The organism is Kitasatospora sp. NPDC089913, assembly GCF_044748625.1.
Classification (GTDB): domain Bacteria; phylum Actinomycetota; class Actinomycetes; order Streptomycetales; family Streptomycetaceae; genus Kitasatospora.
Genome location: NZ_JBIVGI010000001.1, coordinates 283,231 through 338,573, shown reverse-complemented (window position 1 = coordinate 338,573; position 55,343 = coordinate 283,231). Strand labels below are relative to the sequence as shown.

Here is a 55,343-nt window from a genome sequence, read left to right as displayed (position 1 = left end):
GCGCCGAGCACGAGCAGGCGGCGGCGGAACGGGACCGGGCCGCGGCGGACCGGGCGACGGGGCCCGTCCCGTCCGAGGAGAGCCCCGCCACCGCCTAGCCGCCGACCGGGGCTACTCCCCCGGGCCCTCCTCGGGCCGGTCGTTCCACCGGGGGTCGTCCTTCCACTCGCGGTTGCGCAGCTCCGCCGTCTCCAGTGCGTGCGCGGCCTCCTGCTGCGTGGCGTACGGGCCCAGGCGGTCCTTGGCCGGGCACTCCGGCCCTTCCTCGACCTTGCCGTGCTTGATGCAGTAGAACCATTCGCCGGGCTGGCCGGTCGGCTTGTTCCGCCCGAATCCCAGGGGCATCGTGGTCACCTCCGTATCGGCGGTCGTGTCCCCGCCTTGGCGTCGCGTCGTCCTGATCATTCCCCGCCCCGGTGCCGTCCGCACACCCGGCGCCCGCCCCGGGCCGGAGGGCCCGACACTTAGAATCGGCGCCATGGCACTCGTACCCGGCATCCAGTCACCCATCCGCAAGGTCCCGGCGCACATCCCGCGCCCCGAGTACGTCGGGAAGCCCGCGCCGACGCCGTACACCGGGCCCGAGGTGCAGACCGCCGAGACGATCGAGAAGATGCGGATCGCCGGCGGGATCGCCGCCCGGGCGATGGCCGAGGCGGCGAAGCTGATCTCGCCCGGCGTCACCACGGACGCGCTGGACGCGGTCGCGCACACGTACATGTGCGACCACGGGGCCTACCCGTCCGACCTCGGCTACCGGGGTTTCCCCAAGTCGGTCTGCACCTCGATCAACGAGGTCATCTGCCACGGCATCCCCGACTCGACCGTCCTCCAGGACGGCGACATCGTCAACATCGACGCCACCGCCTACATCCACGGGGTGCACGGCGACCTCAACGCCACCTACCTGGTCGGCGACGTGGACGAGGAGTCCCGGCTGCTGGTCGAGCGGACCAGGGAGTCGCTGGACCGGGCGATCAAGGCGGTCAAGCCGGGGCGCCTGATCAACGTGATCGGACGGGTCATCGAGTCCTACGCCAAGCGCTTCGACTACGGCGTGGTCCGGGACTTCACCGGCCACGGCATCAACACGTCGTTCCACTCCGGCCTGATCGTCCCGCACTACGACAGCGAGCGGGCCACCGAGGTCATCAAGCCGGGCATGACCTTCACCATCGAGCCGATGCTCACCCTGGGCACCTACGACTACGAGATCTGGCCGGACGGCTGGACCGTCGTCACCAAGGACCGCAAGCGCACCGCCCAGTTCGAGCACACCCTGGTGGTCACGGCGGACGGCGCGGAGGTCCTCACCCTCCCGTAGCGCCGGACGACGACGGGGCCGGCCCGGTGGGCCGGCCCCTTCGTCGTCGGAAGGCCGATCGGTCGGTGGGTCGGGTTCGTCGGTCAGCCGATCAGCCACTGCTCCTCGGCCACCGCGCCCACCTCGGTGCAGGCGTCGGTCAGCACGTCCAGGACGCGCAGCGGGTCCGGCAGGGGCTGCTCCGGCCCCCGCAGCCACCGCACCTCCGAGCCGTCCGGCAGCGCGGCCGGCGGCAGCAGGGTGTACGAGCCGCGGCAGTGCCAGCGCAGGCCGGGGTGCTCCGACATGGTGTCGGGCGTGGAGTCCAGGGCACTCGGCCACCACTCGTCCTCGTCCACCGGGGTGCCCCTGGTGGCGGTGAAGAACAGGTAGCGGTCCTCGCCGACCGCGGCCACCGGGCCCTCGACGCCGAGCGCGGTCAGCCGGTCCAGCGCGAGCCGCCCGGCCTCGGCCGGGACGTCCAGTACGTCGTGGGCGCGGCCGGTGGCGGTGACGAAGTTGGCCAGCGGGTCGCGGGAGAGCCAGCGGGCGAGCTGCTCCGGGTCGGTGGTGGCCTGCGTCTGCCAGGCGAAGGAGACCGGGTGCTGGGCCGGGGCCGGACAGGCCACCCGGTCGCAGGAACAGCGGTACCCGGCCGGATGCGCGGCGGGAGCGAGCGGGAACCCGGCGCGGACCGCGCCGAGCAGTTGGTCCAGTCTGGCGGCGGGGGTGTCGGGTGCCGCCGACCGGGCCCGCTCACGATCCCGCTTCTGCCACCAGGCCGTCCACCTGCCGCCGGATTCCATCGGGCCCCTTCCGCGCATTGCCGTGCCTGGTGTGACACAGCGTTCGACGTACCACTCCGACGCAACGCACGGCACCCCCCACTGCTTCCCCGGGTGGTGCTCGGCACTGCGGTCCCGCGCCCCGCCGGCCGGAGCCGGGGTTGCCGGACGGTCGACGCCCGGGGTCACGGTACGGAGTCGAGGCGGCACGACGGCTGCGGCTCTGCGGCCCGGCGGGCACGATGAGATGCGCCTCGCCCGGCCCGTACGGGCCCGCTGACCCGGGTGGACCCCGAGGGCGTAACAGGAAGGATAAGGGTGCGCGGGCCCTTCGGATGACCGGGGGCGGTGCCTCTCCGGTCACACTCCCGGCACCGGGCCGTCACACCGCCTCCCCCGGGGCACCCTCCGCTCCGTCCGCCCGGCCCGCCGGGAACCCCCGCCGGGGTGAGACCCTGGTGGGGTGAAGAGCGCGGACACCGAATTCGTCGGCGGCCCCCTGGACGGCCGGATCCTCCCCATCCCGCTGGGCCCGATGTACGGGGTGCCCAAGAAGTACACCGTGCCGGTCCCTTCGCACGGGGACACTCCCGCGCGCACACTGGTGTACGTCCGGGCCAAGCAGCAGCGGGGCACCCGCTGGTTCTGGCGCTACGAGTACGACGAGGCGGCCACCGCCCGCGCTTCCGGGTGACGGCCGCCTCCCTCGCGGGAGGACGGCGATGGCGAGAACCGAACGGCACCCGAGGAACCGCTCCCGGTCGGTGTCGCTGCACAACCGGCAGGTGGCCGGGGTCACGGCCGGCCTGCTGGTGGCGGTCAGTGTCTACAGCGCGGTGCTCGGCTCCAACGGCTGGCTCTGGTTCGGCTGGACGGTGCTGCTGCTCGCGTGCGTGGCACTGTTCGCCGTCCGCTCCTGAGCGGCCGCACCGCCCGCCCCGGACCGTCGTCGGCGGTGGCGCCGCCGACGACGGTCCGGGGACCGGGGCCCGGACCGGTCAGGCGTCCTCGGCCAGGATCAGGTACAGCTTCTTGCGGGCCTCGTTGAGCACCTCCAGGCCCTTGGCGCGCTGCGCCTCGGTACCCGTCGCCATGACCTGACGGACGGCCTGCTCCACCGCGCCCAGCGCCTGGCCGACCTCCTGGACCGCGGCCCAGTCGACCTCCTGGCCGGCCTCGGCCCACGGCTCGTCCGGTCCGGCCTCGGCCTCGGTCCGGCCCGCCTCGGTGAGCTGGACCAGCCGCTTGCCGCCGACCTCCTCCGCCGTGACCAGGCCCTCCTCCTCCAGCAGCTGGAGGGTGGGGTAGACCGAACCGGGACTGGGCCGCCAGGCCCCGCCCGAGCGCTCGGCGATCTCGGCGATCATCTCGTAGCCGTGCATCGGCCGCTCCTTGAGCAGCGCCAGCAGCGAGGCACGCACGTCCCCGCGCCGGGCCCGCCCGCCGCGCCGTCCGCGCACCCACGGCGGCGGCCCGCCGAAGCCGCCCCGGGCCCACGGCGGACCCGGGCGTCCGCCCGGCCCGCCGCCGCCGAAGGGCGGCCCGAAGGGGCCGAACGCCCCCCGGCCCTCGAACCTCTCGCCGGGTGCACCGGCGAACTCCGGACCCGGGCGGCAACCGCCGGGCCCGCCTTCTCCACGGAATCGTCCTGGGCGCATGGCACCCACCTCCCGTTCGGGCCGCTCGGACGCGGCCCCGTCGCGACGATCGTCCAAACGATCGTTCGGGACAGTCGAGTTACTGTCTCGATAACTCGACGATATATCGCTGACTGTCGGCCGTCAACGGTTTCCGATACACCTTCCGACACTGCCGCCCCCGCGGCCGCTACGGTGCGTGCATGGCCGGAGAACGAGACCTCGCAACACTGCTGCGCGACCTGCGCCCCGAGCTCAACCCGGGGCGGTACGTCTACTGCACGCTCCCCACCAAGGTGCCCGCCGGACTGCGGCCGGTCGCCACGGTCGCCGAACCCGAGGGGGTGACGGTGGTGGTGGCCCAGGAGGAGGCGGACGCCCTGGGCCTGCGCTACGAGTACGTGGCCGCCTGGATCACCCTGCGGATCCACTCCGCCCTGGAGGCCGTCGGACTGACCGCCGCCGTCGCCACCCGGCTCGCCGAGGAGGGACTCAGCTGCAACGTGGTGGCCGGCTACCACCACGACCACCTCTTCGTCGCCGCCGACGACGCCGAGCGCGTCCTGCACGCCCTGAAGGAGCTCTCCGCCCGCCCCGCATGACCGGGGTGGCTCCACCGGGTGGCCGCCCGCCGGGGGCACTCGGACACTGGGAAGGGCCGGGCAGCCGCCCCGCCCCGCCGTCCGCCCCACCCGCCCGGAAGGAAGTGCGCCGCCATGGCCACCTGCGTCACCTGCGGCAACGACTACTGGCTCGCCTTCGAGATCAAGACCGTCACCGGCGACGTCTACACCTTCGACAGCTTCGAGTGCGCGATGGAGAAGCTCGCCCCGCGCTGCGAGCAGTGCAGCGTGCGGATCGTCGGCCACGGCGTCGAGGTGGCCGGGATGTTCTTCTGCTGCGCCCACTGCGCCCGCGTCAACGGCGGTCTCGGCGACCAGATCCGCGACGCCGTCGGCACCCACCCGGGCTGATTCCGCAGCCGCACCGCGAACGCCGAAGGCCCCCCGACCTGCTGTTTCGCAGATCGGGGGGCCTTCACCGACGTCAGGGGCGGAAGAGTCGGCCTGTACGCCGGGTTCTGTCTCCCGGGCCGCTCGCGCGGGCCGGGGAGGCGGTCATCCATCTAGGGCTGCCGTTGCCGACAGCCTCGTGCGGTCCACCCGCGGACTCGGGCGAGCAGCCCTCAAGCATCCGCGCACAGCGCCCTGGGGCGCCGATCTTGACCTTGCTCCAGGTGGGGTTTACCTAGCCGGCCGGGTCACCCCGGTCGCTGGTGGTCTCTTACACCACCGTTTCACCCTTACCCGTCGCCGAAGCGGCGGGCGGTCTGTTTTCTGTGGCACTGTCCCGCGGGTCACCCCGGGTGGGCGTTACCCACCACCCTGCTCTGTGGAGCCCGGACGTTCCTCGGCGGGTCCTGGGACCCGTCGCGACCGCCCGGCCGGCTCTTCCGCCGTAGGGGTCATGGTAGCCGCTCGGGCGGGGCCTCCCGTACTCCGGGGCGGGCCGGCGGCGGCTCCGCGCCGAGGTGGGCGGCCACCCGGGCCGCGGTGGCGGTGCCCCAGGCGGAGGTGGTGACCAGGCCGAGCACCAGGATCGTCGCACCGAGCCCCACCAGGATCCACCAGCCGGCGTGGCTCGCCGGGGCGAAACCGGTGAGCACCGGGCCGGCCACCGCCGAGACGACCACGGTGCCGATCACCGCGACGCCGAGCGACTGGCCGACCTGCCGGCTGGTCGAGGCGACGGCAGCCGCCACCCCCGCCTGGGCCCGCGGCATCCCGGACACGGCGGAGTTGGTGATCGGCGCGTTGACGAAGCCGAAGCCGAAGCCGAACAGCCCGTACGCGGCGAGCAGCAGCGCCGGCGGGGAGTCCGCCGCCAGCCGGGTCAGCAGCAGACCGCTGCCGATCAGGCCCAGACCCGCCAGCACCAGCGGCAGCCGGGGGCCCCTGGCACCGACGATCCGGCCCGACAGCGGCGCGCAGACCAGCATCATCACCGCCATCGGCAGCGTCCACAGGCCGGCCTCCATCGGGCTGTACCGGCGGACGTCCTGGAGGTAGATGGTATTGAGGAAGAGGAACCCGCCGAGCGAGGCGAAGGCGCAGACCGCGGTCAGGGTGGCCCCGGTGAACGGCGCACTGCGGAAGAACCGCGGGTCCACCAGCGGCTCGGCGACCCGCCGCTCCCAGAGCGGGAAGGCCAGCAGCGCGCCGATCGCCGCCGCGGCCAGGCCGAGGATCAGCGGGGAGGTCCAGCCGTGCTCCGGGCCCTCGATGATCGCGGCGGTGCCGCAGCCGAGCAGCACCACCATCAGCAGCTGCCCCACCGGGTCGAGCCGGCGGGCCCGCGGCGCGCGCGACTCGGGGACGTAACGGGCGGTCAGCAGGCAGGCCAGCAGTCCGACCGGGACATTGATCAGGAAGATCGCCGGCCAGCCGGCGGCATGCACCAGGAACCCGCCGAGCAGCGGCCCGAGCGCCATCGAGATGCCGACCACCCCGCCCCAGACGCCGATCGCCCGGGCCCGTTCGCGCGGCTCGGTGAAGGTGTTGGTGATGATCGACATGGCCACCGGGTTGAGCATCGAACCGCCCACCGCCTGGACCGCCCGGAACAGCACCAGCCACCCCAGGCTCGGCGCCAGGCTGCAGAGCAGCGAGCCGAGCACGAAGACCACCAGGCCGGTCTGGAACACCCGGCGGCGGCCGAAGCGGTCGGCGAGCGAGCCGAACAGCATCAGCAGCGAGGCCAGCACCAGGGTGTAGGCGTCGATGATCCACTGCAGACCGGAGGCCGGGGCGTCCAGGTCCTTCTGGATCTCCGGGAGGGCGATGTTCACCACGGTGTTGTCGAGCCCCACGATGAACAGGCTCATGCAGCAGATCGCCAGGACGAGCTGTCGGCGGCGCCGGCCGGGGTCGGCGACGGGCGGCGGACTCACGAAGGTCGCATCGGGCACGGGTCGATCCTCCCACCGGGGCCCGGCTCAGAGGGCGGCGAAGCGGACCGTCCGGGTGGCGGGGTCCGCGACGGTGAGCCGGGCGGCGATCCGGCCGCCCAGCGGCAGGGCGGCGCCGGGTGACTCCCCGTCGCCGGGTGACGCCCCGTCGGCCCCCTCACCGGGTCCGGTGCCCGCCCGGTCGCAGCGGGCCCGGACGGCCGGCTCGCGGAGCTGGACGGTGCCCCGGCCCGGCCGCTTCCCGTCCACGTCGATGACCACCGCCGGGAAGTCCTCGCCCACCCGGCCGGACAGCACCTCCGCCTCCACCAGGTCCACGCAGGCCCGTTCGACCTCGGCCGCCCGGCGGTCCCCCGCCGTCATCAGCGCGGCCACGTCCTCCAGCGCCTCGCGCGCCCAGTCCGGCGGCTCCTCGCCCGCCGCGACCGCCGCGCAGACCTCCTGGGCGAACCGGTCCCCCAGCCGGCGCAGCGGCGCGGTGCAGTGCGCGTACGGCGCGGCCAGCGCGGCGTGCCCGGGGTCGGCGGGCGCGGGACGGCCCCGGGCGGTGTCGAAGGCCCGGTGACCGGCGCCCCGCAGCAGGCCGGTGCACTCGTTCAGGAAGGCGGCGTGCAGCGGGCGGTCCGGGTCCAGCGAGCGGACCAGCTCCGGGTACGGCAGGCCGTCGGGCCAGTCGATGTCCAGCGCGCGGGCGGTGCGGCGCAGCCGCTCGTACGCGGCGGACGGCGCGGCCGGCAGGGTGCGGAGCAGACCGACCCCGGCGTCCAGCATCAGCTCGGCCGCGGCCATGCCGGTGAGCAGCGAGATCTGGGCGTTCCAGCCGTCGGCGGGGGTCGGCGCGCGGTAGCCGAGGACGTAACCGCGCGGGGTCTCCTCGATCTCCTGCTCGGGCACGGGCAGGCTGATCCCGCCGCGCTCGCGCTCCCGTTCCTCGCGCAGCCGGCCGACGGTGGCGAGCAGGGCGAGCTGCTCGTCGGCACCGCCGGCGTCCACGGCGCGCTGGACGGCCGCGTAGTCGAGCCGGCGGTGCGAGCGGACCACGGCGCGCCGCAGGTCGGCGAGGACGACGGCGCCGTCCTCGTCCAGGTCGAGCTGCCAGAGCAGCGCGGGGCGGGGTTCGCCGGGCAGCAGGCTCGCCGCGTCCTCGGAGAGCCGGGTGGGGTGCAGGGCCACCGACCGGTCGGGGAAGTACAGGGTCTGCACCCGGCGGCGGGCCTCCTCGTCGATCGCCCCGCCGGGGCGGACGAAGGCGGCGACGTCGGCGATGGCGTAGTGCACCCGGTAGCCGCCGCCGGGGCGGTGGGCGAGGTGCATGGCCTGGTCGAGGTCGCGGGAGCCGGGCGGGTCGACGGTGAACAGCGGCAGCCCGGTGGCGTCGTGGTCGGGCAGCCGGGGTGACCCGGCGGCCCGCTCGGCCTCCGCCAGCGCCGCCTCGGGCCATTCGGTGCGGATCTCCAGAGCGGCCCGCAGCTCGGCCAGTTCGGCGTTGATCCGGGCGGAGTCGGCGGCCTTGACGCGCAGTTTTCGGCGGGGCATGGGGGCAGCGTAGGGCCGGGCGGGTGGTTCCGGACGGAGGCCGGTGCGGGCGGCGCGTCCGGGCGGTCCGGTGGCGGGCGGGCGCGCCCGGGCGGACCTCCGGGCAGAGCCCCCGGGTGGGCCCGGCACGCGGGCGGACCGTCGGCGTAAGGAGTCGTAGCGTGGGAGGCGCTGATGATCGACGGCGAAGGGGGCGCACGCGATGCGGGCGGTACGGACCGTGGGAACGGCGGTGGCCGGAGTACTGGCGGGCACGGGGGCGCTGCACGCGCTGTGGACGGTGACGCCGTGGCCGTTGCGGACCCCGGAGGAGTTCGCGGACACCGTGGTCGGCACCGGCGAGGGGGTGCCACCGGCGGCGGCGTGCGCGGCGGTGGCGGGACTGCTCGGGACGGCCGCGTACCTGGTGGCCGCGGAGGCCGGGGCGGTGCCGGCGGTGGGGCCGGCGCGGCTGCGCCGGGCGGGGGTGCGGACGGTGTCGGCGGTGCTGCTGACGCGCGGCGCGGGCGGCCTGGTGGTGTTCGGGGGCGGGTTCGCCGAGCGCTCGGAGCGGTTCCGGCGCCTCGACACCCGGTACTACTCGCCGCTCTGTCTGGCGCTCGGTGCCGGCGCGGCGGTGGTCTCGGCGGCCGGCACGCGTTACCGGGAGCCCGGGCCGGTTGCGTAGGGTGGCCGGGTCCGCCGCCACAAAGTGTTGAGGAGTCCGCCGTGCTGGTCCTGTTGCCGCCCTCGGAGGGGAAGGCCGCGTCCGGGGACGGTGTGCCGGTGGCGCTCGACGGACTGTCGCTGCCCGGGCTGACGGCGGCCCGGGCCCGGGTGCTGGAGACGCTGGTCGGGCTCTGCCGGGGCGACGAGGACGCCGCCGCCGAGGTGCTGGGGCTGAGCCCCGGGCTGCGCGGCGAGGTGGCGCGCAACGCGGGTCTGCCGACGGCGGGCGCGTTCCCGGCCGGGGAGGTGTACACCGGTGTGCTCTTCGACAACCTCGGGCTGGCGACGCTCGACGAGGCCGCCCACGACCGGGCCGCGCGGTCGCTGCTGGTCTTCTCCGGGCTCTGGGGCGCCGTCCGGATCGACGACCGGATCCCGCCCTACCGCTGCTCGATGGGTGTGAAACTCCCCGGACTGGGGGCGCTCGGAGCGTACTGGCGGAGCGCGACGGCGTCCGTGCTGCCGGAGGTGGCCGACGGGCTGGTGCTGGACCTGCGCTCCTCCGCGTACGCGGCGGCCTGGAAGCCCGCCGGTGAGCTCGTCGCCCGGACGGCCACCGTGCGGGTGCTGCAGGAGCGCGACGGCAGGCGCACGGTGGTGAGCCACTTCAACAAGGCCACCAAGGGCCGTCTGGTCCGCGACCTGCTGGTCGCGGGCGCCGAGCCCAAGACGCCCGGCGAGCTGCTGGACGCGCTGCTCGGGCTCGGCCACCGGGTGGAGGTCGCCGCCGAGGGCACCGCGCGCAAGCCGTGGCAGCTGGACGTGGTGGTCACCGAGGTGCACTGAGCGCCCGTGGACGCGCCCGTGGACGCGTTCCCGGATCGATTCCCGGATGCGTCCTCGACGCGTTCCCTGCCGGAACCGCGCCGGGGCCGGCCGGACGGGATCCGACCGGCCCCGGCGTCCGTCGGCGCGGGTGCCCGGCGTCCGTCAGCGTGTCAGCGCGTCAGCGCAGGTGCCCGGTGTCGTTGAGCAGCCGCAGCGAGGCGTTGCCGTCCGCGTAGTACTGGAGGGCGCAGATCGAGGCGGCGGACAGCTCCATCCGGTACAGCGAGTCCGGCGGAGCGCCCAGCGCCAGCCGGACCAGCGTCTTGATCGGGCTGACGTGCGAGACCACCAGCACGGTCTTCCCCGGGTAGCGGGCGAGGACCTTGTCCCGGGCCACCCCGACCCGGTGGGTGAGGGTGGTGAAGCTCTCACCGCCGCCGGTCGGCCTGGCCCTGGCGGAGCCGAGCCAGGCGGCGAGGTCCTCCGGGTACCGCTCCTGGACCTCGCCGAAGGTCAGCCCCTCCCAGGCCCCGAAGTCGACCTCGCGCAGCCCCTCCTCGTAGCGGACCTCCAGGCCCAGCCGGGCGGCCACGGTCTCGGCGGTCTGCCGGGTGCGCAGCATCGGCGAGGCCACCACGGCCTGGACCGAGCCGCGCGCGGCGAGCGCCTCGGCGGCCCGCTCGGCCTGCCAGCGGCCCTTCTCCGACAGCTCCGGGTCGGTGCCGCCGCTGCCGGAGAACCGCTTCTCCGGGGTGAGGTGGGTCTCGCCGTGCCGGAGCAGGACGAAGGTGGTCGGGGTACCGAGGTCGGCGGGCGCCGCCCAGCCGGCCTTGGGGGCGGCGGTCTCCAGCGGCGGTCCGGGTTCGTCGGCGGCGGCCGCCCGGGGAGCCCTGGGCTCCCACTGGCGGCCCGCCTTGCCCGCGTCCATCGCCTCGTTGGCCAGCCGGTCGGCGTCCTTGTTCCGCTCGCGCGGGATCCAGCTGTACGCCACCTGCCCGCGCGGGAAGACCTCGCGCGCCTCGGCCGCGAGCGGCTGCATGTCCGGGTGCTTGATCTTCCACCGGCCGGACATCTGCTCGACGACCAGCTTGGAGTCCATCCTGACGTCCACCGAGGCGGCCGGGTCGATCGCCCGGGCCGCCCTGAGGCCGGCGATCAGGCCCTTGTACTCGGCGACGTTGTTGGTCGCGTGGCCGATGAACTCCGCAGCCTCGGCGATGATCTGTCCGGTGTCGCCGTCCCGGACCACCGCGCCGTAGCCGGCCGGCCCCGGGTTCCCCCGGGAACCGCCGTCCGCCTCGACGACGAACCTGCGCACGGCCACCGGGTCAGACGCCCGAATCGGCGGTGCGTACCAGGATCCGCGAGCAGTTCTCGCAGCGGACCACCTTGTCGGCCGGCTCGGCCTTGATGGAGTTCAGCTCGGTGATCGAGAACTCGGTGCGGCAGCCCTCGCAGCGGCGCTGGAACAGGCGCGCCGCGCCGACGCCGCCCTGGGTCTCGCGCAGCTTGGCGTAGACCTTCATCAGGTCGGCCGGGACGGCGACGGCGACGGCCTCGCGGTCGCGGCGGACCTTCTCCACCTCGGCGTCGATCTCGGCGTACGCGGCGTCCCGGCGGCCCTCGGCCTCGGTCAGCACGACGGTGGAGTGCTCCAGGCGCGCGGTCAGCTCGGTGACCCGGGTCTGGGCGGACTCCAGCCGCTCCATGATCTCCAGCACGACGTCCTCGAGGTCGCCCTGGCGCTTGGCCAGCGAACCGATCTCGTGCTGGAGGTTCTCCAGGTCCTTCGGCGAGGTGATCGCGCCGGAGTCCAGGCGCTGCTGGTTGCGGGCGGCCCGGGAACGGACCTGCTCCACGTCCTGCTCGGCCTTGGTCAGCTCACGGGTGGTGTCGCCGTGCTGGGCCTGGGCGGCGACCACCAGGTCCTTCAGGGCGGTGTGGTCGGCGTTGACCTTGTCGATCTCGGCGTGCTCCGGCAGGCTGCGCCGCCGGTGGGCCAGCTGGTCGAGCTTGGAGTCGAAGGCCTGGAGGTCGAGCAGGCGGATCTGGTCGGCGGGCGCGGCGTTCAAGCGGAGAGCTCCTGTGAATCGGGTCAGGCGGGGAAGGACATGGGGGCGTGCGCGGTCCACGGGTCGGTGACCGTTCGGGAGACCCTGGTCTCCACGGTCCACCCGCGCTTCTCGGCGGTCCCGAGCAGCGCCCGCTCGGCCAGCGGCAGCCAGGGCCATTCGGTGGCCCAGTGCGCGGCGTCGACCAGGGCGATCGGCGCCGCCTCGGCGGCCTCGGAGGCCGGGTGGTGGCGCAGGTCGGCGGTCAGGTAGGCGTCGACGCCCGCCGCGCGCACCTCGGCGAACAGGCTGTCGCCCGAGCCGCCGCACACCGCGACCCGGCTGATCAGCCGGTTCGGGTCGCCGGAGACCCGGACGCCGGCGGCGGTGGCCGGCAGGCCGGCGGCGACCCGCGCGGCGAACGCGGCCAGCGGCAGCGGGGGCTCCAGCAGGCCGACCCGTCCGGTGCCGCGCCGGCCCAGCGGGTCGGTCGGGTCCGGGACCAGCGGGCCGGTCACGGTCACGCCGACCGCCTCGGCGAGCGCGTCCGAGACGCCCGGGTCGGCGTGGTCGGCGTTGGTGTGGGCCACGTGCAGGGCGATCCCGGCGCGGATCAGGGTGTGCACGACCCGGCCCTTGAAGGTGGTGGCGGCCACGGTGGTGGTGCCGCGCAGGTACAGCGGGTGGTGGGTGACCACCAGGTCCGCCCCCCACTCGACCGCCTCGTCGACGACCGCCTGCACGGGGTCGACGGCGAACAGCACGCGGCGGACCTCGGCCCGGGGGTCTCCGCAGACCAGGCCGACGGCGTCCCAGGACTCCGCCCACTGCGGCGGGTACAGCTCTTCGAGGGCGGTGATGACGTCGGACAGTTTCGGCACCTGTCGAGACTACCGTGCGCGCGGGGACAGCCGTCCGCCCGCCCGGCCGACCTGCCCGACCCGCCCGGGCGGCCGCCGGACCGCGTCGGCGCCCGCGGGACGACCCGGCCCGGGGTGCCCGGGCACGCGTCAACCCGCGGCGCGGGCGTCCCGGGCGGGCGGCGGCCCCGTTCGGCCGCCGCGCGGGCCCGGTTCGCGCCGGGTGACCGGGCGGTCGTCGCGCACACCCCGCGGTTCGCACGAATTCGAAACGGCGCCCGGATCACCCTTACGAGTGAAGTGACCGGCTTCGGATTGAGCACCGCTCGCTACCGAAAGTAACTTCACTCCGGCGAAAGGGAGTTGTCCCGGCAACGGGAGCCGCCCCGGCCGGGCACCGGAGCGGTGACCGGCCGCAGGCGCTTCCGCAGGTGCTTCCCCCGGCGCGCGGAACGGGCCGGACGCCCGGAACCGGGCGGATGCGGCCGGGGCGGTGCGGACCACCGCCGGGGCGCCGGACCCCGGGCCTTCCGAGGAACCGATTTCAGGCCGTGGCCGCCGGTCCCGGTGCCCGAGCGGGCACCGGGACCGGCGCGTCGGCAGCCGACGAAGGGATGTGGTGGCGGATGCGGGCGGACACATCGCTGCGGACGGCCGGTGGCACGGACCCGGTGGACGACGGCGCACCGGCGGAGGACCGGCCGACGGGCGACGGTCCCGACCCCGACGGCGGCCGGTGGCCCGGGATGACGCGGAGCGCCCTCGCCGCCGGGAGTCGTCGGGCCGACGGACCGGACCGGCACGCCGACGGGCAGGACCGGCGGGACGGGCAGGACCGGCGGGTCGGCTGGCGGGTGGACGTCGAAGGCTTCTGGTCCACCGCCAGACCGACGCCGGGCGAACTCCCCGACGAGGGCTGGAAGCTCCACGTCAGCGCCGCCTCGACGGTCGGGGGCGCGGTGCTCGCGGCCGTCACCGAAGTACTCGCCGAGGACCCCTGCGCGTTCCGGTTCGCGACCGGCCCGGCCCAGCTGCACGAGCTCAACTCGCGTCACAGCGAACAGGGTTCGGCCGGCAAGTTCATCACCGTCTACCCGGTCGGCGAACCGCAGTTCCGGCGGCTGGCCGCCGCGCTGCACCGCGCCACCGACGGCCTGCCCGGACCCGCGGTGCTCTCCGACCGCCCGTACCGGCCCGGCAGCCTGGTCCACTACCGGTACGGCGCCATCGCGGCCCGGGCCGAGCTGGGCAACGACGGCGGCTACCGGTCGATGCTGCGCGGGCCGGACGGCGAGCGGGTCGAGGACGTGCGGGGGGCCTCGTACCGGATCCCGCCGTGGGCCCGGGATCCGCTGGCCACCGACGGACCGCGGGCGTTCGACGGACCGCGGGCCTCCCCCGGACCGGCCCCCTTCGGCCCGACCCCGCCCGGCTCGCCCGGCGCCACCGACGCCCGGTCGGTACCCGGTCCCGGTACTGGTGCTGGTGCCGGGTACCGACCGGGCGTCGGCCGGCCCGCGCCCCGGCGGCGCGGCAGCGGCGGGGTCCTGCTCGCCGGACGCTACGTGGTCACGGGGGCGATCCGGAACGGCGCCAAGGGCGGCGTCTTCCTGGGCCGCGACACCGACGGCGGTGACGAGGTCGTGGTCAAACAGGCCCGCGCGCACATCGAGATGGACCCGGCCGGCACGGACGCGCGCGCCGCCCTGCGGCACGAGGCCGCGCTGCTCGCCCGGCTGGAGGGCCTGGGGCTGGCCCCGAGACCGGTCGAACTCGTCGAACAGGACGACTCGCTCTTCCTGGTGCAGGAACGAATCGCCGGACAGCCGCTCGGCAGCTGGGTCGCGGCCCGGCTGCGCCGCGACGGCAGCCCCGACGTCGACTGGGCCGAGGCAGGACCGATGGCCCACATCCTGCTCGACCTCGTCGAGCGGGTGCACGAACAGGGGCTGGTGCTGCGCGACCTCTCCCCCGGCCATGTGCTCGTCCAGCCGGACGGCTCGCTGCGGCTGGTGGACCTGGAGCTGGCCGCCGAGGCCGGCAGCCCCGCCGGATCGTCCGGCGTGCCCGGCTACCGTGCCCCCGAGCAGGGACCGGGGCGGCTCGCCCTGGTCCCCGCCGCCGGGGCCCCGGTGGCGGCGCGACGCGGCGGCGGGTTCGCCGGCCTGACGGCGGGGCGCGGCGGCGACGGCACCCGCACCGCCGAGCCGGAGGCGGACCTCTACGCGCTGGGCGGGCTGTTCTTCCTGCTCGCCACCGGCCACGACCCGCTGCTGCCCGAGGACCTGCCGCACGCCCGCCCGGTCACCGAGCGGCTCGGCCGCTGGCTCGCCCTCGCCGCCCGCTGCGGCACCACCGCGCGCCGACTGGCTCCGGCCGTCCTCGGCCTGCGCGCCGAGGACCCGCGCCACCGGTGGCACCCCGCCCTGGTCCGGGAGTCCCTCGCGGCCGACGGGAGCGCCCCCTCACCGCCCGCCCTCTCCTCGCCCGCCCGCCCGGCCGGCCCGGACCGCCCGGTGCCGGTGCGGGAGGCCGATCGCCTCGCCGGAACCGGCCCGACCGGGGCCGACGACGACAGCCTCCCGACCGGGACCGGGACCGGCGGTCGGACCGGGACGGCCGGGGCCTTCTGGCACACCGAACCCGCCACTGCTCCCCCGGACCGGCCGGGGCCCGGTCCGGCCGCCGCCACCCGCGCCGACGGGCGCCCCCGCGGCCACGGCCGCACCCCCGCCCGGAGCGACACCGCCCGGAGCGACACCGCCGTCCTCGACCGGGTGCTGCACGACGGCCTCCGGCACATCGCCGCCACCGCCACACCCTCGCGCCGGGACCGGCTGTGGCCCGTGGTGCCGGCCGGCGAACGCGCGGACCCCTGCAACGTCCAGCACGGCGCGGCCGGCGTCCTGGCCGTCCTCGCCCGCGCGGCCGCGACCGCCGGGCTGCCGGAGGACGTCCGGGCCACCGCCCGCGCCACCGCCCGGACCGCCGCCGACTGGATCGAGCGCCGCTGCGCCGCCGAACCGGTGGTCCTGCCCGGACTGCACTTCGGACGCTCCGGCGCCGCCTGGGCCCTGCTGGACGCCGCCCGTGCCCTGGACGACCGGGCCCTCGCGGGGCGAGCGGCCGGGCTGGCCGCGCGGATAGCCGTCGAGTGGCCGAACCCGGACGTCAGCCACGGCGCGGCCGGCGCCGGCTTCCTGCAACTCCGCTGCGCCGCCGAGGAGCTGCCGGGATCCGCCGCCGACGCCGGGACGGCCGGGGCGGCGGAGTTCCTCGCCCGGGCGTCGCGGTGCGGCCACGGCCTCCTCGCCGCGGCACGGCAGGCACCCTACGGCGCGGTGTGGCCGGTGCCGCAGGACTTCGACTCCGCGCTCGCCGGGATCACCCGTCTCGGATTCGCCCACGGGGTCGCGGGTGTCGGCGCCTTCCTGCTGGCGGCGGCCGGGGCCACCGGGGACGGCGCGCTGCTCGCCGGCGCCGTCGAGGCCGGCCGCACCCTCGCCGCCACCGTCCGCCTCGACCCGTCGGCCGCGCCGGGGCGGGCCGACGACGACGGCTCCCCCGCCGCCCGGTGGCCGCGGAGCGCCGACGACCCCGCGCACGTCCGCCTGACCCACTGGTGCAACGGCTCCTCCGGCGCCGGCAGCTTCCTGCTGCGGCTGTGGCGCGCCACCGGCGACGCCGAGGCGCGCCGACTGGCCCTGGCCGCCGGGCGGGCGGTCACCGCGGGGCGCTGGCACAGCGGTGTCTGCGCCTGCCACGGCCTGGCCGGGGACGGGGAGTTCCTGCTCGACCTCGCCGGGGCGACCGGCGATCCGGGGTTCCGCGCCGCGGCCGTCGAGTCGGGCCTGCTGATCGCCGCCCGCGCGGCGCTGCGCGACGGGCTGCTGGCCCTGCCGGACGAGACCGGGACCGGGTGCGCACCCGCGTACGGCACCGGGACGGCGGGGGCGCTGGCCTTCCTGCTGCGGCTGCGGCACGGCGGTCCGCGGCTCTGGGTGGACCCGGTCCCGTTCGGCGCACCGCTCGGTACGCCGTCCGACGCATCGGGTACACCGTCCGACGCACCGGGCGCACCGTCCGGGCGGACCGGCCCCGATCCCGATCCCGCCGGGCAGGTGGATTCATGGACGTGACCACCCGGGCCGGGACCCAGGCCCTGCGCCGGCTCGGCTTCACCTTCTCCGCCGACGGCAGCCACGCCGCCTGCCTGGCCTCCGCCGCCGACGGCGGCTGGTACGCCGAGAGCTGGCACCTCCCCGCCCGGGGCCCCGCCCGGCCGACCGGTCTCCCGCTGCCCGGCCACCGCTCCGAGGACCTCCGCTCGCAGCTGGTCGCCCTGCCGGACGGCTCGGTGCTGGTCCGCCGTGCCGACGGCGACCGGCACGACCTGGTGACGCTCTCCGCCGCCACCGACCAGTACGGCAGGGCCGTCACCGCCGAACGACCGCTGACCACCCTGCGGATGCCCGGCCTCCGGCTCCTGCCGCTCCCGGGGGGCGCGGCGTCGGGCCCCCACGCCCCGGTCGCCCTCGCCCTGGGCAGCGACACCCGGCCGGGCACCACGGTCTGGCTGGTCCGGGCCGACGGTTCGGCGCCGCACCGGATCGCCGAGATCCCGGGCCTGCACGGCGGTGGCATCTGGCTGGACCGCGCCGGAGCGCTGCTGGCCCTCGACCGGGTGGGCGACGGCCTGGTCCGCACCGTGGTGCTCGACCTGCGCACCGGCACCGTCACCCCGCTGCTGGAGATCGGCGAGCGCAGCAACGACCGGCTGCTGCTGTTCGACCCGGACAGCCGGTTCGCGATGGTGCGCAGCGACGCGCCCGGCACCGACCGGATCGGCTGGGGCGTGCCGGGCGGCGGCGAGCCGCTGCGGTTCCCGGAGGCCCTGCACGTCGCGGGCATGTTCCTGCGGCCGGTCGCCCTGTGTCCGGCGGCCGACGGACCACGGGTCGCCGTGCAGCTCGACCACGGCGCGGGCTGCTCGCTCGCCCTGTGGCGGCCCGCCCTGGGCCGGCTGGACCCGTTGCCGGTCCCGCCCGGACGGCTCGGCGCGGTCGGCCACTGGTCGGCGGAGGGGCTGCGGCTGCCGTACTCGGCGCCGGACCACCCGGCCGCGCTCGCCACCCTGGACGTGGACGCGCTGCTGACCCAGGGACCGGTCGCCAGCACCTCGGGGCCGGTGCCGCTGCCGCTCCAACTGGCCCCGCTCGGCTCAGGGTTGCCCGGGCCGTGGCGGGACACCGTGCTGCCCTGGCAGCCCGGCGTCACCCGGAGCCGCCCCGGTACGACGCCGCGCGGCTGGCGGCTGGACGGTTCCGCCGAGCCGGGCGACGGCGGCCGCTGGCACCCCGCCCAGAGCCTCGAACTCTCGGGCCCGGCAGGCCCGTTGGAGGCGGTGGTGTACGGCGGGGATGCCTGGCTGAGCAGCCCCCAGCTGGTGCTGGCCCTGCACGGCGGCCCGGCGGACGCCTGGCGGCTGGAGTTCGACCCGGCGCTGCAGCGGATGGCCGGCGAGGGCCTGGCCGTGCTCGCCCCGAACCAGCGCGGCTCCACGGGCTACGGGGTCGCGCACGCGCTGGCGATCCGGGGCGCCTGGGGCGGGCCCGATCTCGACGACGTCCTGCACCTGCTGGAGGGCATCGCCGGCCAGCGGGCCGCGCTCGGCCTGGAACCGCCGGCCCTGTTCGGGGTCAGCTACGGCGCCTTCCTCGCCCTGCTGGCGGCGGCCCACGCGCCGGCCGATCAGGTGGCGCGCTGCGCGGTGGTCGCGCCGTTCCTGTCCGGCGCCCGGCTGCTCGCCGAAGCCTCCGACCCGGTCCGGGCGCTGACCACCCGGCTGGGCGGCGGGGATCCGATCGCGGACGCCCGCGGACCGCGCGACGTGCTCCAGCTCGCACACCGGATCGGCGTGCCGCTCCTGGTCGTGCACGGCGACCGGGACGAGGTGGTGCCGGTGAGCCAGTCCCGTTCGCTGCGGCACGAGTTGCTGCGGATCGGGCGCACCGAGGGCGCCGACTTCCGCTACGTCGAGGCGGCGGGAGCCGGGCACGAGGTGCTGGCCGAGGAGGGCGGCGCGGTACTGCACGAGCTGCTCGCCGGGTTCCTGCGCACCGGCCGCCCGGGCTAGGGGTTGGGCCCCTGGGCCCCCGGCCGCTGGTACCGCTCGACCATCGTTTGTACCGGTGGCGGCAGCCAGTCGTCGTTCTCGATCCGGTGGCCGGAGAGCTGTCGCAGGACGTCGGACGCGGTGGGCCGGCGCCCGGGGTCGTGGTCCAGGCACCGGAGCACGACCGCCGCCAGCTGGGCGGGAAGCAGGCCCAGGGCGGATTCCAGCGGCACACCCGGGGCGAACGGAGCGGCGCCACCGGCGTGGCACAGCACCATGCCGAACGCGTACAGGTCGACGGCGGGGGTCACCGGCGCGCCCGAGAGCTGTTCCGGGGCGACGAAGCCGGCCGTACCGACGACGAATCCGGTCGAGGTGAGCCGGGTGTCGTCGGCGGCCCGGGCGATGCCGAAGTCGATGAGCCGCGGGCCGGTGCCGGAGACGATGACGTTGCCCGGCTTGAGGTCGCGGTGGATCACCCCGCAGCGGTGGATCTCCTCCAGGGCCTCGGCGATCCCGGCCGCGAGCGCGTGCAGCGTGCGCCCCGGGACCGGGCCGTGCCGACGGAGGACCTCCTGCAGCGACGGGCCGGGGATGTACTCGGTGGCCAGCCAGGGCGGGCTGCCGTAGGGATCCGCGTCGACCACGGGCGCGGTGTGGAAACCGCCGACCCTGCGCGCGGCCTCGATCTCGCGGGCGAAGCGGCGCCGGAAGGCCGGGTCGGCGGCGAGCTCCGGGTTCACGGCCTTCACGGCGACCGGGCGGCCGCCGGGAGTCAGGCCCAGGTAGACCGTTCCCATGCCACCCCGGCCCAGCTCGCCGGTCAGGCGGAAGCGGCCGAGCCGGCCGAGGTCGCCCTGCGCGGGGACGGTCGGGGGGTACGCGTCGGCCGGCGGCGAAGGCGCCCGGTGGACGGGCGGCGCACCACCGGGCAACCCACCGCCGGTCCCGCCCGGCGTCACGGGCGGGCCACCGGGATTCCGTTCGACCGCGCGTCGCCGGGCCCGCCGACGCGCGGTCGACGTGACCAGCACGATCAGCGTCACGACGATCGCGACCGCCACCAGCAGCACCGGCTCCATCCAGCCCCCCGCCCTCGCTGGTCCCCGGGCCGCCGCGTCCCCGTGCCGCGGCCCCTGCGCGGAGTATCCCGGATCCGCCTGCCCGGCGGGAGCGGAATGCGCCGCCGGGAGCACCGGTCGAGTGTCCGGTCCGGCCGGGGGGCGGGCCGCGCCGGCGGGTGGGGCGCACGAACCGTCGGGCGGTCCGGGGCCGGGCGGTCCGGGGGACGGGGCGCCGTGATCCCGGTAGGACCCCGCACACCCCGGCGGTTAGGGTGGCGGCCGCGCCCCGGCCGCTTCCTCACGGGACCGGCCGGAGGCCGGACGACCCGTACCCTCGCACGGAAGCACGGACAGACGATCTTGATCTCCGACACCCTCACCGACACCGACGAGACCACGGCCGAGGACACCGCGGCGGCCGGTCGCCACCGCGGCCGCTCCGCCGCCGACGACAGCCCCGAGGCGGACCCGCACGGCCGCCACCGCGCGGCCTCGGCCGACCTGGCCTGACCCGGTCGCGGTGGGTCCGGCCCGGTGCGTGCGCGCCCGGCCCGACCCACCGCCCGGACCGGCCGTCGCACCCCCGGCCGTCGTACCCCCGGCCGTCAGCCCGAGCCGTCGGCCCCCGGCCCCGGCCCTCAGCCCGGCAGCACCACGGTCCGCAACGCCTCGCCGCCGCGCATCTGCGCCAGCGCCTCGTTGACCTCCGCCAGCGCGACCCGATGGGTGACCATCCCCGCGAGGTCGATCCGCCCGGCCCGCCACAGCTCCACCACCAGCGCGACGGTGTGCGACAGCGGGGCCCCGCCGTACAGCGAGGGCAGCAGCCGCTTCTCGTTGAAGAACAGCTCCCCCATGCCGAACCGGACCTGGTCGTCCTGCGCCCCGGCGCCGATCACCACCACGGCACCGCCGCGCCGGGCCGCGTCGTAGGCCGCCCGGACGGTGGCCGAGCGGCCGACCGCCTCGAAGACGTAGTCGAACCCGCCGCCCGGCAGGCCCTTCGCCGCCGCCCTGAGCTCCTCCGGGGCGAGCGCCTCGGTCGCGCCGAAGGCGAGCGCCCGCTCCCGGCGGGACACCACCGGGTCGACCACCGCGATCCGGCCCGCGCCGCAGACCCGGGCGCCCTGGACCGCGGCGACGCCCACCCCGCCGGCGCCGATCACCGCGACCGACGCGCCGGGCTCGACCCGGGCGGTGTGGACGGCCGCGCCGATACCGGTGGTCACGCCGCAGCCGATCAGCGCGGCCAGTTCGTACGGGAGGTCGGCGGGCACCGGGACCACCGCGTCGCGGTCCACCACCACCTCCTCGGCGAAGGTGCCGGTGCCGTAGAAGCCGGACGCCTCCACCGCGCCGGTCCCGTCCCCGCCGAAGCGGAAGCCCGGGGCGCCGAGTCGTCGCAGGCCGGCCACGCAGAGGTGGGAGCGCCCGCGCTCGCAGTGCGCGCAGCGGCCGCACGGCGCGATCCAGCTGAGCAACACCCGGTCGCCGACGGCGACCCCCGTCACCCCCTCGCCGACCTCGACGACGTCGCCGGCGCCCTCGTGCCCGGGGACGAACGGCGCGGGCTGGGGCAGCACGCCGCTCATCGCCGACAGGTCGGAGTGGCAGAGGCTCGCGGCCCGCAGCCTGATCCTCACCCTGCCCGGACCGAAGCCGACCGCCTCGACGTCGTCGCGGACGTCGAGCGTCTCCTGACCGGTCCTGTGCAGAACGGCGGCACGCATGGGCTGCTCCCGGGGGTCCGTCGCGGATCCGCGGATCGTCGGATCCGCGGATCGTCGGTCGGCCCGATTCTGGCACGCCGCGCCCGGGCCGAGTAGAACACGTTCCATTCCACCGCGCGCCCGGACAGCGCCCGCGCCGGCCACCGGGCCGGACCGGCCGTTTGTCGGGCCCGGGGCGGGCCCGGGGTCGGGGACGGGCGTTGGGGCCCGCGGCGTACCGTCGAGTAGGGTCCGACGGCGAGCAGCACCACCGGACCCCACCGGACCACCCCCGCCGAGGAGCAGCACCATGTCCGACCTCCCGCAGACCGCGCACCCCCGGCCCGAGGTGCTGGCCGCGTTCGAGGGCGCGACCGGGTTCATGCCCGTCGACGAGGGCCTCGCGCTCTACGCCGCCGCCGTGACCGCGGCCCGCCGCACCGGCCTGCCGGTGCTGGAGATCGGCACCTACTGCGGCCGCTCGGCGATCCTGCTGGCCGAGGCCGCCCGGGAGACCGGCACCGTGGCGCTGACCGTCGACCACCACCGCGGCTCCGAGGAGCAGCAGCCCGGCTGGGAGTACCACGACCCGACCCTGGTCGACCCGGAGGTCGGCCGGATGGACACCCTCCCCCGGTTCCGCCGCACCCTGCACGCGGCCGGCCTGGAGGACCACGTGATCGCCCTGGTCGGCCGCTCGCCCCGGATCGCGGCGGTGTGGGGCGGCGGGCTGGCCCTGGTCTTCATCGACGGCGGCCACACCGACGAGCACGCCACCGCCGACTACGAGGGCTGGGCACCGCACCTGGCGCCCGAGGGCCTGCTGGTCGTCCACGACGTCTTCCCCGACCCGGCCGACGGCGGCCAGGCGCCCTACCGCGTGTACCTGCGGGCGCTCGCGGAGGGCTTCGAGGAGGTCTCGGTGACCGGTTCGCTGCGCGTCCTGCGCCGCGCCGCCACCGGCTGACCCGCGGGTCGGGACCGCCGTCCGGCCCGCCGCGCACGCCGCGTCGGGCACTCCGCGGGCACTCCGCGGGGCAGCGCCGTCCGGACGCCGCGCGGGGTGTCCGGAATCGGCCGACCCGCCCCACGGGCGATCACGGATGCTCTAACGTCGTGCCGGGGCTGCCGGGTGCGGGGCGCGAACGGTACGGTGTCCGCGCGGTCGCGGACGCCCGCGACCGCGGCGCGGCCGCACGACACCAGCAGAGCACCCGGGCGGAGCAGGCCCGGGCAGACCGTGGGGGCCAGGGACAGATGACGGACCAGCAGAACACCGCTCCGGCGGTCTGGGACCCGACCGCCCGCGGCGGTGCGGGCGGCTGGGTGCGCGGTCCGCAGCAGCCCTCCGCCCCGGGCGCGCCGCCGACCGCCCCGCCGGCCGCCCCCGGCCCGCCCCCGGCGTCCCCCGCCGGACCGCCGCAGGCCGGACCGTACGACGAGGACGCCCCGACCGCCCTCATTCCGCAGCCGGTGCCGCCGCGCCCCGACGCGCCCGGCGCCTTCCCGCCCCGGAGCGCGCCGCAGCAGCAGGCCCCCTACGGCCCGCCCCGGCCCGCCCAGCAGCCGCCGTACCCGCCGCAGGCCCAGCCGCGGCCCGGGTACGGCCAGGCGGCCCCCTCCGGCCGGGCCCCGTACGGGGCGCCCGGCCGGCCGCCGTACGACCCCGCCCAGCAGGGCCACGCCCAGCCCGGGTACGCCCGGCCCGAGCACCCCGGGAACGAGTACCCGCAGCAGTACGAGCACCCCCAGCACGAGTACCCGCAGCACGAGTACGCCGGGCACGACTACCCGACCGGCTACGAGGACGACGACGAGGGCCCCGGCAACAAGCGCGCTCCCCTGCTCATCGCCTTCGCCCTGCTGTTCGTGCTGGCCCTCGGCGGCGGCATCCTCTGGGCGGTGAAGGACAAGGACCCGGGCACCGACCAGGCCGGCTCCGCGACCCCCTCCGCCACCGCGACCGGCGCCGCCTCCGGCACCGGGAACCCCCAGCCCGCCCCGGCCCCCACCGGCGCCGACCCGACCCCGACCGCGCCCGACCCCGCGGCGAGCACCGGCCCGTCCGCCTCCCCGACCGCCGCCGGTGCCAACGCGCCCACCCAGGCCAAGGCCCTGGACGAACTGCTCACCCAGGGCGAGAGCGCCAAGGCCCCGATCGGCAACGCCGTCGCCAAGGTGAACAGCTGCCCGACCAAGCCCGACATCGAGTCCGCCGCCCAGGTGTTCGACAGCGGTGCCAAGCAGCGCGACCAACTGCTGGCCAAGCTCGCCCAGCTGAGCGTCACCGACCTGCCCGGCGGCCCGGACGCGGTGCAGTCGCTGAAGTCCGCCTGGCAGTTGTCCGCCGACATCGACCGGGCGTACGCGAGCTGGGCCCGGACGGTCGCCTCCCAGGGCTGCACGGGCAGCGCCCCGAACACCGCCGACAAGAAGCGCGCCGACGAGCTCAACCCGCAGGCCACCCAGGCGAAGAAGGACTTCGTCACGAAGTGGAAGGCGATCGCCGACCAGTTCGGACTCACCCCCCGCACCCAGGACCGGATCTGAACCACCCGTGACTCGCACCACCCGCCGGACGGCCGGCCCCACCGAACCCGACGGCACCGACCCCGGCGGCACCGACCCCGGCGGCACCGCTCCCGACCGTGCCGCCACCGGGCGTGCCGGCGCCGCCCCCGGCCGGGACCGCCGCCCGCGCCGCTCGGCGCCGTTGCGCGCCGTGACCGCGATCGCCGTGCTGGCGCCGCTCGGCCTGGCCGGCTGGCTCGGCTGGCGGACCGTCGGCAGCCCCGACCGGAGCGTCCCCGCCGTCGCGGCCGCCGGCACCGGCACCCCCGCCGCGGCACCGCCCGGCGGGGCGGGAACCGGCGCCGCGCCCACCGGCACCCCGGCGCCCGGCGCCGCTCCCACCGGCACCGCCGACCCCGCCGTCCCGCTCCCGGTCGCCACCTCCACCGCGCTCGCGGGCCGCACCGTCCTCCTCGACCCGGGCCACAACACCGGCAACTCCGCCCACACCGCCGAGATCAACCGCAAGGTCGACATCGGCAACGCCCGCAAGGAGTGCGACACCACCGGCACCAGCACCAACAGCGGCTACAGCGAGGCCGAGTACTCCCTCGACGTGGTCCACCGCGCCCGGGCGATCCTCGCCGCCCGCGGCGCCACCGTGGTGCTGGCGCACGACGGCGACCGGCCGTGGGGGCCGTGCATCGACGAGCGTGCCCGGATCGGCAACGCCGCCCACGCCGACGCCGCGGTCTCGGTGCACGGCGACGGCGGGCCGGCGAACGGCAGCGGATTCCACGTGATCATGCCCGCCAAGGTGGTCGCCGGGAAGGCCGACACCGCGGCGATCGTCGACCCCTCGCACCGGCTGGGCCTGTTGCTGCGCGACAGCTTCCACGCGGCCACCGGCGAGCCCTACGCCGACTACGTCGCGAGCAAGGGCCTGGACACCCGTTCGGACCTCGGCGGACTGAATCTCTCGACCGTCCCCAAGGTGTTCATCGAGTGCGGTAACATGCGCAACCCGGCCGACGCCCGCCGGATGACGGACCCTCAGTGGCGCCAGCAGGCCGCCCAGGGGATCGCCGACGCGCTGACCTCGTTCCTGACCACCCGGTAGGACCCCGGCGGGAGCCCCCGTCCGGCGGCCCGGGCGCCCGCCCACCGGCCCGGTTGACGGGGCGGCGGACCGGGCACTGGAACGATGGACGGGCCGGTGGACGGGCCGGGGCCGGAAGCGCGCGATTTGCAACGACTTCGCCCCGTTCCCGAGCCCGCTGTGCATCCGCGAGGCCGTTGGCCCTAGGCTTCTGGTCCGTTCGGGGTTTTCCCGCCGGTCAGCCGACCGGACGGGCGCCGGAACCACATCGGCCGAGCGCCGAACCGAAAACCGCCGACCACGACACACCAACGAGGGGAACGTTAGTGAATCTGCGCGCTCTCACCAAGGGAGACGCCGCCGTCGCAGGTGCGGCCGTCCTGCTCTTCATCGCCTCCTTCCTGCCGTACTGGACCGTCGAGTGCAAGGGCAAGTACTGCGGCGACACCTCGACGAACGCCTGGGACAGTGTCCTGTTCCCCGTGCTGCCCTCGGTCTTCCTGCTCGGCATCCTGGCCGCCGCCCTGATCCTGGTGCAGCGCTTCCAGGGCCAGGCGGCCGCGACCCGTCAGATCCTCGGCCTGCGCCTGGACCAGTGGGGCATCGCCTTCTCGGTGGCCGCGCTCTGGACCTCGCTGTGGGCGCTCGGCGGCGGCCTGGAGGGCATCGGCCACGGCATCGGTGCCTGGCTGGCCGTCATCGCGCTGATCGTGCTGACCGGCGCCTCCGCCGGCGGCCAGCTGATCCCGGTGCTCAAGACCCCGCTGGTCACCGACAGGCCGGCCACGCCGGCCGCGTTCCCGGCCGGCGGCTACCCCGCCCAGGGCCAGCCCGGTCAGCCCGGCCAGTACGGCTACCCGGGCCCGGGCGTCGACCCGAGCCAGGCGCAGTCCCCGGCCTTCGGCGGCCAGCCCGGCGGCTACGGCTACCCGTCCCCGCAGGCCGGCCAGCCGGTCGCGGGCCAGCCGCACGACCTCGCCGCCCAGCAGGCCCCGGCCGCGCACGCCGCCGAGGCCGAGGCCGCCCGTCAGGCCTCCGCCCAGCAGGCCGCCCAGCCGCAGCCCGCCCCGGCGGCGGACTTCGCGCCGTTCTGGTTCGCCGTCCCGGCGCCGCGCCAGCTGGCCCCGAAGGACAACCCGGCCGGCGGCCCGGTCGGCGAACTGGTCCCCGGCACCTGGTACCTGGCGGTCGAGCAGCGCGGCGCCGCGCTGGTCGCCCAGCTCCAGGACGGCACCCAGGGCGTGCTGGCCGACACCTCGGGCATCCAGCGCGGCTGACCCGCGCGGCACCCCGTACGGCGAAGGGGCGGGACCGGATTTCTCCGGTACCGCCCCTTCGCCGTACCGCCCCTCCGCCGAACCGCGGGCACCGCCGGACCGCGGGCACCTCGGGTGCGACAGCCCGGCGCCCGCTCAGCAGCAGTCCTGGACCACCAGACCGGCCGGCAGTTCCTCGCCGCCGAACACCGCCACCGTCGCCGGGTCGCCCCCGAGCGCCGCGACCGCCAGCAGCAGCGCCCCCGCCGTCCAGGTGGTGCGCTCCTCCGGCCAGATCGCGTCGTCCTCGAACACGTACCCCGTCCAGTAGGAGCCGTCGGGGTGCCGCAGGTGCTTCTGGATCCAGCGCAGGATGTCCACCGCGCGGTCGGACTCGCCGATCGCCCAGAGCGCCATCGCCAGCTCGGCGCTCTCGCCGCCGGTCACCCAGGGGCGGTCGCTGACGCAGCGCACGCCCAGGCCGGGGACGACGAAGCGGTCCCAGTCCCGGGCGATCCGGGCCTGCGCCGCCGGGCCGCGCAGCGCGGTGCCGAGCACCGGGTAGTACCAGTCCATCGAGTAGCGGTCCTTGTCGAGGAACCGCTCGGGGTGGTGGGTGACGGCGTGCCGCAGCCGGCCGGCCGCGAGCTCCCAGTCGGGCTGCGGCTCGTCCAGGTAGTCCGCGACGGCCAGCCCGCAGCGCAGCGCGTGCAGGATGCTGGAGGAGCCGGTGAGCAGCGCCTCGTCGGTGGCCCGGCCGTCCTCGTCGACCCGCCAGGCGATCGGGCCGCCGGGCAGCCGCTGGGCGACGATGAAGTCCAGCGCGCGCCGGACGGTCGGCCAGATCCACTCCAGGAAGGTGTCGTCACCGGTGGAGAGGTGGTGGTGCCAGACGCCGACCGCCAGGTAGGCGCAGAAGTTGGTCTCCTTGGCCGGGTCGCAGACCTCGCCGTCGGCGAGCCCCGGCTTCCCGTAGGCGTAGCCGGCGTACCAGGAGCCGTCCGGGTTCTGGTGCTTCGCCAGCCAGCGGTAGGCGGCCTCGGCGGCGGCGTGCTCGCCGGCCGTGTCCAGCGCCATCGCCGCCTCGGTGTGGTCCCACGGGTCGAGGTGGTGGCCGCGGAACCACGGTATGGCACCGTCGGGCTGCTGCTCGGCGAGGATGCTGCGGACGGTGCCGGCGGCCTGCTCGGCGTCGAGCACGCCGTCCAGCAGCAGGACCTCGGGAACGGCGGCGGTCACTCCGCCCCGCCCGCGCCCTCGGCCCCGCGACCGGCCCGGTGGGGCTTGGTGGCGTAGGCGACGAAGCTCTTGCCGATGACCGGGTTGAGCGCCCGCTCGGCGGCCTTGGTGAGGGTGCTGATCACCGGGGTGCCGACGATGTCCCAGACCAGCAGCTGGTGGTACGCCTTCACCGGCAGCGACTTGTCGTTGTCGACGCCGACGGCGCACTTGATCCACCAGTACGGGGAGTGCAGCGCGTGGGCGTGGTGGGTGCCGTAGGGCTCCAGGCCGGCGTCCTTGAGCTTGTCGAGCAGTTCGTCGCCCCGGTAGATCCGGATGTGGCCGCCCTCGACCTCGTGGTACTCGTCGGAGAGCGCCCAGCAGATCTTCTCGGGCAGCCAGCGCGGCACGGTGACGGCGAGCAGTCCGCCGGGCTTGAGCACCCGGAACATCTCGTTGAGCACGCCCTTGTCGTCCGGGATGTGCTCCATCACCTCGGAGATGATGATCCGGTCGAAGTGCTCGTCCTCGAACGGCAGCGCGAGCGCGTTGCCCTCCATGGCGACCGCGGACGCGCCCTCCGGTGCCTCGCCGGCCTGCTCCATGGCGGCGAACCACTTCCTGACCTCGGCGATCTCCTCGGCGTTCTGGTCGAGGGCGACCACGTCGGCCCCGCGCCGGTAGCACTCGAACGCGTGCCGTCCCCCGCCGCAGCCCAGGTCGAGCACCCGGTCGCCGGGGGCGAGCGGGAAGCGCGAGAAATCAACGGTCAGCACTGCGGACTCCCATTCCTTCGGTACCAAAGGGTTCCTGACGCCGAGTCAGAGAAATCGCGGGGACGGACGGCGGCCGGGGGCACCGTCCGGCGCGGCCGCGGGTGCGGGCGCCGGTCACCCGCCGCGCCCGCCCGGCCGTTCGGCGGACGCCGTCAGGCCACGTAGCGCCAGCCCGGGCCGGAGCGGGCCCGGCGGCCGGTGCCGGTGGCGATCGCGGCCCGGTAGCCCTCGACCGTCAGCTCGGCGGCGCGCTCCCAGGTGAACCGGGCGAGCACCCGCTCCCGGCCCGCCGCGCCGAGCGCGGCGCGCAGCTCCGGGTCGTCGAGCAGCCGGCCGAGCGCCGTCGCGAGCGCGTCCGCGTCGCCCGGGGGCACCGCCAGGCAGCTCTCGCCGTCCGGACCGGCCACCTCGGGGATCGCGCCGCCGGTGGTGGCGACGAGCGGGGTCGCGGTGGCCATCGCCTCGGCGGCCGGCAGCGAGAAGCCCTCGTACAGCGACGGCACGCAGGCCACCTCGGCCGAGCGGTAGAGGTCGACCAGTTCCCGGTCGGTCAGGCCGTGCCGGAACTCGATGTGCGGCTCCAGCCCGAAGGCGCGCACGGCGCGGGCGATCGGACCGTCCTCCTTCTGCGGCTTGCCGACCACGACCAGGTGCGCGTCCCGTTCGGTGCGGACCTTCGCCAGCGCCTCGACCAGGTGCACCAGGCCCTTGAGCGGCACGTCGGCGCTGGAGGTGGTGACGATCCGTCCGGGCACCCGGGCGACCTCGTCCGACGGGGACCACAGCCGGGTGTCGGCGCCGATCGGCACCACCGAGACGGCGTCCGGGGCGGCGCCGAGGTGCTCGGCGATCTCCCGCTTGGAGCTGCCGGAGACGGTGATGATGTGCTCGAGCCGGGCGGCGACCCGGCGCTGCATCCGGGTGAAGGCGTACCAGCGGCGCAGCGACAGGCGCTTCAGCCGACCGGGGGCCGCGTCCAGCTCCACCCGGCGGTCCACCGTGATCGGGTGGTGGATCGTGGTGACCAGCGGGAAGCCGTGCCGGGCCAGGCCGAGCAGGCCGTAGCCGAGCGTCTGGTTGTCGTGCACGACGTCGTAGCGGCCGCGGTGCCGGGCCAGGTACTGACGGGCGCGCAGCGAGAAGGTCAGCGGCTCGGGGAAGCCGCCGGTGCGCATGGTGGCGTACTCCAGGACGTCCACGGCCCCCCGGTACTCCTCGCGCGCCGGGGTGCGGAAGGGGTCGTCGGCGCGGTAGAGGTCCAGACTGGGCAGCTCGACCAGCCGGACCGAACCCGGCCCCTCGACCTCGTCCAGGACGGGGTACGGCTGGGCGCCGATCACGTCCACGTGGTGGCCGAGCCGGGCCAGCTCACGGGAGAGGTGCCGTACGTAGACGCCCTGACCGCCGCAGAACGGGTCGCCGCGGTACGAGAGCAGGGCAATCCGCAGCGGCTGCGCGGTCATCGTCGGCCCTCATCTCTGCTGCTGTCTGTGCTGCCGGTCGGTAAAGTAGATCAGGTTTCAGTGTGGTGTGGAGTTCACCGGTGACCCTGTGAACAATGAGAGACCTCGAAGATACCGGCCCGTAGCTTCCGCTCAGGATCCAGGGCTGGTGATTCGCGCCACGCCCGGGCGCCACGCCCGGCCGACCGTGCCCGTCCGGAGCAGCCCCACCACTCTCGCGCCCGGGAGCGTCCTTGCCGTCACCGTCCTCACCGCCGCCCGCACCGCCCGCACCGCCGGCGTCCGCACCCTCCGCCGCCCCCTCGCCGGGTGCCGCTCCGGCGCCGCTCCCGGCCGCCCCGGCGGCACCGCCGCTGACCGCCCGGCAGGCCGAACGCCGGCGGCGGATCCTGCGGACCGCGACCGCGCTGGCGGCCCGCGGCGGCTACGACGCGGTCCAGATGCGGGAGGTCGCGGAGGGCGCCCAGGTGGCCCTGGGCACCCTCTACCGGTACTTCCCGTCGAAGGTCCATCTGCTGGTCGCGGTGATGCTGGAGCAGCTGCGCGGCCTCCAGGAGCAGGTCCGCCGGCACCCGCCGACGGAGCGCGAACCGGCGCGGCGGGTCGCCGAGACGCTCACCCGGGCGTTCCACGCGCTGCAGCGCGAGCCGCTGCTGGCGGAGGCGATGGTCCGCGCGCTCTCCTTCGCCGACCGCTCGGTGGGCGCCGAGGTGGACCAGGTCTCCGCCGCCACCGGGCAGCTCATCCTGGACGCCATCGGGCAGTCCGGGCCGCCGACCGGGAGCCAGCGTGCCGCCGTCCGGGTGATCGAGCACACCTGGCACGCGGCGCTGGTCGCCTGGCTCTCCGGCCGCGCCTCGATCGCCGAGGTCAGGGCCGACCTGCACACCGCCGCCCGGCTGCTGGAGCTGCCCTGAGGCCGCACCGGCCGCGGCGCGACGGAGCGCCCGTCGAACTGGAACCTGTTCTCACCCCGGCCGCGTCCGGGCACCTGGCCCGGCGGCTAGAGTCGACGGGACAATTCCATCCCGCTTCTCCTGATCCGGGGAAAGCCGGTGCGAATCCGGCGCTGACCCCGCAACCGTGAGCCCGGCGCCCGTCCGCCGGCGAGCCGGAGCACCCGGGGAGAGGCGAGCGGCCCCATGCCGGGCGGACCACCGCCGGCACCGTCGAGGTCTACGGAACGGCCGGCCCCGGCCGGCACCGCTCATCGAAAGGCACAACTCCGATCATGCTGACCGCCGCCCGCGCGGGCGCCGCCGCCCTGGCCGCCGCGCTGCTCGCCGGAACCGCCGCCGCCACCCCGGCGTTCGCCGACGTCCCGAGCCCCACCGCGAGCCTCGGCACCGCCCCGCTCCCCGACGGCCTGTACGGCAAGGGCGACCCCACCTACGACGGGGTGTGGCGGCAGTCCCTCGCCCTGACCGCGCTGACCACCGCCAAGGTGACCCCCGCCGACTCCGCCGTCTCCTGGCTGACCGGACAGCAGTGCGCGGACGGCGGCTGGCCCTCGTACCGCGCCGACGCCGCGACCGCCTGCGACCCGGTGTTCGAGGACAGCAACGCGACCGCGCTCGCGATCCAGGCGCTGACCGCCCTCGGCGGGCACCAGGACACCGTGGACAAGGGCGTCCAGTGGCTCAGGGCCAACCAGAACGCGGACGGCAGCTGGGCCTACAACCCCGGCAACCCGGGTGACGCCAACTCCACCGGCCTCGCCGTCAACGCCCTGATCGCCGCGAAGACCGACCCGGCGACGGTCGCCAAGGCCGGCCGCAACGCCTTCGACGGGCTCGCCGTCTTCCAGCTCGGCTGCGCCGCCCCCGCCGACCAGCGCGGAGCCTTCGTCTACCAGACCGCCCCGGCCGGTTCCCCCGCCGCCGAGCCCAACGCCCTCGCCAGCGGCCAGGCCTCGCTCGCCGCGGCCGGCGGGAAGCTTCCGGTCGCCAACGGCAACCGGACCGACGCCGCCCCCAAGGCCCTGGCCTGCGCCGACGCCGGTGCCACCGCCACCGCCGTCCCCCGGGCCGACTCCGGCGAGGCGGCGGGCGCCTACCTCACCGCGCAGCTCGCCGCGGGCGGCCAGCACCTGATGCTGACCCTGCCCGGCGCCGCCCCCTCCCCCGACTACACCGCCACCGCCTGGGCCGCGCTCGGCCTGGTCCAGGGCGGGCACCCGCAGCAGGCCGCGGGCGCCGTCGACTGGCTGGCCAAGGAGGGCGGCAACTGGACCAAGGGCGGCACCGACGCCGCCGCCACCGCCACCCTGGTGCTGGTGGCGCAGGCCGCGCAGCGCGACCCGGCCGCCTTCGGCGGGGCCGACCTGGTGGCGCAGCTGACCGCGCTCGGCCCGGCGCCCAAGGCCGTCGGTGCGGCGTCGCCCGGTGGCTCCGCCTCTGCCTCGGCCTCCGCCTCGGCCGAGAAGGACAAGGACGGCGGCATCGGCAAGTTCTGGCTGCTCGGTGTCGGCCTGCTGATCGGCATCGGCGGCGGGCTGGTGCTCAGCCTGCAGCGCAAGCGCGGCGCGAAGCTGTGACCCCGCCCGGCCGGGACCGGGAACCGCGTCCGACCACGGCCCCGGTCCCGGCCGTTGCCACCCCTGCCGGCCAGGCAACCGCTGCCACCGCCGCCGTAGCGCCTGCCGCCGTAGCCCCCGTAGCCGCCGCCGTCGCCGTCGCCGTCGCCGTCGCCGTCGCCGAGAACGAGGCGGCGGCGGTCCGGCGGCGGGTGGTGCGGGCGGCCCTGCGCTTCCTGGCCGGGACGGTCGTCGGCCTGCTGATCGTGCTCCTGCTCGGGGCCGCTCAGGCACAGGCCGCCGGCTACCGCTACTGGTCGTTCTGGCGGTGGTCCGACGGCGGCTGGACGTACCAGCAGCAGGGCCCCGCCGTGCACGTCCCGGCGGACGGCGAGGTCGAGGGCTGGCGGTTCGCCGTCAGCCCCGACGGCGGCCGGCAGGCCACCCGGCCCGGGCAGAGCGGGGACTTCGCCGCCCTCTGCGCCGGTACACCGGCCGAGGCCGGGCGCAAGCGGGTCGCCGTGGTGCTGGACTTCGGCGGCCCCGCCGACGCGCCCGCCCACGAGACCCCGCCGGAGCCCCGGACCGCGTGCGCCCTCGTGCCGACCCGGGCCAGCTCGGCGGAGGTGCTGGCCACCGTCGCCCCTCCGCTGCGGTACGACGGCAGCGGGTTGCTCTGCGCCATCGCGGGCTATCCGCGCACGGGCTGCGGCGAGCAGCTCGGCGGGGCGGCGCGGCCGACCGGGGCGGGCGGGAGCGGCACGGCCACCGGCCCGGCCGACGCCACCGGGTCGACGGCGGCCGGGGCCTCCCCCGGTGGCGCCGGACCCGTCCTCGGGATCGGCGCCGGCCTGGCCCTCGTCCTCGCCGTGGCCGCGGGCGCCCGTTGGCAGTCGCGCCGCCGCAGATGACGCCGGCCACCACCCGGCCCCGCCCGCCCGCCGCCCCGCTCCGGACCGACCCCCTGGACCCCACCGTGCCCACACCCCGCGCCGCCCGCCGCCGACCGGCCGCCGGACCTCGCCAACTGCACCCAGGAGCCTGGTGGTTGTGGGCACTCGGGCTGGGCGCGGCCGCCACCCGCACCACCAATCCACTGGTCCTGCTGCTGCTGGCCGCCGTCGCCGGGTACGTCGTCGCCGCCCGACGCGGCGACGCGCCCTGGTCGCGCTCCTACGGCGCGTTCCTGCGGCTCGGCCTCCTGGTGCTCGGCATCCGGCTGCTGTTCGCCGTCCTCCTCGGCTCGCCGGTCCCCGGTACCCACGTCCTCTTCACCCTCCCCGAAGTCCCGCTGCCCGCATGGGCGCAGGGCGTCCGGATCGGCGGCCGGGTGACCGCCGAGGGGCTGCTCGCCGCGCTGTACGACGGGCTGCGGCTGGCCACCCTGCTGGTGTGCGTGGGCGCCGCCAACGCCCTCGCCAGCCCGGCCCGGCTGCTGCGCACGCTCCCCGGCGCGCTCTACGAGGCGGGCGTGGCCGTCGTGGTCGCGATGACCTTCGCGCCCAATCTGGTCGCCGACGTGCAGCGGCTGCGCGCCGCCCGCCGGCTGCGCGGCCGCTCCGACCGGGGCGTGGCCGCCGTGCTCAGCGTCGGACTGCCCGTCCTGGAGGGCGCGTTGGAGCGCTCGGTGGCGCTGGCGGCGGCGATGGACACCCGCGGCTTCGGCCGCACCGCCGCCGTGCCGCGCCGGATCGCCGTGCTCACCGCCGGGCTGACCCTGGCCGGGCTGCTCGGCATCTGCCTGGCCGCGTACGGGCTGCTGACGGCGGGCGGGGCCGGCTGGGCGGCGCCGGTGCTGGTGATCGGCCTGGCCGCCGCCTTCGCCGGGCTGCTGCTGGGTGGGCGGCGTTCGGTCCGGACCCGGTACCGGCCCGACCCCTGGGCGCTGCCGGAGTGGCTCACCGCCGGGTCCGGGGTCGCGGTGGCGGCGGCGACGGCCTGGCTGGCCACGCTGGACCCGCTCGCCTTCGCCCCCACCGTCGTGCCGCCGACCGCGCCGGTGCTGCCCGTCGCCGCCGCGGCCGCCGTCCTGTTCGGGCTGCTCCCCGCCTTCGTCACCCCGGTACCGCCGGACACCGGCGGCAGCGCCGCCGCGTCCAGGAACCCGACCACCACCCCCAAGGCCGCCACCACCGAGCCCGGGAGGACTCCGTGATCACCTTCGACCAGGTCGGCGTCCAGTACGCCGACGCCGAGGCGCCCACGATCGACGGCGTCGACCTGACCGTGCCCGAGGGCGAACTCTGCCTGCTCGTCGGCCCGTCGGGCTCCGGCAAGTCGACCCTGCTGGGCACCGTGAGCGGCCTCGTCCCGCACTTCACCGGCGGCGTGCTGCACGGCCGGGTGACCGTCGACGGGCGCGACACCCGGGAGCACCGCCCGCGCGACCTCGCCGACCTGGTCGGCACGGTGGGCCAGGACCCGCGGGCGCACTTCGTCACCGACACGGTCGAGGACGAACTCGCCTACGGCATGGAGTCCCTGGGCCTGCCCCCGGACGTGATGCGGCGCCGGGTCGAGGAGACCCTCGACCTCCTCGGCCTGGCCGAGCTGCGGCAGCGGGCGCTCGGCTCGCTGTCCGGCGGCCAGCAGCAGCGGGTCGCCATCGGCTCGGTGCTCACCGTCCACCCGAAGGTCCTGGTCCTGGACGAGCCGACCTCCGCGCTCGACCCGGGCGCCGCCGAGGAGGTGCTGGCGGTGCTCCAGCGGCTGGTGCACGACCTCGGCACCACCGTGCTGATGGCCGAGCACCGGCTGGAGCGCGTGGTCCAGTACGCCGACCGGGTCCTGCTGCTGACCCCCGGCGCGCCGCCGGTGCTGGGCGAGCCCGCCGAGATCATGGCGCACTCACCGGTCCACCCGCCGGTGGTCGGGCTCGGCCGGCTGGCCGGCTGGCACCCGCTGCCGCTCACCGTCCGCGACGCCCGCCGCCGGGCGGCCGGGCTGCGCGCCCGGCTGGACGGCCACCGGCCGCCCGCCGCCCCGGCCGCCTCCGCCACCGGCACCCCGCTCGCCACCGCCTCCCGCCTGGTGGTCCGGCGCGGCCCGGTCCCGGCCCTGCGCGGCGTCGACCTCACCCTGCACGCCGGAACGATCACGGCCCTGATGGGCCGCAACGGCGCCGGCAAGTCCACCCTGCTCGGCGCCCTGGTCGGCCTGCACGCCCCGGCCTCCGGCTCGGTCGACGTCGGCGGCCGCACCCCGCACCGCACCCGGCCCGCCGAACTCGTCCGCCAGGTCGGCCTCGTCCCGCAGGACCCGCGCGACCTGCTGTACGGCGAGAGCGTCACCGCCGAGTGCGCCTCCGCCGACCACGACGCGGGCACCGAACCCGGCACCTGCCGGGCCCTGGTGGAACGGCTGCTGCCCGGCCTGCCCGACGCCGTCCACCCGCGCGACCTCTCCGAGGGCCAGCGGCTCACCCTCGCCCTGGCGGTGGTGCTGACCGCCCGGCCGCCGCTGATCCTGCTCGACGAGCCCACCCGGGGCCTCGACTACGCGGCCAAGGCCCGGCTGGTCGAGATCCTGCGCGGCCTCGCCGCCGAGGGCCACGGCGTCCTGCTCGCCACCCACGACGTCGAACTGGCCGCCGAACTCTCCGACCGCACGGCCGTCCTGGCCGACGGCGAGATCGTCGCGGACGGCCCGACGCCGGAGGTGGTGCTCGGCTCGCCGGCGTTCGCCCCGCAGGTCGCCAAGATCCTCGCCCCGGGGCCCTGGCTCACCGTCCACCAGGTCGCCGGGGCCCTCGACCGGATCGGACCCGACGCATGACCCCGCCCTCCGTCCTCGCCCGCCCGGTAGCGCTCGGCCGCCGTTCCGTCCTCGCCCTGGCCCTGACCTCCCTGGTCGGCGTGGCCGGCTTCGGCTGGCCGCTGCTCGCCTCCACCGACTCCGCCCTGGTCGGCCACTCCGCCGACGCCCCCTGGCTGTTCGCCCTGCTGCTCCCGCTGCTCCTGGCCGTCGTCGTCGCCCAGATCTCCGAGGGCCGGACGGCGGGCGGCGGAGCCCCCGGGCTGGACGCCAAGTCCGTCGCACTCCTCGGCGTCCTCGCCGCCGCCGGCGCCGCCCTGCGCCCGCTCGGCGCGGGCACGGCCGGACTGGAGCCGATGTTCTTCCTGATGGTGCTGTCCGGCCGGGTCCTCGGACCGGGCTTCGGTTTCGTCCTCGGCGCGCTGTCGATGTTCGCGTCGGCCCTGCTCACCGGCGGCGTCGGCCCCTGGCTGCCGTTCCAGATGCTCGCCATGGGCTGGGTCTGCCTCGGCGCGGGCCTGCTCCCCGGCCCGGCCCGGCTGCGCGGCCGCCGCGAACTCGCCCTGCTCGCCGGCTACGGGGCCGTGGCCTCGCTGCTCTACGGCGTGGTGATGAACCTCCAGGGCTGGCCCTACATCGCCGGCCTGGCGAGCTCGATCTCCTTCGTCCCCGGCGACCCGGTCTCCGAGAACCTGGTCCGCTTCGCCGTCTACTGCCTCACCACCTCCCTCGGCTGGGACCTCCCCCGCGCCGCCCTCACCGTGGTCCTCTGTCTCACCCTCGGCACCCCGGTCCTGCGCGCCCTGCGCCGCGCCACCCGCCGCGCCGCCTTCGCCGCCCCGGTCACCTTCCGGCCTCCGACCGACTGAGAACGGCCCGCCCCGGTCAGCCGTCAGTCACCGGCCCCGGGCGCGAAGTAGTCGCGGAGCATGACAGTCGTCCATTCGGCCTGGCGCTGCTCCCCACGAGGTCCCATCTCACCGAACCACGGCTTCACGTCCAGAACCGGCGTGCCGTCGACGACTGGCTTCGCCAGGCCGCAGCGGCCTAGATGATCGGCGGACGCCCCAGCTTGGTCATGCTCCACACCGTGTGCCAGCGCATCGGCCTGCGCCGACCGCACGGTGTGCGCCAGCCCTCGGCGAAGCCCGCGAACCACGCCTTCAGCCCTGCCACGTCCCGGCTCCGGGCGACGGTGAGCACCGTCCACACGCCGAGGTAGACCGGCACCAACAGGGCCGGGAGGTGGCGGCGAGCCAGGTACACGCGGTTGCGGGCGTTGACCCGGTAGAAGAAGGAGTGCCGGGTCGGGCTGGTGCGCGGGTGCTGAAGCAGAAGCTCGGGGACGTAGAGCACCCGCCAGCCGGCATCGAGCGCCCGCCAGGCCATGTCGGTCTCCTCGTGCGCGAAGAAGAAGGAGTCCGGCCAGTCGCCGACCTGCTCCAGCATCTTCGAGGACAGGGCGTGGCCGCCACCGAGGAAGCTGGTCACCTCACCACCGCGCATCGGATCGCCGGCCCGCAGCCGGGGAACGTGGCGACGTTGGGTGAGGCCGGTCTCGTCAGCGATGCGGAAGCTGACGATGCCCAGCTGGTGGTCGTCCTCGTACAGGGCGGTGATCCGGGCGAGGACGTCGTCGTCGACCAGCAGGCCGTCGTCGTCCAGGTCGATCACCACGTCCACGTCGCGCAGGTGGTCGAGCGCGACGTTGCGACCGCCGGTCACCCCGAGGTTGTACGCGAGCTCCACACCCTCCACCCCGGCGGGCAGTTCCGGCAGCACGCACCCGTTGCCGACCACCACGACCTTCGCAGCCTTGACCGTCTGCACCTCCACCGACACCAGCAGCTCAGCCAGTTCCTTCGGCCGCGTACCCATGGTCAGGACCGCCACGCCCAGCTTGACGCCCACCGAACCTCTTTCCTTCGAAGAACCAGAGATGACCTCACGAACGCCGAAGCCGCGTGGCAGGTCACTCCGTGAACTCACCGAGAACCGGAGCCTTCCCGCCCGTCGAGGTCCGCGGCATCGTCCGCTCCCCCACCACCCGGGGCTGGCGGCAGCCGGTGCACAGCTCCGCCGCTCCGCCGACGGGACGGCCGCACAGGCCGTCCCGTCCCGCGCACTCATGGCGCCTGGGGCGCGGCACCGCCAGCGGCTCCACCACCGCGCCACGGCCCATCGGCACGGGCGGCACCTTCGTCAGCCGCCCGCCGAGGATCGCCGCAACGCTGTGGGTCACCTTCCCCGGCAGCGGCGCGGCCAGGATGCCCATCAGCGCGTCCGCCGACCATCCGCCCGCCAACAGGCCCTCCACCCGCGCGGCCTGGTCCGCCAGCGGTTTGCCGGCCAGTGCCAACGCCGGCTCCCGGGAACCGAGTTCGATCAGCAGCCCCATCCCTTCCGTCATCCGGGGCGCTGTCGCCACCGGAAGGACGGAGGGTTCCTTCCGCCTCACCGTCCTTGCCCTCAAGGAGGGGCTTCCCGCCTTCCCGGCGCCGGACGGCCCGGCGGCCGGTGCCACGGGAACCGGTGGCAACGTGTGAACCGCCTTGTCCGCCAAGGGCACTTCATGCACGGAGACAGCCGTCGTGACCCGCCCCGTCAAGGGGTCGCGCACGGTCCGCCGCACGTAGTGCCCGGCCGCCTCCAGCTCCCGCAACGCCCGGGCCACCGTCGCCCGCCCCTCGACGCTCTTCGCGGCCAGCGTCCGAACATCCTCCCGAGCGCCGTTCGGCAGACTGAGGAGGTACCCGAGCAACCCGCGCGCCGCCCAACTGAGCGAGTGCTTCCGCACGACATGCCCGTTGTCGAGGATCGTGTACCCGGGCGCGTGCTTGGGGATACGATTGATCTGCATCTTGGAGGTCCGTCTCCTGGTGCCGTTCCCCGGGGTGTTGGCGCACCGCCGGGGCTTTCCTTTGCTGAACGCAATGATCACGCTAGTCCAGCGAACAGCCCCGGAAACCTCATCCCCATCACCCGATCGGGCGGCGCACGCGCACTCACCCCGGCGTACTCCAACGCCGAACAGCGCCCCCATGTGATGAACCGTCCAATGACACGATCCACCCTCGAACGCACGACGGCGCGCCCCGGACGCCGTTGCGTTGGGGGCGCGCCGTTCCGCGAACTGCCGGTCTCAGCCCTTCGGGCCGGCCGACTGCACCACGTCGAAGGACCACAGCGTGGAGCCGCTGGCGGCGGGCCGCTGCGGCGCGTCGCCGTCCTTGGCCGCCGGGCGGTGGGCGGCCTGCATCGGGCCGGCGAGCCAGGCCTGGAAGGACTCCTCGTCCCGCCAGCGGGTGTAGACCAGGTACTGGTCGGTGCCCTCGACCGGGCGGAGCAGCTCGAAGTACTCGAAGCCGTCCGAGTTCTCCACCGCACCGGCCCGCGCGCCGAAGCGCTGCTCCAGCACCTCGCGCTGCTCAGCCGGAACGGTCAGCACATTGATCTTGACGACGGACACGCCGTACCTCCTCAGGGTTGTTCCGGGAGGCAGTCTGCTACACCTCACACGATCCACGGCGGGGCGACCCGGTCCCCGGTCTCCGGGCTGACGGCCATGGACGGCGCCGGGGAGGCGACGACGGCGGTGAAGCCGTCGTCGGAGCGCAGCTGCCGGGGGAGGTCGGCGGGCAGGACGAGGGTGTCGCCGGCGGCGAGGGCGAGCTCCTCGCCGTCGAGGTCGACGACGGCGGTACCGGCGAGGAAGGTCCACACCTGCTCGGTGTCCATGGTGTGGCGCGGTCCGGAGCGGGCCGCCTGCATCTCGACCCGCCACAGCGCGAGGCCGGTGCCGCCCTGGGTGGGCGAGGCGTAGGTGGTCATGACGGCGTTGGGGGTCTCGGTACGGCGGGCGTCGGTGCTGCGGATGACGGACAAGAGGGGCTGTCTCCCTTAGGATGGACAATCAGGTTGTCTATATAGTCAATGAGGTTGTCGATCGTGTCAATGGATTCCGGGCAAGAGGCCTCGCCGGGCTACGAACTGCCACTGCGGCTGCTGTTCGCGTTCCGGCTGATCATCGACGAACTGCACGAGCGGATCGCCCGCGAGGGACACCCCGACCTCCGTCCGACGCACGGGTTCGTGTTCCAGGCGATCGGGCCGCACGGCACCACCGCCGTCGAGCTCGGGAAGCGCCTCGGAGTGTCCAAGCAGGCGGCCGGGAAGACCGTCGAGCAGCTGGAACGGCTCGGCTACGTCGAGCGCGGCAGCGACCCGGCGGACGCCCGCCGCAAGGTGGTCCGGCTGACGGCGCGCGGGGTGGACTTCCTGGTCCGGTCGGCCCGGATCTTCGAGGAGCTGCGCACGGAGTGGGCCGCACAGCTGGGCGGCGAGGAACAGCTGCGGGAGCTGGAGGACGCCCTGCGAACGCTCGCGCCCGGGGACCCGTTCCGGCTGGACACCCCGAGGTGGTTCGGAGCGCCGTAGGGACGGAGCGTCAGAACGAGCGCCCCTCACCGTGGTACGGGTGCTCGTCCTCGACCCGGTCGGGCCGGTCCCGCCGGTCCGCGCACAGCGTGGAGGCCAGCCGGGTGAGCAGTTCGGCCAGGTCGTCGAACTGCTTCTCGTCCCAGTCGCCGAGGAGTTCGGCGAGCTGCGCCCGCCGGGCCGCGACCAGCCGGACCGCCGCCGCCTCGCCCGGCTCGGTGAGCCGCAGCGGCAGGCCGCCGGTGCGGGCGGCCAGGCCCCGGCCCTCGACCTCGCGCACCGCCTCCTCGACCACCGAGAAGGGCACGATCCGGTGCTCCGCCAGCTCGGCGGGCTCCACCGAGCCGTGCTGGTGCATCTTGAGCAGCAGCCAGCTGGACGCCGGTTTCAGGTCCAGGCCGGCGCCGGCGGTGATCCGCCGGAACAGGTCGCGCCCCGCCTCCCGGGTGCCGAGGACGGACAGCGCCCGGCTGATCTCGTCCAGCGAGGAGCGCTCGACCGGGTTGAGGCCGATGGACTCGGAGAGGTCGGGGGCGGTCACGGTGGTGCGCAGCTTCTGCTCCCGCAGGAACAGCGAGAGCACGAAGGCGACCACCGCCACCGGCACCGCGTAGAGGAAGACCCGGGTGATCGACTCGGCGTAGGCGTGGTAGACCGCTTCCTGGGTGGCGGTGGGCAGCTGGGCGACGACCCGCGGGTCGGAGGTGATCGCCCCGGCGCTGAAGCCGGGCGGCAGCGCGACGCCGGCCAGGGCGTCGCCGAGCCGGTCGTTGAGCCCGGAGGCGAAGATCGTGCCGAAGACGGAGACCCCGAAGGAGGCGCCGATGGAGCGGAAGAAGGTGGCACCGGCGGTGGCGACACCGAGGTCCTGGTAGCCGACGGAGTTCTGCACGATCAGCACCAGCACCTGCATCACCAGGCCGAGGCCGAGGCCGAAGACCAGGAAGTAGCAGCTCATCTCGAAGGTGCTGCTGTGCTCGTCGAGCAGGGACAGCAGGAACAGGCCGACGACGGTGACGGCGGTGCCGGCGATCGGGAAGACCCGGTAGTGGCCGGTCCTGGCCACGATCTGACCGGAGCCGATCGAGGTGACCAGCATGCCGATCACCATCGGAAGCATGTGGATGCCGGACATCGTCGGCGAGACCCCCATGACCACCTGGAGGAAGGTCGGCAGATAGGTGAGCGCGCCGAACATCGCGAAGCCGACCACGAAGGAGATGACGGCCACCAGGCTGAAGGTCCGGGAGCGGAACAGCCGCAGCGGAAGGACCGGCTCCTCCGCGGTCCGCTCCACCTGGACGAACGCGACCAGCAGGACCAGGCCGAGCACTCCCAGGCCGATGATCTGCCAGGAACCCCACCCCCAGGTCGTCCCGCCGAGCGAGGTCATCAGCACCAGGCAGGTGGCCACCGAGGCGATCAGCACGGTGCCGGGGTAGTCGATCCGGTGCCGGCGCCGGACCTCCGACCCGTGCAGCACGGCGGCGATCACCACCAGGGCGACCACGCCGATCGGCAGGTTGATGTAGAACACCCAGCGCCAGCTGAGGTTGTCGACGAACAGGCCGCCGAGCAGCGGGCCGAGCACGCTGGTGACACCGAAGACGGCGCCGAAGACGCCCTGGTACTTCCCCCGGTCCCGGGGCGGCACGAGGTCCCCGACGATGGCCTGCGAGAGCACGATCAGACCGCCGCCGCCCAGGCCCTGGACGGCGCGGAAGGCGATCAGCTCCCCCATGTTCTGGGCGATGCCGCACAGCACCGAGCCCAGCAGGAAGATCACGATGGAGGCCTGGAAGAAGACCTTCCGGCCGTACATGTCGCCGAGCTTGCCCCACAGCGGGGTGGCCGCGGTCGAGGCGAGCATGTAGGCGGTGACCACCCAGGACAGGTGCTCCAGGCCGCCGAGGTCGCTGACGATGGTGGGCAGCGCAGTGGAGACGATGGTCTGGTCGAGCGCCGCGAGCAGCATGGCCAGCAGCAGGGCCCCGATCGGCACCCACAGGCTGCCCCCGGTGACCGGAGGCCGGACGGGCGCTCCCGCGGACCCCGGGACCGCCCCCTGTCCCGACATCGGCCCCGGCCCCTGCCCGGACCCCGGCTCCCCGTCCGGGCTCCGGTCGGACGCGGCGATCGGATCCGTCATGGCGTCTCCGTATCCCTCACAGGTCGGCAGATGATCACTCCAGGCCACCATGCTGTCAGAAATGCCCCGCTTCGCCCGGTTTGATTGGGCCGAACGTAAGCGCGAATGCCAGCAGGACCTTCACATCCGCACACCCACCGTTCACCGACCCCCAATCCCCACCAACCGCCACAAGGCCCCCACACCGGGCCGGACGCCCCTGTCCCCCCTCAGGGACGTCCTGCATAATCAGGCCCGTCCATGGCCTGAACACGAGTCCGACCGACCACGCGTCCGGGACCGCGAACCACCGCGAACGACCGAGAACCGAGGAGGGCCGGCCGATGCCGGACCAGCGCTGCCCGACGTGCGGCTCCGCACGATCCACCGGGTGCGGCTGCCTCCCGCCGGACCACGGCCTCGACGACACCGCCGTCCTGCCGCACCTGGAGGGCCCGCCACTGGTGCGCCCGTACGTGCCGCAGGCCGTCGACCAGGTGGCCGACCCGGCCTTCCCGGCCCACCTCGAAGCTCCCCCGGCACCGGGGGCGCCGACAGCCGACCCGTTCAGCACCACCGTGCTGCCCACGGTCGCCCCGCCGCCGGTCGCTCCCCCGCTGGGGCCGGACGCCGACGCCTACGCGACCACCGTGCTGCCCCCGGTCGCCACCGCCCCGCTCTTCCCCCCGCCCCCGCCCCCGGCCGGGGCCCACGACGCCCCCGCCGAGGACGAGCTCGGCGTCTTCCCGGTCGCCCCGGTCGCCCCCGGCACCGCGGCACCCACCGGTGGCCGGGCCGCGCGGCGCGCCGCCGAGCAGGAGAACGGCGGCGGGCCCGGCCGCCGCAAGGGGCTGCTGGTCGCGGCCGGCGCCGGCCTGCTGGCGCTCACCGTCGGCCTGGCCTACGCGGTCACCGGGTCCGCCGACCCGGACGACCGGGCCGCGCCCCCGCCCAGTACGACGATCGCCCCTGCCCCGGTGGCCCCGACCGCGCCGGCCGTGCCGAGCCCGAGCGCGCCACCGCCCACGAGCGACACCCCGACCCCCACACCGAGCCGGACGAGCGCCAAGCCCTCGCCGACCCGGTCGACCGCGAGCACCCCGCCCCCGAACGCCCCGAGCACCACCGCCGCCGTCCCGCCGCCGGCCCCGGCACCGGCGCCGACCACCGCCCCGTCCGGCCAGCCCCCGGCGCCGTCGAGCCCCGCCCCGACCCCCTCCGCACCCCCGGCCGCCACCCCGACGGCCACCGCGACGCCCACGCCGACCGCGACGCCGACGCCGACACCGACCCCCACGAACCGGGTGCTGCAGTACGGCATGCAGGGCGCCGACGTGCAGGGCATGCAGCAGAAGCTGGCCGTGGTGCTGTGCTGGATGGCGCCCGACATCCCCGTGAACGGCTACTACGACGGCGACACCGAGTACTACGTGTCGTACTTCCAGACCATTCAAGGCGTCCGTGGCGACAAGAAGGGCGTCTACGGGGCCAACACCCGGGCCGCCCTGGAGAAGCGCACCGGCTGCTGACCCCGGACCGTCCCCGGGCGGGCCGTCAGCCCGTGATCGCCTGGAAGATGCTGACCCCGGCCATCAGCACCATGATGCCCGCCGCCACCCGGATGATCATCTTCATCGGCACGTGCTTCAGCAGCTTCTGCCCGCCCAGGATCGCGATCCCCGCGACCGCGCACAGCGCCAGCCAGGCGCCCAGGCCCACGGCCAGCGGGTCGGCGTACTTGGCGGCCAGGTTGGCGGTCATGATCTGGGTCAGGTCGCCGAACTCGGCGATCGCCACGACCACGAAGCTGGCCCCGGCGACCTTCCAGAAGCTGTTCGCGGAGGGCTCCTTCGCGGCGTGCCCGTCCTCCTCGTCGCCCCCGCCGTGGAACAGCAGCATCGCCGCACCGGCCAGGAACAGCACACCGGTGACGCCCTCGACCCAGCGCTGCGGCAGCAGCGAGAGCAGTTGCCCGGCGACCAGGGCGATGCCCACCTGGAGGGCGAAGGCGGCGGCGATGCCGGCGAAGACGTAGCTCGCCCGGTACTTGGCGCCGAGCATCAGGCTGGCCAGGGCGGTCTTGTCGGGCAGTTCGGCCAGGAAGACGATGCCGAACGTGATCGCGGCGACGGTCAGACTCATCGGGGGTGGTGTCCCTCGGGTCGGGCTGCCGGACCGCGGGCAGCTCCGTCAGGGGTCGCTCCGGCCCGACAGCGCTGGTTGGAAGACACGCGGGACGCACGGACGCGCCCACGTTCACAGCACTGCGGCCGAAGGTCTCGCCGGCACGACGGACGAAGATCCGCGGTGCCCCGGGCGCCGGGCCCCGAGGGGCCAGTATGTCGACGGTCCGGTGGAGGGCTACTCCCCTTCAACTCGGCCAAGCCTACCCGATCACCGCTCCCGGCCGCCCGGCGCGGAGGCGGACGGGCCGCCGGCCCGGACCAGCCCCCGGCCGACCAGTTCCAGCACCACCACGACCGCCGTCGACTCCACCGCCAGCAGCGCCACCAGCACGAACAGCTGCACCGTGCCGGCCTGGACCGGCGAGGCCCCGCCGAGCAGCATGCCCACGAACGCCCCCGGCAACGTGACCAGGCCCACCGTCCGGGTCTGGTCGAGCGCCGGGACGAGCGAGGTGGCGGCGGCCGTCCGGCAGATCTCCATCCGGGCGTCCCGCTCCTCGAGGCCGAGCGCCAGCGCCGCCTCGACCTCGCCGTGCCGCTGGCGCAGCTCGTCCAGGGCCCGCCGCCCGGACAGCGAGGTGGCGGTGAGCGCGCCGCCGATCAGGATGCCGGCGACCGGGATGACCGACAGGCCCTTCGGCGGCAGCAGTCCGCTGCCGAGCAGCAGCACCAGCACCGGCAGCACCCCGGCACCGATCGGCGCGGCCGCCCACAGCCAGGCCCGCCCCCGGCCCGGGACCATCCGCCGTCCGGCGGTCCGCACCGCGACCGAGAACATCAGCAGCACGAACAGCGCCGACCACCACAGCGAGTCGACCACCCAGGCGATCACCAGCGCGACGACGGCGAGCTGGGCCACCGCGCGCAGCCCGGCCCGCAGCACCGCGCGCCCGTGCCCGAGCCGGCCCCACCCCGCCACCGCGACGGCGGCCAGCAGCAGCACCGCGGTGACCGCGCCCAGCGCCGGGGTCACCGGCAGCAGCTGCCCCCCACCGGCGGCCGACAGGACACCGGGCACCCGTCAGATCCAGGTGGTGAACCACATCCGGTCCTGCCAGGACGTCATCGGGATCACCTCCGCGGTGTACAGCGGGTAGAAGAAGGCGAAGCAGGCCATGATCGCGAGCACGACCAGCCCGGCCCCGGCCGCGCCGATCCGCCGCCGTTCGGGCGAGCAGCCCTCGGGGCCGAGCATCGCCCCCAGCATCTGCGCCACGGCCAGGCAGAGGAAGGGGACGAGCACCACCATGTAGAAGGAGAAGACCGTCCGCTCCTGGTACTGGAACCACGGCAGGTAGACGCCGGCCACCGCGCACAGCACCGCGCCGGAGCGCCAGTCCCGGCGGAAGGCCCACCGCCAGAGCAGGTAGACCAGGGCGAAGCAGGCCGTCCACCAGAGCAGCGGGGTGCCGAGGCCGAGGATCTGCGCCGCGCAGCCGCCGGACGCGGTGCAGCCGCGCTGGCCGGCCGGCACCTGCTCCCAGTACATCGAGACCGGCCGGCCCTGGACCAGCCAGCTGAACGGGTTGGACTGGTAGGTGTGCGGGCTGCTGAGACCGGTGTTGAAGTCGTACATCTGCGCGTGGTAGTGCCAGAGGCTGCGCAGCGGCGCGGGCACCCAGCTCATCGGGAGCTGCGGCAGCGGGACGCCGAGGAAACTGTCCGGGGAGAGCCCGGCCCGGTCGTCGGCCCAGTGCCGGTCGAAGCCGCCGCCGGTCGCGCCCTTGCCGCCGCCGGTGAACAGCCAGCCGGCCCAGCCGCCGACGTAGACCACGAACGCGGCGCCGACCGTGGCGAGGAAGGCGGGCGCGGCGTCCCGGCGGAGCATCGAGCGCCAGGGGCGGCGGGCGCCGGCCCAGCGGCGGCCGGACCGGTCCCACAGCACGGTGAGCACACCGAAGGCGGCCAGCACCATGACGCCGTTCCACTTGACCCCGGCGGCGGCGCCCAGGCAGACGCCGGCGGCGATCCGCCAGGGCCGCCACCCGAGCCGGACGGTGTCCCCGCCCCGGTCGGGGAGGACGGCGGCGAGCCGGTCCCGGGCGTGGTCGCGGTCGATCAGCAGCGCGCCGAAGGCGGCCAGGACGAAGAACATCTGGACGCCGTCGAGCAGGCCGACCCGGCTCATCACCAGTTGCAGGCCGTCCACGGCCATCAGCAGGGCGGCGGTGCAGCCGATCAGGGTGGAGCCGAAGAGCCGGCGGCCGATCCGGGCCAGCATCAGCACGGTGACGGTGCCGAGCAGCGCGGTCATGAACCGCCAGCCGAAGGGGTGCAGGCCGAAGGCCCACTCGCCGAGCGAGATCACCCACTTGCCGAGCGGCGGGTGGGCGATGAACTCGGGCGCCGAGGTGAGCGGGATCTGCTGCGGGACGGCGAGCACCTGCTCGTTCGCGTGCTCCGGCCAGGTGCCCTCGTAACCCTGTTGCAGCAGGGACCAGGCGTCCTTGGGGTAGTAGGTCTCGTCGAAGACGAAGGCGTTGGGGTGGCCGAGGTTCCAGAACCGCAGCAGACCGGCGAAGAGCGCCACCGTGATCGGCCCGAGCCAGTCCCAGCGGGCCGCCGCCAGGCGCGGCAGCCCTCGCCGCTCCGGTGCCGGGGCGGCGGGCTCCGTCGCGGCCGGTGGGTGGGTGAGCGCCGCTTGGGTCATGGTCTCGGTAGCCTCGCCGCTTCGCCGTTCTCGCCGGGTGCCGGCCCCGAGGGGGTCGGGCCGGACGGTCAACAGCCACCGACACTATGTGCCGGTGGGCGCGAAACCAAGCGCGACGGGCGCCGGACAGGTGACCTGTCGGGCGCCCGTCGCGGGGCGGTCGGGCGGCGCGGTCAGGCGGCGGCCTGCAGCTCCCGGACCGGCCGGGCCGGGGTGCGGACCGGGGTGGCGGGGGCCTGCTCGTCCCCGGCCGAGGGGGCCGCGTTGTCCTGGGCCGCGGTGAGGTGGGGCCGCAGGCGCAGCGCCAGGACCACGATCAGCACGGTGCAGCCGGCCATCGTCGCCAGGTAGAGCGGCCAGGTGCCGGAGCCGACCAGCAGCACGCCCACGGCGGGGCCGACGGCGATCGCGACCTGCTTCACCAGGGCGTAGCCGGAGTTGTAGGTACCGAGCAGCCGGGCCGGGGCGAGGTCCGCGACGATCGGGCCCATGGTCGGGGCGAGCAGCGACTCGCCGACGCCGAACAGGGCGTAGATCGAGACGATCGCGACCGTGGCGGCCATCGCCTCGGTCCGGACCAGACCGGCCACCAGGGCCATCGCCCAAGCGCCGAGCCAGACCACGCCGGCGGCGGCCATCGCGGTGGTGCGGCGGCGGCGGGCGGTGATCCGCACCATGAACATCTGCAGCACCACGATGGTCAGCGCGTTGGCGCCGATGGCGATGCCGAGGGTGGACGGGGCGGTGCCGACGGTGTCGGTGGCGAAGGCCGCGACGCCGGACTCGAACTGGCCGTAGCAGGTGAAGAAGATCAGCCCGGCGAGCACGCAGAGCCGGAGCATGGCCTTGTCGGCGACCAGGGCGCGCAGGCCCCGCGGGGCGTCGGCGCCGTCCTGGACGAGCACCGGCGCGGCCTTCGGGATCCGCGCGGTGCCGGTCACCAGGGCGAGGCCGAGGAAGGTCACCGCCTCGATGGTGAACAGCCGGGTCAGGCTGGCCGGGTCGGCGACGTCCACGATCTGCCCGCCGACCAGCGCGCCGATGCCCATGCCCAGGTTGATCAGGGTGAACTGGAGCGCGAAGGCGTGCGAACGGGTCGCGGCCGTGGAGCAGCGGACGATCATCGTGGCGAGCGCCGGCTGGCAGGTGGTGACACCCGCGCCGAACAGGAACGAGGAGACCAGCAGGGCCGGGGTGCCGGTGGCGTGCCCGAAGGCGAACGCGCCGGTGGCGGCCAGCGCGGCGCCGGCCAGCAGCACCGGGCGCGGGCCGTAGCGGTCGATGCCCCGGCCGGTGAACGGCAGCACGGCGAGCGCGGCCAGCGCGAAGACGGTGAACACCATCCCGGCGGCCAGGGAGCCCAGCCCGCGCACCTGGTCCACGTACACGAACATGTACGGCATCGTGAACCCGCTGCCGAACGCGCTGAGCGCGTTCCCGATCTGGACGCGGCGCAGCGGGCCGCCCGCTCCACGTCGCTGCTGCCTCTGCTGCTTCACCGTGCCGGTCACCGTGCACACCCCTTCCTGTGGACTCCGCCCGTCGGGGCTTCGTCGGTTTTCACTGGATACTCTTAAGCCCGGAAGACTTAAGAGCTAAAGTTTGACCCTAAAGTCTTAGCACCGGAAGAGTGTGGAGTCAAAGTCTTAAGGAGTGCACCCCGCATGCGACACTGGTCCGCATGACTGCAGAGAAGCCCGCGCCGGCCACCGCCCGCGAGCTGGGCATCGCCGAGCAGGTGGCGCTCTACCAGCGGGAGTTCCCCACCGTGGACCCCCAGGTCGAGACCATCGTGCAGACCCTCTCCCGGGTCGCCCGGCGGATGACCGTCGCCTACGACCGGCAGCTCACTGTGCTGGGAATCACGGCCGCGGAGTGGGAGGTGCTCAAGGCGCTGGTGGTGTCCGGCAGCCCGTACCGGCTCGGGCCGGGCGAGCTGGCGAAGCGGCTCGGGCTGACCCCGGCCGCGATGACCCACCGGGTCGACCGGATGGTGGCCGAGGGCCTGGTCACCCGGGACCGGGACGAGGCCAACCGGGTCCGGGTGATCATCGAGCTGACCGACCTCGGCCGGGACAAGTGGCTGGAGTCGATGCGGATGGCCGCCGTCTTCGAGGAGGAGCTGCTCCAGGACGTCGTCGGCGAGGACCGCGCGGTGCTCGCCGGGATGCTGGCCCGGATGCTGCGGCGGATCGAGGAGAGCCGGCCGGACACCCCGGGGCGCACCGCCGACCAGGACTGACCCTCGCCCGGGCACGAAAGACGTCCGGGCACCGAAAGACGTCCGGCCCGCCGGGGGATGTCCCCCGGCGGGCCGGACGCTCGGTGCGACGGGAACGAGGGTCCGTCAGGTCCTCATCCGGTCGGTACTACGGGGTCAGCAGGGGCCGTTGTCGGTCCAGACGCCCCACTGGCCGCTCAGCGACGGGTCGTCGCCCTTGGTCCACCACTTGTTGGTGTAGTAGTGACCCTTCCAGGAGACCTTGGTCGAGGTCGCGTAGGTGGCGGCCGCGTCCCAGCTCGGGGCACCCGCGCAGCCCGGCGGGGTGGTCGGCGGCGTGGTCGGCGGAGTCGTGGGCGGGGTGGTCGGCGGCGTGGTCGGCGGAGTCGTGGGCGGCGTGGTCGGCGGGGTCGTCGGCGGGGTGGTCACCGGCGGCGCCGGGCAGCCCGCGGCGGAGCCGTTGGTGGCCTCGACCATCTTGTCGAACAGGCTGGTCTTGGTGCCCAGGTCGTACAGCGAGAAGGCGAAGGAGCCGCCGAGGCCGTTGCAGTGCGCGTAGTCCAGCTTGGCCTGGATCGAGCGGGCGTCCTCACCGGACCAGAAGGTGCTGCCGTCGTAGAAGTACGTCGTCTTGGCGTCCTCGTCCCAGTACGTCTTCGCCGGGTTGTCGACGAAGCCGGCCAGCTCCTTGTACATCTGGATGCCCGCGACGTTGCCCGACATGGAGGCACCCGCGGCGGGGCCGGTGGCGGGCTGGAAGAGACCGTTCTTGCCGTTGTTCTGGACGCCGGTCCAGCCGCGGTAGTAGAACGGCACACCCACGTTGATCTTGTTCGCGGGGAAGCCGCCCGGGATGCCGTACTGCTGGTCACCGGCGGTGTAGGCCTTGACGGCCGAGTCGACCGAGTACTTGCCGGTGCCACCGGGGACCGGCGTCATCGGGTCGTTCGGGCCGGCGTAGATCGGGGCCTGGTGGTTGGTCGGGCCCTTGGCCTCCCAGCCGCCGTGCATGTCGTACGTCATGATGTCGAGGAACGACAGGTACTGACCGATCTTGTCGGTCTCGACGTTCTTGATCTTGTCCTGGCCGGCACCCACCGCGGCCGCGGTGTAGTAGCTCTTGCCGTCGGTCTTGCCCTGGGCGTCGAGCTGCTCGCGCAGCTCCTTCAGCAGCAGGGTGAAGTTCTGCTTGTCGTTCGGGCTCGACAGGTTGCCGGTGTGGCCGCCGCCGCCCGGGTACTCCCAGTCGATGTCGATGCCGTCGAAGATGCCGGCCGCCGAGCCCGGGCCGCCGTAGCCGGCCTCGACCGGCAGGTTGCCCTTGATGAACATGTCGATGCAGGACGAGACCAGCTTCTTGCGCGAGGCGTCCGAAGCGGCCGCCGCCGAGAAGTACTTGGAGTACGTCCAGCCGCCCAGCGAGATCAGGACCTTGAGCTTGGGGTTCTTCGCCTTCAGCTTCTTCAGCTGGTTGAAGTTGCCCACGATCGGCTGGCCCCAGACGTCGCCGACACCGTCGACCGAGATGTCCGGGCCGAAGCTCTTCTGGTAGTCGGCGAAGGAGTCGCCCGCACCGTCACCGGCATTGGGGTTGTTCTCGTCCTGGCTCGCCGCCTTGTTGGCCTCGAAACAGGTGAGGCTGGTGGGGTTGATGTTGGCGAACGAGTAGATCAGGTAGTCCAGCTTCCCGGCCACGCCGGTGTCCTGGATGGTCTTCGGGTAGTACCCGTTCGCGTAGATCGACCACTGGTCGAAGTAGGCCACCTTGATGCCGCCGCTGGTGGCGGGCGCGCCGGTGGAGTTGGTGACGGCGGCGTTGGCCGTGGCGCCGCCGGTGAGCGCGAGACCCGCGCCGAGCAGCAGGGACGCCGTGGTGCCGGCGGCGATCGCAGTCAGGCTCTTGGACCGCTTGCGGCGGCCGCCCTCCTGAACCGGGGCCCCGGCCCTTTCGATGCGTGAACGGAGCATGGGTGCGTGACTCCTGGTGTGGGGGATTCCGCCGGTCCGGGAACGTGCGCACGGGGTGGGGCCGTACGACCAGGACATGACAGAACGGGATGGGGGAATCGAACGGAACATGCCTTGACGGACGCCGGGATATGCCGAACCGGCGCCAGCGGCGAACCGCTGACGCCGGCTCAGGGGCTCCCTGCACCTGGGCACTAAAATGGACTAGACCAACTACCCCGTCAAGGGGTGATGTTGCGGCTTGAGCCGCCGTTAAGGTTCCGCCGGAACGCGTCCGCCCCCGCTGACCTGGGGGTCAACGGGGGCGGAGGAGGTCGGACGGCCGACCCGGAGTCGGCCGGGTCCGCTCAGTACCGGACGGCATTGGCGACCACGGCCTTCACCGAGCCGGAGAGGTCCCGGTTGCTGAGCGCCTTCGCCTCGGTGCTCTTCCCGGCCTCGACGTCCGGCACGGTCACCGCGGTCGCGTCCAGCACATTGCCGCTGTCGTCGGTGAAGTTGACCTGGACCACGTACCGGGCGCTGCCCTGCTGCTCGTGGTTGGTCACGGTCAGCGTCGTCTGGGCCTTGCCGTCCGTGAAGGACACCGCCCCCGCCGAGACGTCCGCCTTCGCGTCCAGGCCGCCCTTGACCCCGGCGAGCGCCGAGGAGGCCGCGGCCTGGGCGGAGGAGGCCGCGGAGGCCAGGGACGAGGAGATCCCGCCGGCCGCCGAGGCGAGCGCCGAACTCGCGGCCGAGGCGGCGGCGGAGGCCGCTCCCGCGATGCCCGACCCCACCTGGCCGGCGGCCGAGGAGACCGCGCTGCCCGCGCTGCTGCTCGACGAGCAGCCCGCCAGCGCGGCGCCGCCGAGCAGGGCGGCACCCACGACCACGGCCACCGCGCGGCCGGGCCGGCGGACGGCGGGGGCCTGCGGGTCCCCGGCGGTGGGCCGCGGCGGCGCCGCCGGGCGCGGGGTGGCGGCGGCAGTGCCGGTCCCGTCGGCGACGGAGATGACTGGGGTGGCGGAGGTGGCAGTGGTGAAGGAGGTGGCGGAGGTGGCAGCGGTCCGGCGGGGCGGAGCCGCGGTGCGGCGGAGCGGCTGGCGGTCCATCGGGGTCCTCGATTCTGGCCGGCGCCGGGGGCCCGGCGCGCCTCCCCGCCCACGTTCCGGGGGCCGGGAGACGCTCGCCAACAGGGGTGGTGCGTTCGGGTGAGCCCGGCCGGGCGGCGCCGGACGGGGGCGTTCGGGTGAGGTTCGGGCGGCGTTCGGGTGGGGTTCGGGTGGGGTTCGGGGGTGGTTCGGGGGCGCGGTTCGGATGCGCCCCGGCCCGGAGCACGAGCGGCCTCAGGAGAGCCCGGAGCCGTCCTGGGTGTCCGCCTCCACGGCCGCGCGCTCCTCCGCCAGCCGGACGGCGTGCCGCCGTCGGGCCACCACGCCGTACGCGGAGGCCGCGCTCGCCACGAAGGCCAGGGCGCCGACCCACGGCTGGTCGAAGGCGTGCCCGGTCAGGTGGTCGACCGAGTACCGGCCGGGACCGGCCAGTCCCAGCGCCAGCCCGGTCGCGCCCAGGAACGCCGGGTACTCGTAGCCGCCGGACATCACGAAGAAGCCGGCCGGGGCGTGCACCGCGACCGCGCCGGCCATGGTGCCGGCCACCACCGCGCCGGCCGCCGGCGTGGCCAGCCCGACCAGCAGCATCGCGCCGCCGCCCGCCTCACCGAGCCCGGCGGCCAGGGCGCTCTGGCGCGCCGGATGGAAGCCCATCGCCTCCATCGCCTTGGCGGTGCCGTCCAGGCCGCCACCGCCGAACCAGCCGAACAGCTTCTGGGTGCCGTGGGCGATCAGCACACCGCCGACGGCGCCGCGCAGGGCCAGCAGACCCAGGTCCTTACGGTTCAGAGCCATGTCGAAGTCCCCTTCGGGAGCCCTCCGCCGAATGGTGGGGAGGTCCGGCTTCCATGGCACCGGAAACGACGGCCCCACTCGACCCGGGGCGGCCGTTCGGGCGAATGACGGCGCGAGAGGGAATAACCGGCCGGGGGCGTGGCGGCCGGGCGGCGGTGATCGTCGCGGCCATGCTTGGCCCATGTTCGTCTTCAACCTGAGCAGCGCCTTCATCGCCTTCTTCGCCGTGGTCGGCCCGCCCAAGGTCCTGCTGTCCTTCGCCCGGCTGGCCACCACCCGCACCACCGGGGAGCTGCGGCGCCTCGCGGCGTGGAGCACCGTCGTCTCCGCCGTGATCGGCGCGGTGATGGCCCTCAGCGCGGACTTCGTCACCACGCTGTTCCACATCAGCGACCAGTCGCTGCAGCTCGCCGGCGGGCTGATCTTCTTCGTCTACGCGGTCGCCCTGGTCTTCGGGGTCCACCTGGGCTGGGGCACCGACGTGGAGGACGAGCACCTCGTCAGCCCGCTGGTGGACGGCATCCGCGAGCTGCTGCTGCCCTACCTGGCCAGCCCGCTCGCGGTCACCGCGGTGCTGGTCGCCTCGCTCACCAAGGACGACTGGGGCTGGCGCACCACCGTGGCCGGCGCATACATCGCGGTGGTGCTGATCAACTACGTCTGCGTCGCCCTGCTCGCCCCGCTGATGCGGCGCAGCCACCGCACCTCGCTGGAGGTGCTCTCCCGGCTGCTCGGACTGCTGCTGGCGGCGGTCGGCGTCGAGCTGTTCCTGAACGGGCTGGCCGGACTCGGCCTGCACCTGCCCGACGGGCACTGAACCGCCCGCCGGTACAGGGCCGGGCCCGCGGGCCCGGCCGCTCAGACCGCCGCGGCCAGCCGGACCAGTGCCTCCGCGATCCGGTCGCGCACCAGCGGGTCGGCGACCAGTCCGTCCGCGCCGACGTCCCCGCGCGCCAGCGGCAGCCGGACGCAGGCCGCCTCCACCACGGCCGCCCCGGTGTACCCGAGCACGGTGCGCAGCGCCTCCTCCGCACCGAGGCCGCGCCCAGGCCCGGCGGCGTTGATCCAGGCGGCCGGCTTGTCCACGATCTCCATCCCGCCGACCGTCCAGTCCAGCAGGTTCTTGAAGCTGCCCGGCAGGGTCCCGGCGTACTCGGGCGCGCAGATCAGCAGCGCGTCGGCGGCCTCCACGGCCTCGCGCAGCGCGGTGACCGGCTCCGGCAGCGGATCGGTGTCGAGGTCCGGGTTGAAGTGCGGCAGCCCGGCCAGCCCGGTGTAGTAGGTGGTCGCGACGCCCTCGGTGGCCAGCGCCACGACGGCGGCGGTGCGCAGCACCGTCTCGTTGACGGACCCGGTGCGCAGGCTGCCCGGGAGCAGCAGGATGTGACGGTCGTTCGGCATGGGCAGGAACCTATAGCGCGCGGCACCCCGTCCGCGCCGGTTGTCCACCGGTCACGGGACTTCCGCCGGTCACGGCACGACCGCCGGTCACGGCGTTTCCGTCGATCTCCGCAGGACCACCGGTCACCGCACGACCACCGGTCACGGCACGACCACCGGCCGCCAGGGCACCGGGCTGGAGAGGATCATCGAGCTGGCCGGCTGGCCGTAGGCGCCGAGGCGGTCGATCAGGGCCTCGAAATCGGCCATCGCGGGAACGGCCACCAGCAGGGCGCAGCAGGCTCCGCCGGTCACCCGGTGCAGCTGGAGCACCTCCGGCCACCCGGCCACCTCCGGGTCGCGGAGCACGCAGCGCGGACCGTAGCACT

At 75.2% G+C, this 55,343-nt stretch carries 52 protein-coding genes, 1 other RNA gene and 1 riboswitch (2 of these 54 only partly in view); of the genes, 25 read left to right on the top strand and 28 right to left on the bottom strand.

From position 1 onward, the window contains the following. Positions 1-98, top strand: the final stretch of a protein-coding gene (locus ACIPYS_RS01565; RefSeq protein ID WP_400741806.1) for an MFS transporter. It extends 1,282 nt beyond the left edge of the window; only the last 98 of its 1,380 coding nucleotides appear in the window; the start codon falls outside the window, past its left edge; the stop codon is at positions 96-98. Positions 99-111: 13 nt separating this feature from the next. Here ACIPYS_RS01565 and ACIPYS_RS01560 read toward each other — a convergent pair whose 3' ends face one another. Next, entirely contained in the window at positions 112-345 is a 234-nt protein-coding gene (locus ACIPYS_RS01560) for a hypothetical protein (RefSeq protein ID WP_093862261.1), read from the bottom strand. Between the two features lie 133 nt (positions 346-478). Here ACIPYS_RS01560 and map point away from each other — a divergent pair, with 133 nt between their 5' ends. Next, entirely contained in the window at positions 479-1,324 is an 846-nt protein-coding gene (map, locus tag ACIPYS_RS01555; protein ID WP_400741802.1) for a type I methionyl aminopeptidase, read from the top strand. An 83-nt stretch (positions 1,325-1,407) separates the two neighbouring features. Here map and ACIPYS_RS01550 read toward each other — a convergent pair whose 3' ends face one another. Continuing rightward, the gene (locus ACIPYS_RS01550) at positions 1,408-2,109 is read right to left on the bottom strand and encodes a bifunctional DNA primase/polymerase (RefSeq protein WP_093862260.1); all 702 of its coding nucleotides are present in this window, start codon (positions 2,107-2,109) and stop codon (positions 1,408-1,410) included. A 442-nt stretch (positions 2,110-2,551) separates the two neighbouring features. On the opposite strand from ACIPYS_RS01550, the gene ACIPYS_RS01545 reads away from it, so the two are divergent. Further along, positions 2,552-2,782, top strand: a complete 231-nt coding sequence (locus ACIPYS_RS01545; RefSeq protein ID WP_107452606.1) for a hypothetical protein — start codon at positions 2,552-2,554, stop codon at positions 2,780-2,782. 28 nt (positions 2,783-2,810) lie between these two features. Next, entirely contained in the window at positions 2,811-3,008 is a 198-nt protein-coding gene (locus ACIPYS_RS01540; RefSeq protein WP_159425007.1) for a hypothetical protein, read from the top strand. Positions 3,009-3,086: 78 nt separating this feature from the next. Here ACIPYS_RS01540 and ACIPYS_RS01535 read toward each other — a convergent pair whose 3' ends face one another. Beyond that, entirely contained in the window at positions 3,087-3,746 is a 660-nt protein-coding gene (locus ACIPYS_RS01535; protein WP_093862259.1) for a PadR family transcriptional regulator, read from the bottom strand. Positions 3,747-3,928: 182 nt separating this feature from the next. Between ACIPYS_RS01535 and ACIPYS_RS01530 the strand changes: the two genes are divergently transcribed. Together ACIPYS_RS01530 and ACIPYS_RS01525 are read left to right on the top strand one after the other, a co-directional pair. Continuing rightward, positions 3,929-4,327 carry an ACT domain-containing protein gene (locus ACIPYS_RS01530; protein ID WP_093862258.1) on the top strand — a complete coding sequence of 133 codons (399 nt, stop codon included), beginning with the start codon at positions 3,929-3,931 and terminating at the stop codon, positions 4,325-4,327. A gap of 114 nt (positions 4,328-4,441) precedes the next feature. Further along, positions 4,442-4,699: a hypothetical protein gene (locus tag ACIPYS_RS01525; protein ID WP_030391599.1), complete on the top strand. Its 258-nt coding sequence runs from the start codon at positions 4,442-4,444 to the stop codon at positions 4,697-4,699. 80 nt (positions 4,700-4,779) lie between these two features. On the opposite strand, the gene rnpB is transcribed toward ACIPYS_RS01525, so the two are convergent. From rnpB to ACIPYS_RS01510, 3 genes are all read right to left on the bottom strand, one after another. Then, positions 4,780-5,177: RNase P RNA component class A (gene rnpB / locus ACIPYS_RS01520), an RNA gene on the bottom strand. A gap of 13 nt (positions 5,178-5,190) precedes the next feature. Continuing rightward, positions 5,191-6,609: an MFS transporter gene (locus ACIPYS_RS01515; RefSeq protein ID WP_093865157.1), complete on the bottom strand. Its 1,419-nt coding sequence runs from the start codon at positions 6,607-6,609 to the stop codon at positions 5,191-5,193. A gap of 111 nt (positions 6,610-6,720) precedes the next feature. Continuing rightward, positions 6,721-8,229: an RNB domain-containing ribonuclease gene (locus ACIPYS_RS01510; protein ID WP_400741793.1), complete on the bottom strand. Its 1,509-nt coding sequence runs from the start codon at positions 8,227-8,229 to the stop codon at positions 6,721-6,723. Between the two features lie 202 nt (positions 8,230-8,431). On the opposite strand from ACIPYS_RS01510, the gene ACIPYS_RS01505 reads away from it, so the two are divergent. Further along, the gene (locus ACIPYS_RS01505; protein ID WP_400741790.1) at positions 8,432-8,896 is read left to right on the top strand and encodes a DUF3995 domain-containing protein; all 465 of its coding nucleotides are present in this window, start codon (positions 8,432-8,434) and stop codon (positions 8,894-8,896) included. Positions 8,897-8,937: 41 nt separating this feature from the next. Further along, positions 8,938-9,723: a peroxide stress protein YaaA gene (gene yaaA / locus ACIPYS_RS01500; protein WP_093862254.1), complete on the top strand. Its 786-nt coding sequence runs from the start codon at positions 8,938-8,940 to the stop codon at positions 9,721-9,723. Positions 9,724-9,883: 160 nt separating this feature from the next. Here yaaA and ACIPYS_RS01495 read toward each other — a convergent pair whose 3' ends face one another. Genes ACIPYS_RS01495 through ACIPYS_RS01485 form a run of 3 tightly spaced genes read right to left on the bottom strand, consistent with a single transcriptional unit; the run spans position 9,884 to position 12,637 of the window. Continuing rightward, entirely contained in the window at positions 9,884-11,023 is a 1,140-nt protein-coding gene (locus tag ACIPYS_RS01495; protein WP_400741786.1) for a bifunctional RNase H/acid phosphatase, read from the bottom strand. 10 nt (positions 11,024-11,033) lie between these two features. Continuing rightward, positions 11,034-11,777, bottom strand: coding sequence for a zinc ribbon domain-containing protein (locus ACIPYS_RS01490; protein WP_197698624.1), 744 nt, complete (start codon positions 11,775-11,777; stop codon positions 11,034-11,036). A 23-nt stretch (positions 11,778-11,800) separates the two neighbouring features. Further along, positions 11,801-12,637, bottom strand: a complete 837-nt coding sequence (locus ACIPYS_RS01485) for a Nif3-like dinuclear metal center hexameric protein (RefSeq protein ID WP_093862251.1) — start codon at positions 12,635-12,637, stop codon at positions 11,801-11,803. Positions 12,638-13,242: 605 nt separating this feature from the next. Between ACIPYS_RS01485 and ACIPYS_RS01480 the strand changes: the two genes are divergently transcribed. Together ACIPYS_RS01480 and ACIPYS_RS01475 are read left to right on the top strand one after the other, a co-directional pair. After that, positions 13,243-16,755 (top strand): lanthionine synthetase LanC family protein, encoded by a 3,513-nt coding sequence (locus ACIPYS_RS01480; RefSeq protein ID WP_400741781.1) that lies wholly within the window; start codon positions 13,243-13,245, stop codon positions 16,753-16,755. Next, positions 16,746-18,752 (top strand): alpha/beta fold hydrolase, encoded by a 2,007-nt coding sequence (locus tag ACIPYS_RS01475; protein ID WP_400741778.1) that lies wholly within the window; start codon positions 16,746-16,748, stop codon positions 18,750-18,752. Before ACIPYS_RS01480 ends, ACIPYS_RS01475 begins: the two co-directional genes overlap by 10 nt. Here the strand turns inward: ACIPYS_RS01475 and ACIPYS_RS01470 are convergent. Further along, positions 18,749-19,813: a serine/threonine-protein kinase gene (locus tag ACIPYS_RS01470; protein ID WP_400741775.1), complete on the bottom strand. Its 1,065-nt coding sequence runs from the start codon at positions 19,811-19,813 to the stop codon at positions 18,749-18,751. The genes ACIPYS_RS01475 and ACIPYS_RS01470 overlap by 4 nt on opposite strands. 342 nt (positions 19,814-20,155) lie before the next feature. On the opposite strand from ACIPYS_RS01470, the gene ACIPYS_RS01465 reads away from it, so the two are divergent. Beyond that, the gene (locus ACIPYS_RS01465; RefSeq protein WP_159425005.1) at positions 20,156-20,305 is read left to right on the top strand and encodes a hypothetical protein; all 150 of its coding nucleotides are present in this window, start codon (positions 20,156-20,158) and stop codon (positions 20,303-20,305) included. Positions 20,306-20,433: 128 nt separating this feature from the next. On the opposite strand, the gene ACIPYS_RS01460 is transcribed toward ACIPYS_RS01465, so the two are convergent. Next, positions 20,434-21,525 (bottom strand): alcohol dehydrogenase catalytic domain-containing protein, encoded by a 1,092-nt coding sequence (locus ACIPYS_RS01460; RefSeq protein ID WP_400741771.1) that lies wholly within the window; start codon positions 21,523-21,525, stop codon positions 20,434-20,436. Between the two features lie 289 nt (positions 21,526-21,814). Between ACIPYS_RS01460 and ACIPYS_RS01455 the strand changes: the two genes are divergently transcribed. The 4 genes from ACIPYS_RS01455 to ACIPYS_RS01440 all read left to right on the top strand — a co-directional run bounded on the left by ACIPYS_RS01455 (position 21,815) and on the right by ACIPYS_RS01440 (position 26,391). Continuing rightward, positions 21,815-22,471, top strand: coding sequence for a class I SAM-dependent methyltransferase (locus ACIPYS_RS01455; RefSeq protein WP_400741768.1), 657 nt, complete (start codon positions 21,815-21,817; stop codon positions 22,469-22,471). Positions 22,472-22,761: 290 nt separating this feature from the next. Then, positions 22,762-24,054: a hypothetical protein gene (locus tag ACIPYS_RS01450; protein WP_400741765.1), complete on the top strand. Its 1,293-nt coding sequence runs from the start codon at positions 22,762-22,764 to the stop codon at positions 24,052-24,054. A 7-nt stretch (positions 24,055-24,061) separates the two neighbouring features. Next, positions 24,062-25,135 carry an N-acetylmuramoyl-L-alanine amidase gene (locus ACIPYS_RS01445; RefSeq protein ID WP_400741762.1) on the top strand — a complete coding sequence of 358 codons (1,074 nt, stop codon included), beginning with the start codon at positions 24,062-24,064 and terminating at the stop codon, positions 25,133-25,135. Positions 25,136-25,440: 305 nt separating this feature from the next. Then, positions 25,441-26,391 (top strand): hypothetical protein, encoded by a 951-nt coding sequence (locus tag ACIPYS_RS01440; protein WP_093862244.1) that lies wholly within the window; start codon positions 25,441-25,443, stop codon positions 26,389-26,391. Positions 26,392-26,526: 135 nt separating this feature from the next. Here the strand turns inward: ACIPYS_RS01440 and ACIPYS_RS01435 are convergent, their stop codons facing one another. From ACIPYS_RS01435 to ACIPYS_RS01425, 3 genes are all read right to left on the bottom strand, one after another. Further along, positions 26,527-27,609 carry a prenyltransferase gene (locus ACIPYS_RS01435; RefSeq protein WP_093862243.1) on the bottom strand — a complete coding sequence of 361 codons (1,083 nt, stop codon included), beginning with the start codon at positions 27,607-27,609 and terminating at the stop codon, positions 26,527-26,529. Further along, positions 27,606-28,367: a class I SAM-dependent methyltransferase gene (locus tag ACIPYS_RS01430; RefSeq protein WP_045944337.1), complete on the bottom strand. Its 762-nt coding sequence runs from the start codon at positions 28,365-28,367 to the stop codon at positions 27,606-27,608. Before ACIPYS_RS01430 ends, ACIPYS_RS01435 begins: the two co-directional genes overlap by 4 nt. Positions 28,368-28,519: 152 nt before the next feature. Further along, entirely contained in the window at positions 28,520-29,830 is a 1,311-nt protein-coding gene (locus tag ACIPYS_RS01425; RefSeq protein WP_093862242.1) for a glycosyltransferase family 4 protein, read from the bottom strand. 233 nt (positions 29,831-30,063) lie between these two features. On the opposite strand from ACIPYS_RS01425, the gene ACIPYS_RS01420 reads away from it, so the two are divergent. The 6 genes from ACIPYS_RS01420 (at position 30,064) to ACIPYS_RS01395 (ending at position 36,967) form a co-directional block, all read left to right on the top strand. Further along, on the top strand, positions 30,064-30,747 hold the full coding sequence (locus ACIPYS_RS01420) for a TetR family transcriptional regulator (RefSeq protein WP_093862241.1): 684 nt from the start codon (positions 30,064-30,066) through the stop codon (positions 30,745-30,747). Between the two features lie 128 nt (positions 30,748-30,875). Then, positions 30,876-30,952, top strand: a riboswitch (cobalamin riboswitch). Between the two features lie 109 nt (positions 30,953-31,061). Further along, on the top strand, positions 31,062-32,366 hold the full coding sequence (locus ACIPYS_RS01415) for a prenyltransferase/squalene oxidase repeat-containing protein (protein ID WP_400741755.1): 1,305 nt from the start codon (positions 31,062-31,064) through the stop codon (positions 32,364-32,366). Beyond that, on the top strand, positions 32,363-33,256 hold the full coding sequence (locus ACIPYS_RS01410; RefSeq protein ID WP_400741752.1) for an SCO2322 family protein: 894 nt from the start codon (positions 32,363-32,365) through the stop codon (positions 33,254-33,256). The genes ACIPYS_RS01415 and ACIPYS_RS01410 overlap by 4 nt, the downstream gene beginning before the upstream one ends. Continuing rightward, a complete protein-coding gene (locus ACIPYS_RS01405) occupies positions 33,253-34,500 on the top strand; it encodes a CbiQ family ECF transporter T component (RefSeq protein ID WP_400742822.1) in 1,248 nt (415 codons plus the stop codon). The genes ACIPYS_RS01410 and ACIPYS_RS01405 overlap by 4 nt, the downstream gene beginning before the upstream one ends. Continuing rightward, entirely contained in the window at positions 34,497-36,119 is a 1,623-nt protein-coding gene (locus ACIPYS_RS01400) for an ABC transporter ATP-binding protein (RefSeq protein WP_400741749.1), read from the top strand. Before ACIPYS_RS01405 ends, ACIPYS_RS01400 begins: the two co-directional genes overlap by 4 nt. Beyond that, entirely contained in the window at positions 36,116-36,967 is an 852-nt protein-coding gene (locus ACIPYS_RS01395; protein ID WP_400741747.1) for an ECF transporter S component, read from the top strand. The genes ACIPYS_RS01400 and ACIPYS_RS01395 overlap by 4 nt, the downstream gene beginning before the upstream one ends. Before the next feature lie 178 nt (positions 36,968-37,145). Here the strand turns inward: ACIPYS_RS01395 and ACIPYS_RS01390 are convergent, their stop codons facing one another. From ACIPYS_RS01390 to ACIPYS_RS01375, 4 genes are all read right to left on the bottom strand, one after another. Then, the gene (locus ACIPYS_RS01390; RefSeq protein WP_400742819.1) at positions 37,146-37,976 is read right to left on the bottom strand and encodes a glycosyltransferase family 2 protein; all 831 of its coding nucleotides are present in this window, start codon (positions 37,974-37,976) and stop codon (positions 37,146-37,148) included. A gap of 94 nt (positions 37,977-38,070) precedes the next feature. Next, on the bottom strand, positions 38,071-39,039 hold the full coding sequence (locus tag ACIPYS_RS01385) for a helix-turn-helix domain-containing protein (protein WP_400741744.1): 969 nt from the start codon (positions 39,037-39,039) through the stop codon (positions 38,071-38,073). Between the two features lie 201 nt (positions 39,040-39,240). Then, entirely contained in the window at positions 39,241-39,567 is a 327-nt protein-coding gene (locus tag ACIPYS_RS01380; RefSeq protein WP_400741741.1) for an antibiotic biosynthesis monooxygenase family protein, read from the bottom strand. 44 nt (positions 39,568-39,611) lie between these two features. After that, the gene (locus ACIPYS_RS01375) at positions 39,612-39,983 is read right to left on the bottom strand and encodes a cupin domain-containing protein (RefSeq protein WP_400741738.1); all 372 of its coding nucleotides are present in this window, start codon (positions 39,981-39,983) and stop codon (positions 39,612-39,614) included. A 69-nt stretch (positions 39,984-40,052) separates the two neighbouring features. On the opposite strand from ACIPYS_RS01375, the gene ACIPYS_RS01370 reads away from it, so the two are divergent. After that, the gene (locus ACIPYS_RS01370; RefSeq protein WP_400741736.1) at positions 40,053-40,535 is read left to right on the top strand and encodes a MarR family winged helix-turn-helix transcriptional regulator; all 483 of its coding nucleotides are present in this window, start codon (positions 40,053-40,055) and stop codon (positions 40,533-40,535) included. A gap of 10 nt (positions 40,536-40,545) precedes the next feature. Here the strand turns inward: ACIPYS_RS01370 and ACIPYS_RS01365 are convergent, their stop codons facing one another. Beyond that, complete coding sequence (locus ACIPYS_RS01365) at positions 40,546-42,684, bottom strand: MDR family MFS transporter (RefSeq protein WP_400741732.1); 2,139 nt, start codon at positions 42,682-42,684, stop codon at positions 40,546-40,548. A 323-nt stretch (positions 42,685-43,007) separates the two neighbouring features. On the opposite strand from ACIPYS_RS01365, the gene ACIPYS_RS01360 reads away from it, so the two are divergent. Beyond that, positions 43,008-44,192 carry a peptidoglycan-binding protein gene (locus ACIPYS_RS01360; protein ID WP_400741729.1) on the top strand — a complete coding sequence of 395 codons (1,185 nt, stop codon included), beginning with the start codon at positions 43,008-43,010 and terminating at the stop codon, positions 44,190-44,192. Positions 44,193-44,217: 25 nt separating this feature from the next. Here ACIPYS_RS01360 and ACIPYS_RS01355 read toward each other — a convergent pair whose 3' ends face one another. The 4 genes from ACIPYS_RS01355 to ACIPYS_RS01340 all read right to left on the bottom strand — a co-directional run bounded on the left by ACIPYS_RS01355 (position 44,218) and on the right by ACIPYS_RS01340 (position 49,010). After that, complete coding sequence (locus ACIPYS_RS01355) at positions 44,218-44,805, bottom strand: TMEM165/GDT1 family protein (RefSeq protein ID WP_093862223.1); 588 nt, start codon at positions 44,803-44,805, stop codon at positions 44,218-44,220. Between the two features lie 252 nt (positions 44,806-45,057). After that, positions 45,058-45,867: an ABC transporter permease gene (locus tag ACIPYS_RS01350; protein WP_400741724.1), complete on the bottom strand. Its 810-nt coding sequence runs from the start codon at positions 45,865-45,867 to the stop codon at positions 45,058-45,060. Positions 45,868-45,870: 3 nt separating this feature from the next. Beyond that, positions 45,871-47,499: a dolichyl-phosphate-mannose--protein mannosyltransferase gene (locus ACIPYS_RS01345; protein ID WP_093862222.1), complete on the bottom strand. Its 1,629-nt coding sequence runs from the start codon at positions 47,497-47,499 to the stop codon at positions 45,871-45,873. 173 nt (positions 47,500-47,672) lie between these two features. Next, entirely contained in the window at positions 47,673-49,010 is a 1,338-nt protein-coding gene (locus ACIPYS_RS01340) for an MFS transporter (RefSeq protein WP_400741721.1), read from the bottom strand. 170 nt (positions 49,011-49,180) lie between these two features. Between ACIPYS_RS01340 and ACIPYS_RS01335 the strand changes: the two genes are divergently transcribed. After that, positions 49,181-49,741, top strand: coding sequence for a MarR family winged helix-turn-helix transcriptional regulator (locus ACIPYS_RS01335; protein WP_093862221.1), 561 nt, complete (start codon positions 49,181-49,183; stop codon positions 49,739-49,741). A gap of 135 nt (positions 49,742-49,876) precedes the next feature. Here the strand turns inward: ACIPYS_RS01335 and ACIPYS_RS01330 are convergent, their stop codons facing one another. From ACIPYS_RS01330 to ACIPYS_RS01320, 3 genes are all read right to left on the bottom strand, one after another. Then, complete coding sequence (locus ACIPYS_RS01330; protein ID WP_093862220.1) at positions 49,877-51,688, bottom strand: glycosyl hydrolase family 18 protein; 1,812 nt, start codon at positions 51,686-51,688, stop codon at positions 49,877-49,879. 347 nt (positions 51,689-52,035) lie between these two features. Continuing rightward, entirely contained in the window at positions 52,036-52,779 is a 744-nt protein-coding gene (locus ACIPYS_RS01325) for a hypothetical protein (RefSeq protein WP_400741716.1), read from the bottom strand. A gap of 234 nt (positions 52,780-53,013) precedes the next feature. Next, positions 53,014-53,574, bottom strand: a complete 561-nt coding sequence (locus ACIPYS_RS01320) for a DoxX family protein (protein WP_093862218.1) — start codon at positions 53,572-53,574, stop codon at positions 53,014-53,016. Between the two features lie 181 nt (positions 53,575-53,755). On the opposite strand from ACIPYS_RS01320, the gene ACIPYS_RS01315 reads away from it, so the two are divergent. Beyond that, on the top strand, positions 53,756-54,391 hold the full coding sequence (locus ACIPYS_RS01315; protein WP_093862217.1) for a MarC family protein: 636 nt from the start codon (positions 53,756-53,758) through the stop codon (positions 54,389-54,391). A 41-nt stretch (positions 54,392-54,432) separates the two neighbouring features. Here the strand turns inward: ACIPYS_RS01315 and ACIPYS_RS01310 are convergent, their stop codons facing one another. Both ACIPYS_RS01310 and ACIPYS_RS01305 read right to left on the bottom strand, forming a co-directional pair. Next, the gene (locus ACIPYS_RS01310; protein ID WP_093862216.1) at positions 54,433-54,975 is read right to left on the bottom strand and encodes an NADPH-dependent FMN reductase; all 543 of its coding nucleotides are present in this window, start codon (positions 54,973-54,975) and stop codon (positions 54,433-54,435) included. 141 nt (positions 54,976-55,116) lie between these two features. Beyond that, positions 55,117-55,343, bottom strand: partial view of an Lrp/AsnC family transcriptional regulator gene (locus ACIPYS_RS01305; RefSeq protein ID WP_093862215.1) — the 3' portion only. The gene runs 208 nt beyond the window's last position; 227 of the gene's 435 nt are visible here — the last part of the coding sequence; the start codon falls outside the window, past its right edge; it ends in the stop codon at positions 55,117-55,119.

Excerpts from the sequence above, each read along its gene's own strand:
- ACIPYS_RS01535 (WP_093862259.1), bottom strand. The coding sequence starts at position 3,746 with ATGCGCCCAGGACGATTCCGTGGAGAAGGCGGGCCCGGCGGTTGCCGC.
- ACIPYS_RS01480 (WP_400741781.1), top strand. The coding sequence starts at position 13,243 with ATGCGGGCGGACACATCGCTGCGGACGGCCGGTGGCACGGACCCGGTG.
- ACIPYS_RS01360 (WP_400741729.1), top strand. The coding sequence starts at position 43,008 with ATGCCGGACCAGCGCTGCCCGACGTGCGGCTCCGCACGATCCACCGGG.
- ACIPYS_RS01455 (WP_400741768.1), top strand. The coding sequence starts at position 21,815 with ATGTCCGACCTCCCGCAGACCGCGCACCCCCGGCCCGAGGTGCTGGCC.
- ACIPYS_RS01310 (WP_093862216.1), bottom strand. The coding sequence starts at position 54,975 with ATGCCGAACGACCGTCACATCCTGCTGCTCCCGGGCAGCCTGCGCACC.
- ACIPYS_RS01315 (WP_093862217.1), top strand. The coding sequence starts at position 53,756 with ATGTTCGTCTTCAACCTGAGCAGCGCCTTCATCGCCTTCTTCGCCGTG.
- ACIPYS_RS01330 (WP_093862220.1), bottom strand. The coding sequence starts at position 51,688 with ATGCTCCGTTCACGCATCGAAAGGGCCGGGGCCCCGGTTCAGGAGGGC.
- ACIPYS_RS01365 (WP_400741732.1), bottom strand. The coding sequence starts at position 42,684 with ATGACGGATCCGATCGCCGCGTCCGACCGGAGCCCGGACGGGGAGCCG.
- ACIPYS_RS01505 (WP_400741790.1), top strand. The coding sequence starts at position 8,432 with ATGCGGGCGGTACGGACCGTGGGAACGGCGGTGGCCGGAGTACTGGCG.
- ACIPYS_RS01390 (WP_400742819.1), bottom strand. The coding sequence starts at position 37,976 with ATGGGTACGCGGCCGAAGGAACTGGCTGAGCTGCTGGTGTCGGTGGAG.
- ACIPYS_RS01460 (WP_400741771.1), bottom strand. The coding sequence starts at position 21,525 with ATGCGTGCCGCCGTTCTGCACAGGACCGGTCAGGAGACGCTCGACGTC.
- map (WP_400741802.1), top strand. The coding sequence starts at position 479 with ATGGCACTCGTACCCGGCATCCAGTCACCCATCCGCAAGGTCCCGGCG.
- ACIPYS_RS01325 (WP_400741716.1), bottom strand. The coding sequence starts at position 52,779 with ATGGACCGCCAGCCGCTCCGCCGCACCGCGGCTCCGCCCCGCCGGACC.
- ACIPYS_RS01345 (WP_093862222.1), bottom strand. The coding sequence starts at position 47,499 with ATGACCCAAGCGGCGCTCACCCACCCACCGGCCGCGACGGAGCCCGCC.
- ACIPYS_RS01475 (WP_400741778.1), top strand. The coding sequence starts at position 16,746 with ATGGACGTGACCACCCGGGCCGGGACCCAGGCCCTGCGCCGGCTCGGC.
- ACIPYS_RS01530 (WP_093862258.1), top strand. The coding sequence starts at position 3,929 with ATGGCCGGAGAACGAGACCTCGCAACACTGCTGCGCGACCTGCGCCCC.
- ACIPYS_RS01415 (WP_400741755.1), top strand. The coding sequence starts at position 31,062 with ATGCTGACCGCCGCCCGCGCGGGCGCCGCCGCCCTGGCCGCCGCGCTG.
- ACIPYS_RS01550 (WP_093862260.1), bottom strand. The coding sequence starts at position 2,109 with ATGGAATCCGGCGGCAGGTGGACGGCCTGGTGGCAGAAGCGGGATCGT.
- ACIPYS_RS01425 (WP_093862242.1), bottom strand. The coding sequence starts at position 29,830 with ATGACCGCGCAGCCGCTGCGGATTGCCCTGCTCTCGTACCGCGGCGAC.
- ACIPYS_RS01515 (WP_093865157.1), bottom strand. The coding sequence starts at position 6,609 with ATGAGCCTGTTCATCGTGGGGCTCGACAACACCGTGGTGAACATCGCC.
- ACIPYS_RS01560 (WP_093862261.1), bottom strand. The coding sequence starts at position 345 with ATGCCCCTGGGATTCGGGCGGAACAAGCCGACCGGCCAGCCCGGCGAA.
- ACIPYS_RS01355 (WP_093862223.1), bottom strand. The coding sequence starts at position 44,805 with ATGAGTCTGACCGTCGCCGCGATCACGTTCGGCATCGTCTTCCTGGCC.
- ACIPYS_RS01470 (WP_400741775.1), bottom strand. The coding sequence starts at position 19,813 with ATGGAGCCGGTGCTGCTGGTGGCGGTCGCGATCGTCGTGACGCTGATC.
- ACIPYS_RS01450 (WP_400741765.1), top strand. The coding sequence starts at position 22,762 with ATGACGGACCAGCAGAACACCGCTCCGGCGGTCTGGGACCCGACCGCC.
- ACIPYS_RS01320 (WP_093862218.1), bottom strand. The coding sequence starts at position 53,574 with ATGGCTCTGAACCGTAAGGACCTGGGTCTGCTGGCCCTGCGCGGCGCC.
- ACIPYS_RS01405 (WP_400742822.1), top strand. The coding sequence starts at position 33,253 with ATGACGCCGGCCACCACCCGGCCCCGCCCGCCCGCCGCCCCGCTCCGG.
- ACIPYS_RS01510 (WP_400741793.1), bottom strand. The coding sequence starts at position 8,229 with ATGCCCCGCCGAAAACTGCGCGTCAAGGCCGCCGACTCCGCCCGGATC.
- ACIPYS_RS01370 (WP_400741736.1), top strand. The coding sequence starts at position 40,053 with ATGGATTCCGGGCAAGAGGCCTCGCCGGGCTACGAACTGCCACTGCGG.
- ACIPYS_RS01540 (WP_159425007.1), top strand. The coding sequence starts at position 2,811 with ATGGCGAGAACCGAACGGCACCCGAGGAACCGCTCCCGGTCGGTGTCG.
- ACIPYS_RS01395 (WP_400741747.1), top strand. The coding sequence starts at position 36,116 with ATGACCCCGCCCTCCGTCCTCGCCCGCCCGGTAGCGCTCGGCCGCCGT.
- ACIPYS_RS01525 (WP_030391599.1), top strand. The coding sequence starts at position 4,442 with ATGGCCACCTGCGTCACCTGCGGCAACGACTACTGGCTCGCCTTCGAG.
- ACIPYS_RS01335 (WP_093862221.1), top strand. The coding sequence starts at position 49,181 with ATGACTGCAGAGAAGCCCGCGCCGGCCACCGCCCGCGAGCTGGGCATC.